Source organism: Cupriavidus sp. (assembly GCF_057315035.1).
The window spans coordinates 1-56080 of record NZ_DBHKYV010000016.1; the positions used below are offsets into that span (position 1 = coordinate 1).

Genomic DNA, 56080 nt, shown 5'->3' on the forward strand with positions numbered 1-56080 from the left:
ACGATGCTCCTTGCTCTCCTGCTTCCCTTCAAGACGGGTTCACCGGGCGCTTACAATTGGGAAGCGTCCCAACTCCTTATGCTCATGGCTGATCTTCGGAGACACATCCGCGCTGATGTGGCATTCGTAGGTCAATATCACCACCTCAACAGAGTGAATCGGGTAGACCCATGCATCCAGAAGGTCGCCGATTCGGGCGGCTACACTCAGTTCCTCGTCTATTTCACGGGCGAGGCACTCCAGAATATCTTCGCCCGGTTCCAGTTTCCCACCAGGCAACTCCCATTCGTCCCGCTCGTTTTTCAGCAGGATGACCTGCGCGCCGACAAGCATTACGCCTTTGACGGAGATCGGGAATCTTTTCGCGTTTGCGTCACTTGGAATGTTCATTGAATTTCAAACTTTACGATGGTGGCGTCGTCCCTGGCCTTCACGCGAGGCCAACGGGTCTCCTTACTATCCAGCGCCTCGGCATCCCGGGTATTGCTGACCAACCGCTCCAAGCCAGAGACACTGAACGCTTCCTCAAAGAACTCTTCCCTACTCATCAGGTGATAGGTATCCACAATCCGGTAAAGCCCATCCGTCACGAGAAGACCGCGAACCTTAGTGCTGAACCTCATCGCCATCCGCTGCAGTCCGGACAATCCGTGCCCTCTGGGCTCGAGGATCCAGTAGCCGCCAGGTGTATTCATCCTCGCGCGATTCTCACGAATCAAAGGCACCAGCGCCTCCCAGACCGCGCCCCGCTCCAAGACTGTCTGCCTGAGCGCCAGATAGCTGGATAACAACGCGGCATCAAGCTGGCGGACAGCAGAGTCCCCGAACGACGTGATCGCCCCTTTATCGGCCTGCAGCAACATCGTGCAGTCGCCCAGGTTTGCCACTTGAAGACACTGCCCCGTCAGTTGGACTGCCGCGAAGCTCGCCGACGGCACATCGAAGTCCTCCGCGAGGTAGCCCTGTATGCCTTCGTCCTGCCTGACCGATTGCAGCGCGCTATCGAGCGCTTGGGCAACATCCTGCCCAAGCCCCATACCCCGATGAAACGCGGCTGAGAGCGTGGCAACAAAGTGGGCGGCATCGGAAATGCGCTGACCATTGGCATCCAGCACGGTGCGGCGCGACAGGCTGGTAGCGCCGTCCAGGATCCAAGCCGCATTACTGACGCCGCCGCCGATATCCTCGTTGCAGCTTCCCGCTGCAGATGTGTACGTTTCGCTAGTGAACCGCAAGGCCTGCCTCCTTAAGTGTGTTTTCATCGCCTGTGGACAACAAAAGTCTGTATGCGGACCGAGTACCAACGAAATGTGTACGGTCATGCAGCGATCTCAGGTTGTCGATAAGGTAGCCCTGACCTGGGCGCAGGCGTAGACACGGCGAGACGGGTTCAGCACAAGGTCGTTGATCCAGACAGCCGCGTCTAGATTGAGGGCAAAAAGAACAATGTCGCCAGCGTGGTCATCCTGTCATTCAATCGGGAATCGAGCCGTCGAGTTGCGCCAATCGTACGTATTCCGACAGGGGTCGCGTGGCGCGAAAGTACAGGTCGCGCAGAACGGGGCGTTTTCGCGGCCCGACAATTGCAGCCAGATCGGACAGCTTGATCGTCCCCAGTTCGGGCATGCCGATGCCGAGGTCGATCAGACCCCAGGCCGTATCGCCATCGCTCGGGTCGAGCGTGGCCAGCAACCACGTCACGTGCGCATCTGGGGTGAACATCCGAACCACGGGCACAGGGTCGATGGTCCGACCGGCGGCGCTCATCTTCCCATTGGCCAGCAGTTGCTCACGTTGATCGTTTGTAATCAACTCGTTCATGTTCACTTCCTCCTAAAAGGTCAATTTCAGGGTGCATCGCGGGGAGTTCTCCACTGCGACAACATCGCTTTCGATAGCGCCTTCGCAGTCCTCCCGTGCGAGGGCGCTACTGAAGTTCATATAACTTCTGCTGACTCGCCGGTCGGATACAGCCATACAGGCAACTAGGCCTCAGCCGATGCGTTGGCAGCGCCAAGCTCTGGCCACAGGACGTGCCATCTATCCGGCGAAAGATCGTCGAGCGAAGTTGGCGCCCTGCCAGTGGCAAAAGCCAGTTCGGTGACTCTGCTCCGCGGGATTCCGGTCTTACGCCAGTCACTAACCGAGGGCGCTTTGATGCCCAACAGTTTCGCCACTGCACTGGTCCCGCCGAGAAGATCGATAAGTTCGGTAGCTGTAGCCATGCCTAATTTTAGGAATTCCTTATTATAAAGTCAAGGCATTCCTAACGATGATCCTGTTAGGATTTCCTAATGAATACGCTTGCTGACCGGCTTAAAGAAGCCATGTCCGAAATGCCTGAGGTGAAGGCCGTGGAAATCGCTCGCGCCTGCGGGATAAAGAGCGCGTCGATCGTTGACTGGCAAACTGGGCGCACGAAGAAGATGGAGGGTAGCAACCTGCTTGCCACAGCAGAGCTGCTACGGGTGAATCCGTGGTGGCTGGCCACGGGCAGGGGAAACAAGCGGGCTGCCTACGCGCTCGACCCCGGTTACGGTGTTGTCGGTGGAAGCCAATCAGAATCAAACCGCCAAACGTGGCCTTTCAGCGCAAGTCTTGAGGACTACGAAAAGCTGACCGCCGCGCAAAAAATAACACTGGACAACGTCGTGTCCGCCTTTCTATCTTCTAGCCTCGCAGAGGGACGTGAGCTGCTCAGCACACCTACTGCCGTAGGGCCCGTGAAAGCATCGGCCCGACGAGTTCGAAAGGATCCCAATTCGTAGTCCTCGCGTAGTCGGCCTTTGGCGTCGGTTTTCTTAGAGTACAAAATAAGGCCGCTTATCTTGCACTAGTTTGCGAAAAATTCAGTGCGGCTTTCGGCTATGGCAAATCGACCTAGTCTCAAATGAGATGATGGGTAAGCATCAAGCGGCAAGAATGCGTACCTTGCGAGGATTTAGCTTCATAAGAGGCAGAATTCTTCCCTTTACGGCAATGCTGGAGGCTTTCGCGAAAGCCAGCGCGACTTCATTGAAGTTCTAATACGCTGACGCAACGACATGCTGATGAGATTCCGGATGAAGAAGATTCTGCAAATCGCGATGGAGACGAGATTTTTTGGAAGGCGACAAGAAGCGCGGCCATCTGCCGGTAAGGTCGTCAGCACAACGTTCGTCCGACGAGACGCTACCTTTGGCGATCGGAAGGGCTTAGCGTAGGACATCCTCGCCGCTGCCTGAGACGTGTGCGGTAAGGAAGTCGCGACACCCGCACAGTCCACGCCGGCCATACGCGCGGCTCGCCGCTGAGAAGACCGAGCAACGCCCGGCTCTCGCTCCTCTGCTGAAAAGAAAAACGAGCGCCACAGAGGACGCCCGTTAGAAGAGGCGTTGCGACTACCACATCAGATGAGCTGCTCACCCTCCTGGTCGAGGCCGAGCACCGGCTCGCCATAGGGAGGAAGGTCATCCAACCAGAAAGTCCACCTGAATGGAAAGACCACCATGCCGCTCTCGCCTGCATGGGCAAAGCACCGGCGAAGCTCCATGTGATACTCATAGAACTTGTCTTCACCCACCGATTTGACGGCCTCCTCCCATGCATCGAAGTCGGCGACCAGCTTCGCGCAGGCCACTGGACCGAACGTCGCGCCGGTCATGCCGTAACGGAACAGCTCCTAGAATGGACCGCGTCCGCCGGTCTCCGGATACTTCTCTTCGTCCTCGACCAAAGCGGCCACCGCTTTGAACCATTCTGCAGGAGTTCTGCGACCTTGCAGCGGCTTCCCTGGAGCAATCAGAACAGTGAGCTTGCGGCAGTAGTTGTAGAACCACGGATTATTGATGTCGTCGTAGCAGAACATCTCCCGGCTGCTCGGCTCGAACTCGTAGGCAGCCTCGGGGAGCAAACCCTCTGCGAGCTGCGGATACGAACTCGGCGCGACCACTGCAACCGTGGAGCACTGCTTCCCCAACAGCGAATGGTGAAAGCCAAGGCGGTCAGGGGTTCTGGCCAAGTTCGAGATGGCAATGAAACAGCAAAAGCGCACACCCATGGAAAACTCCAGCGAAACTAGCATTGGAAGTTGGCGTGTCGAACGTGAAGCCGACTTCCGAAACGATGTTATTGAGCAGGTCTTTGACCTCGGTTCTAGCTCGCCGACAGAACGGCTTGCGGAGAGGTATATTGCGAAATTGCTCAATGACGACGTGCTGGAGGAATGGGCCGACGGAAATCGCCCCTCAATGCCAAGGTGTTTTCGTCGGAAATTTCTTTTGTAACAGAGGAAAGGAAGACCGCAGGCAGCGGTCCCGCTGCGGCGCGATTGGAAAGGTCGAGGTCGGCGAAGGTGGGAAGACGGAAAATGTAGCGGGCGCATTGAGCGTTGCCCAGGGCTACCGGGAACGCAGTCTCGCCAGCGCATCCCGTGGCACTAGGACTGGCCAGTCACCCCGCGTTGCCTACGAGTTACGAGAGGCAACCACGAATATCGCAAGGCGACAGCCCCCGCTGATCCGTATCAGTCTTCCTGCGTAAGAGAACGCAAGGACCGGCCGTTTGTTTCCTCTATTCTGACTTCGCCCTTCCACCAAAGCGCGATGGTCTTCTCGCTACGAGCGATCGGAAATCCCCGAGCCACTTCTTCGCCCTTGTCCAGCAGGACGTAACAGTAGTCGTGCTTCTCCGCGGCAGCCTTGCAACCCCTTTCGTAATTCTTCACCTTCGCTTCGGCGGCTTTGTTGCCAGCATAGTTGCCTATGTACGGCACGAACACGAGAGCTAAGAGCAAGAACTACGGGATGGAGAACGTGACTCCTATTGCAAAGGCATTCGCACCAAGCCAGTTCAGCGCACCAGTGGCCCACTTAGCATCGTTCAAGACCTGCGGGTTAAATCTAAATTTGGTAGAGAGCTTTCGCAACACCGAAGGCGCAAACCAAGCGAGGGTGGTGCCGCCACAGAGCATTAGCAGTGGAATATAACTGCGGGTCGCATACTCGACCCACCCTGACAAGCCAAACACAGCAGCTGAGTACGCCCCTACGTAAAGGTCTCTGTCTCCGATCGCAAACAGAAACGCCTTCAGTTTGAAAACATTGCTGTAGGCCTCGTTGTAGGCCAGGCCATTCAGATAGGCCACCTTCAGACCGATTCCCCCCGAGATGATCGCCTTGAGAATCCATTGCGCTCGCTGAAACCATAGCTGATTGCCGTTCTCTTGGGGAACGAGCTTCTTGTACTCAACGACATCCATATTTCCTCTTGCGATTGCGGAATGCCGAGACGAGAAACCGCTGACTCTATAATACAGGCTGCCTGCTCATACCCCTGTAGCCTCTACGCCTGCTGTTGCAGTGCATAGACGTTTGCGGCAAGCAACTCTTCTGCAATCGCAGTGTCAGCCAATCCGAAGGCTTCACCTGCAGCCAGACTTTCCGAATACGATTCCTCGGTCGTTGGCCAATGCCGTCGTGATGCGCGGTTACAGCATGACGCCCTGGTTGCCCTCCTCATCCATGGAGTCCAAACCCGCCCAGTGCTGAAATTCGACGACGACAAGGAGACACGATGGAACTCACCAGAATCGTTGTATGCGAGTGTGGAGTGCCGGCCCGAGTTCGCGAGATTCCCTACGACCTGGGCGGCACGACGCTGCGCGATTGGGCGCCGTGCCCGTGGTGCTACCGGAAGCTGCATCAGATGGAAGGTGAAGGCATCGTCCTTGTCGAGCTGGTGACCGCAGAGGAATGGGACTAGCTCAGGTTTCTGCATCCACCTCTCGAAGTGTTGGTTACGTTACTCATAGAGTGCGCGACGATAAGTCGCGTCGTGATGAAGCCCACGCTGACAGTCCGAGCCGGCGCACGTCCATTGCCGCCTGCTTCTTTTTTGCGGCCGGTCGTATATACTGTATAAATATACAGTGCCTTTGGCTTCGACCATGCTTCCAGAACCAGCAAACTGCCCGTTGTGTAGCGCTGCCGCAGAGCGAATCCGGTCGTCCGTGCTTGGGGGATACCGATACACATGCCCAAGGTGCGGTTCGTTCGGCATAGATTCGGCTGCCTTGGTCGATTTGGAAGCCGCCACATCGGCCCGGCAGGCCGTGGCTCGATTGCGATCGTATGGCCACCTGCCTGTCATCACACGGAATAAACAAGGCGTTTGCGTAGGGCCTGGCCGCACTTGAAACGTATGAACAGTCGCGACGGCCAATGCCGTGGGAGAAGGACAACATGGGGAACAACCGTCTGGCTACGAAATGCCATATGCCGGGAGCAACATCGAATCAACCTGCGGCCCCGGGAGCTAATGGGATTCTCGGGCGTATTCAAGGTCAGTACGTATCTGCTGCCATCCTTGCGCTTCCTCCCGCAGCAACCTCCTCTGAGGAGCACTTGGAGGTCGATATGGACGCGGGTCCGGATGGCCGAGTACGGTTCTTCGCTGAGAAGAAACAGGCCAAACGCCACCAGCACTCCCACTACTTTTGGTCGGTGTACCGGGTCGAGCCGGTGAAAGCTGACAATTTGCAGTAAGTCACGGGCAGCCAGGACGACGCGCTTCACTGCACGGAAAGCATCGTCGAGGAGCGAAATGATGATGACGCATGAAGACTGGCGCGAACGGGTGGTTGCCACTGGCATCACGCTATGTCCGGCCTGCGAATCGACAGATATCACTCTCGGCGCTTGCGGGGTAGGCGCAACTACCATCCATCAGGAATATGTGTGTGAGAGTTGCCAGCATTCGTTCGCTGGCATGTTCACGTTGCTCGGCTACTACGACGAAGGTTCGACTTGAACTCGGCCAGCGCGAAACGATTGTTTGCGATGTGACTTCCCTGCAACGGGGTGGCAGCGGCATCAAACCACCTTGTGTATGCTTGCCTCGAGTCCAAGCATAGGACTCATACACCGATATGCTCCATCGCTGGATTCGACTTCTCGCTCAGGCTTTCTTTGTCGCGATCATCATCGTGGCAGCTGCAGTTTTGTCTCGTGGCATCTACCTTCAGGTTGTGCAACCACCGGCAGCAGAGCTTGAAGACGTGAGCGATATCGACCGGTCTACGCTTGGCTGCCCAGCACCGCGCTGGGAGCAGAAGGCTAGAAGTGACGGAAGCTCTGAACCCGAGGCCACTAGACCTGCCGGCTGCCTGGAATCCTGACGAGAGCAGCAAGCGGGGCACTGCAACCAGTTGCATCTGGCGTGAATAAACTGCGCGCAAAGGTGAGCATTCCGGACATCGCCTCTTGGGTTAAGACTGGCTTCCGGTAACCGTTACTCCAAGTCTGGCTGCGAACCCCGCTCCAGTACTTCTATGGGCGGGCGGTACTATCGTACTGCTCGCCTCTTTTCCGCATGCACTGGCGTGTCATCGTGACGCGAGAAAAAGAAGCCCATCACATGCGGCGATGGGCCCGTCCATAAACGTGTGCAGATCGTCAGCGTCCGTTCGTTGAACCTAGAAATCTTCAGCGCGTAGCACGACGTAGTGGTGGCCGCCAATCGATGTGCGCTGAATGCGCGCAGCCACGTTGCGAATGCGTTCCCATCCCTTCCGAAACGCTTCGGCAATTGCCACATCTCGTTGCTGCGGGGACACCCCTGTTGGCTCGAGACCGAAGTGGTCCTCAAGCGCTTGCCGTGTGACTACGAACGTTTGGCTGCGTCCTGCAATTAGGTAGTCGAACTGAACTGCCACGTCGCCCTCGACGTGAGCAATCTTGGGCTCAATTGGGTAGACCATCCCGCCTCCGTGGATTGGCAACCCAGTTAGAATACACTGGCGCGAACGGCGGCAGGCATGACCCTTGAGACGCGACCAACATTCACCGCGCTGTCGGCTTACCACCCGGTTTCACTGCCCTCCCTCGGTCCACGCCCTGACGACCGTCTCAAGAAGGCGCCAAACTTGCACACCCAAATGGCCAGCTTCCACAATCCAGCGCAACTCTCGATTCTTCACAATTCCGAGGCTCAAACGCTTCGCGAGCGAGCTGCGGCCATTCTTTGGGTGAAATCGCAAATGGCCAGGCATGGCATCACCGCAGACGACCTGGTTTCAGCGGGTTGTTTCGGGGAGCAGTTCGTGGAACCGAAGGTAGAAGTGCGTGCCCAGTACAAAGATGCCGTTGGCCACTCCTGGAATGGCGAAGGCGCACTTCCAGAATGGCTCCAGCGCGCGGTCAACGCCGGTCAATCCGTTGAGCACTTCAAGGTGGCGTAGCGTTACTCGCAGCGCTGATCGCACGGAGGCGGCCTGACGGTGTGCATCGTTGTGGCGCTCGTTATTGGTCGGCTAGGCACGGCAGCGATAGGGAAAAACTGGTCTCTGTGGGGGAAGGTTGAGACGACCAGCACGCGGGCGAAGATAGCCCGTCTATCGGAACTATCCAGGATATGGATAGTGAAAGGATCCGACATCTTGCATGCAGGAATCCGCTACAGCGGCTCCCTCTGGTCGTCCATCTCGGTCGAAAGCATCATAAAGTTCACGGCGCCGGCACTGGCACGATCTTCCTGACCAAATTATTGAAGGTGTCGGCCACATATAGCGTGCCATCCTTGTCCATGGCGACACCGTAAGGCTGCTTGAACCTCGCTGCAGAGCCGATCCCATTCTGTGCGCCAGTAGCGCCCGCCTGCCCGGCAAGTGTGGAAACAACGCCGGCCGGCGTAACCTTGCGGATCAAATTATTGCCCGTATCCGCCACGTAGATGTTCCCATCGACACCTACAGTCACGCCACCCGGCGAATTGAACGATGCCGTGTTCCCCGGGCCATCCAACGCACCGTTCGCACCAGAACCAGCGAGCGTTGTCGCCACCCCTCCCGATGTCAGCTTACGGATGCGGTTGTTTCGGCTATCAGCCGCATAGATGCTGCCCTGGCCATCCATGGCAATGCTGTAGAGCCCGTTGAACAGCGCTGCCGTTCCCGTTCCATCGGCAAAGCCCGGCAAGTTGACTGTGCCAGCCAGCGTTGACACATCCAGGCCAGGCGTGATCTTGCGGAAAACGTGGCTGTAGTATTCGGACACATAGAGATTGCCGGACTCATCCAGCGCAATCCCGGCCGGACCCGCGAATGATGCAGCTATACCATTGCCATCTACCGCGCTTCTTGCCCCATTGCCGGCAATCGTGGTCACATCGCCTACCGGGGTAATCTTGCGTATGCGATTGCCGCTCAGCTCAGTTGCGTAGACGTTCCCTGACCCGTCGAGAGCGATACCACCCAGACCGTCAAAGTACGCCGCGGCCCCAATACCGTCCACTGGGCCGACAAATGAACCGCCACCTGCGACCGTCGACACATCCCCCGAAGACGAGATTTTTCGCAGGAGACCGGTCTGCACATCCGACACAAATAGGTTTCGGTCTTTGGTGATGACGATCCCGTACGGCAGGGACAAGGTTGCCAGGCTCCCGCTCCCATTGGCTGAGCCTGCCGCGCCCGAGCCAGCTAGCGTCGACACCTTCGCAGCGGCGGCGGAACAAGCCACCGCGACGTCCGTGACGGCTGCTGAAGCCTTGCCACTACCTTGAGTAACAGAACAGAACTGCCAAAAAGGCTGTGTACGGACAGTGACAGCATAGGAAGAGCCGTCTGCGACGGGAGAGGCAAAGACAAATCTGCCGTCCGCCAACACCTTCAGGTCATCACCAGCATTGTTCTGAAGCACCATGCTGCCGCTGAGGCCGCTGATAGTTCCTCCGACTACATGCGTAACCGCGGCAGGAGTTGCTGGCACCGCTGCGCCACCTGGCTGCGATGCGGCAGGTTGAGGCGTATCGCTATGGTCTCCCCCGCAAGAAGCCAACAGCCATGCTGCCCCTACTACGGCACCCACGCGACCCATTTCCTTGGCTCGGCTCAAGCTCATCCCTTCCCCCCCTTTCTTTTAGTGTTTTTGAGTTCCCGAAAACGTGAACGCTGCGCAGCGCGCGTTCCGATGCTGCTCTACTTGCCTACATCGATGAAATGCCGACAGGCTTTTCCATCAGGGCACCGACCCTATCGCAAGCTCCCGCAAACTGTATATCCCCAATAGTGGGGACATTCCTTCGTTGCGCAGCCACGTGCCCCAGCGAGGAGGATGGCTACGTCTTCGCATCTACGATGCGTCCAAAAAAAACCCGCCAGAGAACTGGCGGGCTAGGGGTGTCGGGACGGGTCAATATCCCGAAGCAAAGAATAAGGATTCGGACCCAAGCGCGATGTCAGAGTTTGTCTGATACATGCTGAACTTTCCTGAACTCAGACTTCAGCAAAAAAGAAGCCCGTCACATAGCGATGACGGGCATTTGCTCAAAACCTCGGAGGTGAAGAAAGGCACGATTCTGGACACGCGCGCCGTCTCCAATGTAAGGCCTCAGCACTGAGCCCCGATGTAGGCGTTCCGCTGATTCAGCATCGCACCGTCCTGGCTGCCAATTGCGCACCAGCGATGTCTTCATGCGCGTCATCACCACCCGCGCGCACCTATACTGAGGATGCAAAAACATCCTCAACTCCAAGCCGCAGAAGCTGGCACCCTCCTCTCCTCCAATATCCCAGCTCAGGCTGGGCCGATTTTGAAGTGGCCTGGCGGCAAGACCCAGCTGCTGCCCATGCTCAGAGACTTGCTGCCTGCAGGCAACCGTCTCATTGAGCCTTTCCTCGGCGGTGCCAGTGTGTTCTTGGGAACAGATTTCCCGAGCTACCTGCTACTCGATGCGCATAATGACCTCATCGGCATGAACAAACAGATGGTCGAGCGTCCCGAAAGGATTATCGAGCTGGCACGCCCGCTGTTTTCCGAGTACGCGGCCAACCAGGATATTTACTTACATGTCCGCGATGCCTTCAATCGAGCAACGCCGGCCGACGTGCGGGCAGCATACTTTCTGTACCTGAACAAGTTCTGCTTCAACGGGCTGTCGCGGTACTCCGCAAAGGGCAACTTCAATGTGCCGTGGAATCGGTCCGCTCGGGCGCCAGCGCTACCAGAAGACAGCATTCGGGCGTTCAGCGAACGTGCGCGAAGCAAGGCGGTCATCGTGCAAGGAGATTTCACGGATGCGTTCAAGCTTGCGGTGCTTGGCGACGTCATCTACTGCGACCCACCGTATGTGGACCTAGCGGATGCGCCGTCTTTTACGAAATACACGGCAGAGGGCTTCCCTCGAGAACGTCAACAAGAGTTGGCAGATTTGGCTCGCGCCACGGCGGCTAGAGGCATTCCGGTCGTAATCTCCAACCACCTGACTGCCGAAACTCGGGAGCTGTATCGAGGTTCCGAATGTCACGAAGTCGGAGTTCGAAGAAGTGTCGCCGCCCGGGCAAGCAGCAGGAGGATAGTCTCCGAAGGACTTTTCGTGTTCCAGCTCCAGAATTGACGGCGATAAGTATATGCAAACAAGCCCGCTCACGAACCGAGCGGGCTTTGGCTGCTGAAAACTGCCGCGACTTAGAAATTTCGCGGTGTCGCATGTCGTCAATTCGTAGGCCGTTCATCCTTCGTGGCCGCCATACATGAAACCTTACGCTGTGACGGACGCGCGCAGGCGATTCACCACTTGGTTGTCCTTTCCTTGTACCAGCGGTGTCAACTCGAAGTTAAACTCGATTTCCTTGAACGCGTCGTCTTTCAGCCCGAGCGCAGCGCCGCCTGTCTTTTCGACGACGTGTGGAACCAGTTCTTCGCGGGTGGCATAAGCAAAATCGTCCCAGATTAGCGGATCGCCTTCGATGTTGATTTGCGTCGTGAGCTTGCGGGTCTTGTCGCTCGTCACGAAGAAGTGCACGTGCGCAGGCCGATTGCCGTGGCGGGCCATGGCGTCGAGCAGTTGTTGCGTCGCGCCTTGCGGGGGACAACCATAGCCGACCGGCATCAGCGTGCGGAACTCGTATTTACCGTCGGCGCCGGTCTTTACCGCGCCGCGAAGGTTGAAATCGTCCTGGGCACCGGTCGGGTCGAAGTGCGAGTAGAAGCCCTTGGAGTTGGCGTGCCAGCATTCGACCACTGCATCAGCCACAGGCTTGCCGTCTGGTCCGGTGACGGTGCCACGGATGACGAGGGGGCCCGCAGCATCGTCGGCATTGATGTCAATCCTGGATACGCCCTCACGCACCGGGGCGCCCGCAACATACAGCGGGCCTTCAATGGTGCGCGGGGTGCCACCGTGGATGTCGGCTTCACGGTCCGCGGCATCCATGCGAATGTCGAGATATTTTTCGAGACCTAGGCCGGCGGCCAGAAGCGCCGCCTCGCCATCCTGGCCAAGCTTGTTGAAGTAGTTCACGCCGGCCCAAATCTCGTCAGGGGTCATGTCTAAGTCGTCAATGGCCTTGAAGAGGTCGCTCAGCAAACGATGCGTGATCTGCTTGGTACGCGCGTTGCCATCTTGGCTCCCCAGATTGGCGGCGGCCTTGAGCAGGTCCTGCACTTCCTTGGCGTCGAAAACTTTGGCACTCATGTCTGCTCCTTTGTTCTGTAATTATTGTTTGGTGGTCATCCCCTCTTTTCAGATCGGCCTCAACCTGTTCAAAAGGCGTCGTCCCTGAAAGCAGCAAGGGGGAGTGCCACGCATGCGGCGCCCGGCATATCCGAACCATGAGGTAACGCAAGGAGTCAGCTCTTGCCAGTTTCCTCCGATTGGAAAGCCGCCCTCAGGCTAAGCCGCCCGAGTACTTTTCAAGCAACGCCCAAGCTTCCTGCCCGAATCTTTTCTTCCATTCAGCGTAGTAGCCGGATTTCTGCAGCGCCGCCCGGAACGGTCTTCCGTCCACACTATTGAATGTCATTCCTCTCAACTTGAGCGATTCAACCAACGAGTCGTTGACCTCTGCATTTACCCTGCGTTCCTTCATAGCGTGGGCGTCGAAATTTCGAGAGGCCACCTGCCTTAGATCATCTGGCAACGCGTCCCATGAGCGCTTATTCGCGCAGAGCCAGAAACCATCCCATGCATGCGACGTCAAAGAGCAACTCTTTTGAACCTCATAGAGCTTGGCCATTTCGATCAGCGAGAGAGGATTCTCTTGCCCATCGACAATCTTGGTTTGCAAGGCCGTGTACAACTCAGCGTAGTTGATGTTGGTCGGTGCAGCGCCGAGTGACTTAAACAACGAAGTCAACATTGGACTGACTGGCACCCGAATCTTCATCCCAAGCAAGTCGTTGGGCGAGCCAATGCTCTTGCCACTACTCCTGACATGGCGGAATCCGTGGTCCCAAATTTTGGTTTGCGGAACAAGATTCACCTTCCCGAAAGCTGATCGAATATAGCTACCGAGGTCTCCATCCATCGCATTCCATATAGTCTGATAGTTGGGAAATGCGAATGCCGTTCCATTGATTGAAGCGACAGGGACGAGGGTTGCCCATACGAGACCGGCCGTACTGACGAAGTCGATTGCGCCAGAGCGGACTTGAGAGATCGTATCGGTATCGCTGCCGAGCTGGCCATTTGCATGCACTTGGATATCCAGGCGGCCGTTTGACTCACGGAGAATGTCAGTACACGCAGCCTTCAGCGCGGTTGGTATCGGGTGCTTGTCAGGGAGGGAGATGGCCAGCTTGTACTTATACTTCCGGGACTCTTCCGCCCGACCGATGACTGGGACAACCAGACTGCTGCATACGATGGCAGTTGCTGCAACCCCTACAACCTTCTTCAGAGCTCCCCGCCGGAGCAAATTGATATCCGGCTGCTCGCTGGACTCGGCAGTTTCTCGGTCGCTCATGTCTTGTCTCCCGTCCTTGTGCTCAGATTCTCAATGCGGGCTGCGGAGCGATAGAAGGACACTCACTCGGCCTGAAGCACGAATTGAAATGCCCTTCCAAATAGCCCAGCAGTTATTCGAAGGCCAATACTTCAGGCACCGCTTTGCGCGGCTTCTTCGGCCAGTTCGCCGGCCCTGGATGTCCCACTGTGACCAGCATTACCGGCACATCGGTATCCTTGAGTCCAAAAGTCTTGGCGACTGCGACAGGGTCGAAGCCGATCATCGGTCCCGACACCAGCCCTTTGCCCTGCGCGGCCAACATGAGGGTCATTGCAGCCAACGAGCCCGAGCGAATGGCCTCGTCGCGCTGGAACGCCGAGTTGTCCTCGTACATGTTCTGTGCCGCGCCAATCCAGCCGTTGTAGATTGCATCGTTGATGATGCCTGCGTCGAGAGTCGGCTTCAGTGCAGTGGGCAGGGTGAGATGCGGTTGAAGCGTACCGCAGACAATGAACGTGACAGCGGCATCAATTATCTTCTGTTGACCAAATGCCAGCGGCAGCAGGCGTGACTTCGCCTCGTCGCTGCGTACCGCGATGAACTTCCAATTTTGCAAGTTGAACGCGGATGGGGCGTGCGTCGCCAGTTCAACGAGGTCAGAGATCTCTTGGTCCGTCAGTTGTCGCGTCTTGTCGTAGCTGTTAGCCGACACGCGGGCTTTGATCAGTTCGGAGATGTTCGGCATATCGAACTCCTTCTTCAGATATCACTTGGGAAACACGCGTGACTGAGGCGACACAGCTTGCCCCTGGCTGATTGAACCGAGCCGCCACGCGAGATAGGTGGTCGATATTGTTATGCCCTCACAAATGGAAGAGAATGACCAAAAATGAAAGCATCCCTTTCATAAATGAGAATTAAGCGAGTATGGATCTCAACGCCGTTCAAATGTTTGTCACCGTGGTGCAAGCTGGTAGCCTTTCGTCGGCGGCCGAGCGGCTCAACATTCCCCTCCCAACGCTCAGTCGGCGCGTTCGCGAACTTGAAAGGCAGCTTAGTGTTCAATTACTCGAGCGGTCTGCGCGAGGTACGAAACTCACTGAAGCCGGGATTCGGCTCTACGAACACGCCAACCGCGGCATCGAACTGCTGGTTGAAGGTGAGCAAGCCGTGGTTAGCGACCAGGCGCTCCTGAAGGGGCGTCTGCGGCTGTCGCTGCCGCAGACGTTTGAACCGTGGTGGGAAGTGCTATCTATATTCCAACAGCACTACCCAAATGTTCGACTGCATGTGTATACAACGGAACGTCGCGTTGATCTGATTGAAGACGGCATCGATGTGGCGCTACGAGTAGGATCTATTGCCCACGACGCTCTCGTGGCCAGGCGCATGCTCTCGTACCGGCACGTTCTAGTCGCAAGTCCGAAACTGGTCGCCAAGCTCGGTACGCCAAAAAGCCCGGACGACCTGCATCGGTACCCTTGCGCGATCTGGGGATTCGGCGGCATTTCGAATGGCCGCTGGCGATTGGGCGAGCATGATATTCAACCCGACGCGGTGCTATCCGCGAACGACTACGCCCACTTGCGTCACTGCGCGATAGCGGCCGAGGTCGTTACCGAACTGCCACCATTTCTCGCTGCGCAATGCATTCGTGCAGGGCAACTGGTCCCGTTGCTTCCAACGCACCCATTTCCCGAGCAACAGGTCAGCCTGCTCTACCCATCTCACCGGCATCCCTCTGCCATCGTCCGAACGTATTTGGATTTTTGTCAGTCGCGGACTTCCTGGTTCGCCGAAGCATGTAAGACACCTCAGGGGTTTCACGCGTAACGATGATGTGGTGACTGAACGAAATTAAAAACCCCCTCGTTCTTTTCATGACGAGTGAGTCGCTCCTAACGATATCAAAGGAAAGATATCCTCCCTTTATTTTCATATGTTTCCGGGAGGATATGAATCTTTTTTTCCTTTAAGAAATCCTAGACTGAGGGAATCTTGAACAACCGCCTTTCGGTGATCGAGTTTCGTCTCTTTCTCTACCTATCTTCGCCAAGATATTGGCCGCTTCGCAGTCGGGCAGCCAGGGAAGGAGTCTTGAGGTATGCCTCCACAATCTGCGAGTTGCCAACGCGACGCCCCATACGGGCTGTGGAAAGCGTCCGTTAAACGAGCATCTCTTGCTCGATCCAGTCGACAACCGAACTGAACTTTGGCCGCCAACCCAACTCGGCCCGAGCGCGAACGCCTTTGACTCTGCTATTTCCACCCAACGAGTAGCGTGCACGGTTATAACCCCAGATCTGCACCGCTTCTTTCTCAGACAAGCCCTCGCCTCTGGGCAGCTTCAGTCGCCTCGATAGTGCATCTGCGATGTCACCGAAGCTCGCATCCCCGTTCTCGACGAAATAGAAGGCATTGGCCGGTGCAGCAGACAAAGCCAAAGAATACAGGTCGGTCACGTCCGCAATATGCACGGTCGACCACCGATTCAGTCCACTTCCGACAACGCGGACGGAGCGATGATCCAGCGCGTACTTTACCAATGGCGGAATTTGTACGCTGTGTCGTTGAAGACCGGTTCCTTCTCCATAGATAAGACTGTTACAGAGTACGATTCCTCGGACACCAGACGCCTCGCGAACCAGCGTATCGATGGCAAACCGGGCCTGTTTGTCCGGCCCAACGACCAATGGCGTATCCTCAGTAAAGATTCGCGTTCCGGCATTGTCGCCGGCTGCGGGCTCGCCGATGAGACTCGTTCCGCTCGTGTGGATGAGCGGCTTTTCGCTTCCCGCCAACCCTCGAATCAACGCCTCCACCGCTTCCCGGTGATCACTGCTCGCCGCGTTGATCACAGCATCTGATTGACGCGCTTCATTCTCCAGGAGGGCGCTGTCATCCAGGTCGCCGAATACGGGTTCGACTCCCAATTGCATAAGATCATCTGCTTTTTCTCGGCTACGGACCAGCCCTCGCACCGTATGCCCCTCAGAAAGCAAATGAACGGCGACAGAGCCTCCAATGTACCCAGATGCACCTGTAATAAAGACTTTCATATCTCACTATCGGGTCGAAAGACAGATGGAGCGAAAAACAGTGGCTGCTGTTATTCCGTGAACGCAACATTCTTGAAATGTTCGACGAATGGCGGAATGGCGAAAAATGGGCCAACTACTTCACGCCATTTCTCGAACGCCGGAGATTCGCGGAATCCTTTTGTATGTGCCTCAACGCTATCCCACTCAATCAGTAAAACGTAGCGTTCAGTTGACTCAATGCTTCGCTCGAGCGTGTAACGCCGAAACCCAGAGGACTTGGACAGGATTGTTTCAAGCGCCATGCGAACAGCAGTTTCAAAGTTGGAGTTCTGGCCGGCGTGAATACGCAGATCGGCGATTTCGACAATCATGTAGGAGCTCACTTCAAAAAGGGATTAACGACCTTGTACCGAAAGCAACCGATACACCTTTGCGGTCATCCAGCGGCACGATGTGGCAAGCAGACTAACCGTATCGCTCTTTCACATATGACGTCAATATTTCACTAGTGAAGTTGCATCAGAAATGGCCGATTATCGGACAGGCGTGAAGTTTGGAGCTGAGGAAGCGCTAGCCGGTGGAGGTCTTAGGCGGACATGTTCGCAATGGTGGAGCCAAGGTCGTTTGCGATGGGAACGCTGTCAAACGGCGCCGCTCTGCGTCGAAGCCGGCCCGAAAACTTCCAAGGCAAAGTCCAAGAAGCTCTTGAGCTTGGGCGTCATTCGTCGGTCGGGAGCGTACAAGACATGCATTGGCCGCGAAGGTGCATCGTAGGACGGGAGAAGTCGAACAAGCCGTCCGTCGGTAAGTGCAGCCCTTACCACTTCCAAGGGCTGTAAAACAATCCCCATGCCTGCCAAAGCCGCGCACATCAAAGGTTCGTCATGATCTACCACGAGACGGCCGGAGACAGGGACAGTGACTCGACCATCAGGGCCGTCGAAAGCCCAATGCGTGCGCAGTTCGGTGTGGGCAAAGCCCAAGCATTCGTGAAACTGCAAATCGTTTGGCGTTGTTAGAGGAGGTCGGCCCTCCAAGTAGCCAGGTGCAGCGCACAATACCAAGCGGTAAGGTGCCAGCGGCCTCGCGATGAGCCCACTGTCTGACAGTTCGCCAACGCGAAAAACAACGTCAAAACCCTCCTCCGTGAGGTCGACTGCTCGATTACTCAGCCTCAGGTCGACTTCCACTAGGTGATTTCGCTTCATGAATGCAGGCAACTGCGGTGCCAAAGTGTGCATTCCAAAGCTAACAGGTGCGTTAACTCGTAGACGCCCCGTGGGGACTGCTCGAGTTGCTTCAGCCAAACTCTCTGCAGCCTCAACCTCGGCCAGGATAAGCCGCGCACGTTCGTAGAATGTTCGACCAAAGTCAGTGACACTTTGGCGTCGCGTCGTCCTGTTTAGCAGTCGCACCCCCAAACGCTGCTCAATTTGCTGGATATGTCGTCCGACCAACTGAGACGACATCTGCAACGCTTCGGCAGCCGCACTGAAGGAGCCAAGATCAACTGCCTTCACAAACACGGCCATGCCAGTGAGGCGGTCCATTTGAAACTCACACTTTCTAGTGAAGACTAATTCTAGCCATTTTTCCGAAAACTGCCTGAATCTACCATGAGAACTCATCGACTCTACTTAAGAGGTTGTCCATGAAAATCGCAGTCATCGGAACGGGCAAGATCGGCGCGGCTTACGCCAACGCGCTCGCTAAAGCACAAATTGAAGTCATCATCGGCGACCGTCATCAGGAAAAGGCTACTGCGCTAGCTCAAGAGATTGGCGACCAAGCGCAAGGGACCACTATTGAGAAGGCACTCGGGACAGCCAGCGTCGCGATTATGGCGCTACCCTACCAAGCCATCGTCGACGTAGTCGCTGAAACGAAAGGCTTGAACGACAAGGTGCTCATCGATGTGAGCAACCCCGTAAATGACGACTTCCAGAACTTGGTAGTTGGACTTACCACGTCGGCAGCAGAGCAAATCCAGGCTACTGCACCCAAAGCTCGGGTCGTCAAGGCATTCAACACCATCTTTGCCCAGTTGGTTTCTCCGGACGCGCGGGAAGGCCGGAGCCTTCAAGTCTTCATCGCCGGCGATGATCCGGATGCGAAATCCGTCGTTCACGAACTGGCAAAAAGGCTCGGCTTTATCGGCGTTGATGCTGGCGGTCTACGCAACAGCCGCTTTCTGGAGCCGGTTGGCATGATGAACATCCAGTTTGGGTTCTTCCTTGATGCGGGACCGACTACGGCTCCGTCTTGGGCTCACGCATAACCGACAACGTCACCATTAGGCCCTTGCCTCAAGCTACTCCTCAACCTTACATGCTGCGCCCTCTACTCGCCTGCCTTGGGATGCTCCTTATCATGTCAAATTCCTTCGCCGAATCAGCAATAAAGGTGCTTGGCAAGGACTTCAAATTTCCTAACCGGATCGAAGGTCTTCCGCACACCCTCTCTCACTTTTCAGACCTTGAGATACAAAGATTCAAAACGTCCGACGGAGTTGAACTGGCGTATTGGGAAGCCGGCCAAAAGCAAGCTCAACCTCTGATCTTCATCCCTGGCTGGTCTGCAAGCGGCGCCGACTATGTCAATGTGATGTATCTGCTCAGCAAGAACTATCACGTCTTCGTTCTCGATCCGCGCAACCAGGGTCTATCTCAACGGGTTGAACACGGCGGCAGAATTTCTCGGTTCTCAATGGATCTTAAGGAATTCTCTGACCACCTCGGCCTAGCCAAAGCCGACTATGTCGGCTGGTCGATGGGCGCAGCAGTACTTTGGAGTTACATCGATCTGTTTGGTACGCGTGGAATCAAAAAGGCCGTATTCGTAGATGAGCCGGTTTCGATTTACGCCCATCAGGACTGGAGCGAGCAAGAAAGGATTCAAGCAGGGGGAACCACTACCTCGCCTGAACGCATGGTCGCCGGGTTCACCCGCGGAGAGCCACTCAACAGCCTGGTGACCGACTTGCTACCCTGGCAACGCGCGGCCTTGAAAGATTCTCCGTATTACGCCAACTCATCAGCATTTGCGAGTGAGTTCATCAAGAACGATCCGCAGGCGCTTGGAAGAGTGTTGTTCGACCACATCATGAATGACTGGCGAGACGTCATTCGAAGCAAGATCGATATCCCGGTGGCGATCTTCACCGGTGAGGAGAGCAACAATTTGCCAAGCCAGCGGTGGATTCACAGCACGCTGCCCGGCTCGAAGCTCTATGTGTACACATCGAAGGAGCAGGGTGACCACTTCTTGATGCTAAAGAATCCGGTGAAGTTTACAGCCGACCTCGCTAGCTTCCTATCGGACGGCACGGCTCACTCCCCCCACTCCTACCGATTGTCCGGTGTCAAGCTTCAATCGACGACATATCTGGGAGGGCCGGCATTGGAACTTCGAATGCCCTCCTCAAGTTACCAAGATGCAAGTAAGGAAACTCTCAGCGACCGCGACTTCATGGCCTGGTTGCCGGTTGATTTTCATGATGGGACTGTCGAGGTGGATATTGCCAGCGACCTGGCTCCTGACGCTCCTGACTACGCTAGAGGGTTCGTCGGCCTCACCTTCCGTATCGACGACCAAGGAAGGTTCGAGAGCATTTACCTGCGCCCAACCAACTCCAACGCAGACGAGCAATCCCGGCGTGACCATACCGTACAGTACGTCGCGTACCCCGACTTCCGCTTCAATCGCTTGAGAGCTGAAGCCCCTGGCAAATACGAAACACATGCCAACATCGGTCTAGGAAGATGGATTCACATGAAGCTCGTTGTTGTCGGAAACAACGCGTCGCTCTTCTTAGATAACGATCCTGAGCCAACATTAGTTGTGAACGACCTAAGGCTTGGCCCTCGGCAGCACGGCGGGGTTGGAATTTGGCTTGAGTCGGGCACGGTCGCTCACTTCCGCAATCTTGTGGTAAAGCAAGCAGACTGAGTATCAAAAACCTGTTGGCTGCCGGGGCAAAGTTGTGCACCCACCCATCGCCCCGTCAGCCACGCATCACCGCACTAGAACTTGTGGCGAATGCCCAGCGCCACACCCACCATGTTGTTCTTGCCAGCCCCAGGAAAGTATCCGTTCGCGAAGCCGATGGTCGACGTATCAAAGTTCAAGCCGGAGTTCTTCGCAAAGGCTGTCGTAAGGTAGACATCGGTGCGCTTCGAGAAGTTGTAATCTGCAATGAAAGAGACTTGCCAAGGATTCGCTGGATTCGTCGCCGCCCCCGAGCTACTAAGCTGAATGCGCTTTACGTCATCGTAGTACCACGCGGCAGTCAGGGTTACGGCGGGCGTCGCCTGATAGTTCACACCTATCCAATAGAGGTCATCGCGCAGGAAAGTAGCGCTGTTGATGTTGTAGTTGTTCTTCCCCCAGCGGTATCCCCCCATCACTTTCACTGTCTGGCCGAAAGAGTAGCTTGCCGCGACCGCCGCCTTTTGAGTTTTACCGACACCGGGGTCGCCAAAAGCAGTCATCGATGGATGGTACACGTCATATCCCACACCGAGCCCGAACCGATCGGATAAGTAATAGATACCGGTCCCATATCCGCTATCGCGGCTGAATTGGCCGGGTACCTCACCATTTCCGAAAACGCCATTTCCGAACGACCAGTGCGCGCTGAGTGTGATGGGTCCGAGGACACCCGTGTACTTCGCGGTATTGTCAGAACGAAAGTTGAGACCAGTCATGGCAATCACCGGTTCGTACTGGGTCGCAAATGCCGTCGGCGAGAAGTTGGCCAGCGCATCGAACATTGACGTGTATTGCCTTCCCAGCGTGACCGATCCCAGTGCTTTGGACTCCAGGCCGACAAAGGCCTGCCGGCCAAAGAGTCTCCCGCCCTGTTGGGTCGAACCGTCGTCGCTACCGTAGCCACTCTCCAACACGAAGAGCGCCTTGTTTCCGCCACCAATGTCTTCTTCGCCCCGCAACCCCCATCGCGTCCCTGCCAAACCACCAGACGATATTGCAAACTTGTTCCCGGCCTTGCCGGGAAAGCCCGGGCTCCCCGGAGGCACGGACGAAACGTTGCTTACATACTCGATATTCGTATCGATAACGCCGTAAAGAATCACACCCGATTGCGCCCAAGCGGGTACAGCGCATCCCATGAGGGCGCCAATAATCAAAGACTTCTGTTTCATGCCGCAATGTCTCCTCGTGCCTTGGTTTTTTGATGGTCGGCGATGACCATCGGCACGGGATCGCAGACTCCATGCCAGGAGTCCGTTCCTTATCAATCAGATACTTAGGAGACCTTCGCTAGTTGCAGCCGCGACAGCTACGCAACGGACGTGTCGCATAGTGCATCAATGTGGCTCACCTGGAGACCTGCTGTCGCTAGGGCTAAGCCTTCGGGGGCGTCCACGCGCGCAACGCAAGACCCCTTTAAGATGCAACGCCTTCTTATGGTATTGAGATGGCCTTCCATTAAGAGCGTGTTACCTGAGCGCCCGATAGATCTATCAGCTAGGTTCTACTGCCCGTCAAAAAAATGGGCTCAGCATTGCCGAGCCCATAACGCCACTGCCTCAATTGATTTTGAGAACGCCACGATCTACACGGGCATCTCGTTTCGAATCCATTCCAGGACCGAATGATGTGCTGGTCGCCACGCTAAATCGTTCTTTGCGCGTTCGGCTTTGACGAGACTCTGACCTGCCAGGGAGTACTTCGCCCGATTGACACCCCAACGTTCGATTGCCTCCGCCTCTGACAACCCTGGTCCGCATGGAAGTTTCAATCGCGCCGCGATCGCATCGCGGATCTCTACGAACGACGCATCTCCACTTTCGACAAAATAGAATCCCTTGGCTTCCGATCTTTCCAAGGCAAGTCTGTACAGTGCAACTACGTCATCAATGTGCACTGTGGACCAACGATTGAGACCTCTACCAACTACACAGACACTGCCGGCTTCGCGCGCAAATTGGACCAGCGGTGGAACCTGAACGCTGTGTGGCTGCATAACAGGACCGTCACCATAGATAAGCGCATTGCACAAAACGACGCCGCGAATACCTGCCGTGGTGCAAACAAGCATATCGATGCTATACCGAGCCGCCTTGTCCGGACCGATTACCAAGATGTCACGATCCGAGAAAGCGTGCCCGCAGCCTAGTTCGCCCCATAGGGGTGCGCCAACGAGGCTAATGCCACTCGTGTGTAGCAATGGTTTCCCGCTTCCCTCCAACCCTTCAATCAGAGCTTCGACAGCAGCTCGATGGTCACTGCTAGCAGTATTGATGACCCCATCAGCACGCGCTGCCTCACTCTTTAGCAGCTCAAAGTCGTCAAGGCTCCCTAGTACAGGCTCTATGCCCAATTCGCGCAGAACTTCGTTCTTCTCTTCATCGCGGACGAGGCCACGAATCGAGTATCCCGCTGAGACGAGGTTAGCGGCCACAGAGCCACCGATGTACCCTGTGACCCCTGTCATGAATATGTTCATAAGTACGCCCTGCCTATAGTTAGCCAGAAACGGCTAGCATCCTTCCGTCGAAACTAGCCTTTGCGCATGTGAGCCCACACCGTGGACTAATTGGAGTTAGTCATCCACATCCCACTCGATACGCTTAGTGAATATGGCTTCCACCATTGACATCGATGGTGGCACCAGTGACGTACGCCGCAAGGTCGGAGGCGAGGAACAAGCAAGCACCCGCAATGTCTCGCGCGCGTCCCGCGCGCTTCATTGGGATTGCTTCAATGATCTCCTTGAACTTCGCTTCGGAGACGTTTCCGTCCAACATCCCGGTCTCGGTCATAGACGGACACACGACGTTCGCGCGGATCCCTTGGGGACCGAACTCCCGGGCAATGGTGCGCGTCAGGCTAATGACACCACCTTTTGAAGCCGCATAGTGTGCACCGCCCACAAGTCCGCCACCGCGCTGTGCAGCAACCGAAGCAACGTTGACAATAATCCCCTGCTTTTTCTCGACGAACGTATGCAGGACACTCTTGCACAGATTGAAGGCACCCTTCAGGTTCACATCCAAAATGAGGTCATAATCCGGCTCCGAAATCTGAAGCAGCGGTTGCGACTTCACGACAGCGGCGCTGTTCACCAAACAGTCGAGCGTCCCGAATCGCGCCATCACGGTTTCGACGAGACGCGAACAATCCTCGGCTCGACCGATATCGCACTGGACGCCCAGGATCTCGACGCTGTGTCCGACCTTACGCTCGATCGACGCGCGAATCTCCGTCGCGACCTCCTCTCGCATTGCCAGGTCAACCACCACCAGCTTCGCACCATGCTCCGCGAACAGCTCCGCGGTGGCATAACCAATGCCGCGCAATGATGCGGCTCCAACAATGACACAGACCTTATCTTTGAGAAGCATCTTTCACATCCAAACAAATTTGAGAAATTTCGCCCACTCGCCGAGCGCACTTGGCTCAGTTCGTTCAACGCCTCACAGGAAGCCAGTGGAAATCCAAGGCACCGCCGCGATCAAGATCGTTCCCGCGACTAAAGCCGCCAGATATCCCAGAATCGGCCGAATTCCTTCGTTGGGATGAACACGCGCGATCGCGCAAGCTGAGTAGTAGCCAACACCAAACGGCGGCGCGAAGAGACCGATGCCCATCGAGAGAACTACCACCATGGAGTAGTGGATTTCGTTGATGCCAAACTGCTTGGCGATCGGAAACAGCAAAGGTCCAAAAACCACGATTGCTGGAATACCTTCGAGCACACTTCCGAGGACAATGAATGCAACGATAGACACAGCGAGAAAACCGACCGCTCCTCCTGGCAGCTGTGACATTGCTTCAGCTAGTTGATGCGAGAAACCAGACTGTGCAAGTGACCATGCCATGCCAGTTGCAGTACCGATGATGAGCAGGATTGCGCCAGACAGAACTGCCGTGTCCACCAGCGCCGGCCATACCCTTTTGAAATCGAACTTCCTATAGATCAGCAGGCCGACCAGCACGGAATAGACAATGCCGATGGTGGATACTTCCGTCGCCGTCGCTACGCCTTCGACAACTGCCGCACGAATAAGGAATGGGAGTGCCAGCGCAGGAAAAGCGGCCAGCAAAGCGCGGCCAATCTCCTTGCGGGTAGCGCGCTGAACTACGGGCATCGCAACGCCCCTGCGGCGGTACCACACAACCCCGACCAGAAAGGCGGCCAACACAAGCCCTGGCAGAAGGCCGCCAGTGAAAAGAGCCGCGATTGAGATGCCGGTAACCGACCCGATGGTAATCAAGACGATGCTGGGCGGAATTGTTTCCGTCTGCGCGCCTGTCGCAGCCAGAAGTGCCAGCATTTCTCCGTCCTTTGCCCCTCGCTGGCGCATCTCGGGAAACAGTACAGGGGCGATAGCCGCCATGTCTGCTGCCTTCGAACCAGAGATACCGGAAACCAGATACATTGCCCCGATCAACACATATGAAAGGCCGCCCTTCACATGGCCGAGCAGCGACGCTAGGAACTGCACCATCGCCCGCGCCATGGAAGTCATCTCCATGATCAGTCCCAAGAAGATAAACAAGGGCACGGCAAGCAGGATAAGGTGCGACATCCCTTCATCCATGCGTCCGACCAAAACGATGGTTGGCGTGCTGGTGGTTAGCGCAAGATACCCAAACGTCGCGAGCCCGAAGGAGAAGGCAATTGGAACTCCCGCAAACACTAGCAGTGCCACAATGCCGACGAAGAAGATCAGTAGATTGATGTTTCCAAGATCCTCGAATGCGGGTTGCACAAGCAGCATGCACACTGCGACTAGACCTACGATTGCCACTGCTCCCGCAAACAGTCTCCAGTTCGCGACTTCTGCCAAGCGCAGGAGCGAAGCAACCACCATCAGAACAACCCCGCATGGCAATGCAGCTGCACGCCAAGCGTTCGAAAGCCCCAGGGATGGTGTCGTTACGATGACTTCTTCAGCGGCGAACTCGAATGCAGGTTCGACCACCATCAGTAGGAATGCGCCCGCCGCCACAATGGCCAAGACATCCAGGAACGCACGGCGACTAGGCGAAGCAATGTCGACCAAAGCAGTCATTCGCATATGAGTGCCACGACGCAATGCAATGACCGATCCCAACATTGCCAGCCAGAGAAATAGAATCGAGGCCAGTTCATCCGACCAAATCAATGGCTGATGAAAGACATAGCGACATACGACGCCGGCGAACAGCAATATTATTTCGGCGAGCACCAGCAGTGCTGCCGGCACTTCGGTAACGTAGTCCATGCCGCGACTGAAAACGGTCAGCCAGGCAAGACGACTGTTCTGGCGATGCTTATTGCCAGAATCGCTTCCCTCAGGTGTCAGCTTCGTGGTGGTGTCCATACTTTTTAGATGCAGCGATGTCATGGTTGTTCGCCCTAGTTTGGAGTCGTGTCGGGTGAGATGCCCCGCTAGCTCACACCTTCAAAAAGACGCTCGCTACTAGGGTGTTCAAGCACGATTTTGTTGCGCACGCGATAGCCATATCGCGTGCGCGATCACGCGGGCAGAGACCGCGTTACGTCAGGCTAGGCGACCCGAATACTTCTCGAGAATGGCCCAGGCTTCCGGTCCGAGCTTCTGTTTCCATTCCGCGTAGTAACCGGCTTTTTGCAGATTCGCACGGAACGGCTTGCCGTCAACGCTATTGAATGCCATGCCCCGACCCTTCAAGGACTCGACCAGCGACGCATTCAACGCAGCGTTCTCGACGCGTTCTTTCATGGCGTGGGCGTCAAAGGTTCGATTAGCCAGTTGCCGCAGGTCCTCAGGGAGTGCCTCCCACGAGCGCTTGTTTGCACACAGCCAAAAGCCGTCCCATGCATGCGACGTGAGAGAGCAAGACTTCTGCACTTCGTAGAGCTTTGCGGTTTCAACTACTGCGAGGGGATTCTCTTGGCCGTCAACGATCTTTGTTTGAAGCGCGGTATAGAGCTCACCGTAGTTGATGTTGGCTGGCGCGGCCCCCAAAGACTTGAAGAGCGACGTCAACATTGGGCTCACCGGCACCCGGATCTTCAACCCTGCGAGATCCTGGGGAACGCTGATCCCCTTTCCACTTGTCGTGACATGGCGGAATCCGTGATCCCAGATCTTTGCTTGGGGCACCAGATTGACCTTCGCGAAGGCATTCCGGATGTGAGCCCCGAGCTCGCCGTCCATTGCGTTCCATACGGTCTGGTAGTCAGGGAATGCGAATGCTGCGACGTTGATCGAAGCGACCGGCACAAGGGTTCCCCATACCAACCCGGCGGTACTTACGAAGTCGATGGCACCCGAACGCACCTGAGCGATGGTGTCGGTATCGCTTCCAAGCTGGCCATTGGAAAAGACCTGAATATCAAGCCGGCCGTCTGACTCTCGCAGAATATCCGCACATGCGGCTTTGAGACCGATGGGAATTGGATGCTTGTCTGAAAGGGAGATAGCCAGCTTGTACTTGAACTTTCGAGTATCAGCTGCCCGTACTACTGCGGGAGCTAGCATGCTGCCCGGGACGATCGCAGCACCCGCGAGCCCGACAACCTTCTTCAGTGCGTCACGACGATTGAGATTCGCCTGCGGCGTGATGGCGTTGGCCTTGGCGGCCTTGAGGTCGCTCATGCTTGTCTCCTGTTCTAATTTCTTGTTCACGTCGCTTTTGGACGCTTTCGCTTGCATCGAGAAACCGGACAAGTGGCACTTGTCCGGCACTTTTCTTACCCGCCAAAAACTCCGGGCTGGTGAACTTCAATCACGTTCCCATCCGGATCTTGCAGAAAGACTTGGTGCCAACCTGCAATCGCCCACCGGCCATAGTCCGAATAGCGGATACCAAGCTTGTCGAGCTTCGCCTTGAAGCCCTTGATGTCATCTGTGCGGAAACAGAAGTGACCTCGCGCCATCGGATTAACGATCTGATTCATCTTGAATCCGGTATTCAGATCACGCTCGGCCCAGTGAAACTCGATAGCCCCGTCGGTCAGGAAATCCACGTTACCGTTGTAGCCGCTGGCATCGCTTTCTGCGTTCACCCGCGTGTGCTCCTCGTCGCGAATCGTGCCCAGGTCAAAAAGCGTTTGATAGAACTTGGTCAGGCGCGGCAGGTTGTCCGTGCACAGGTTCATGTGGTGAAAGTTGAATTTCATGTCGTTCCTCTTGCATACGAAAGTTGCGGCGCGGGCGGCGCCAACTTGTGTCGCGCCAGCTCTTTTTCACCAGGAGCGAAACAGGCTGATGAGCACATGGAGGTAAGGTATGCGTATTCATCTATGAAGTCAATGATGCATAGGTGAAAACACCTACCTCTAGACGCACGAAATTTTCGGGCTCGTTGACCCCTTATTTTCCAGCCTTTAATGGGATTTCGCCGCACGTTCCCCACCTCACCCCCAATAGGCTGCATTCATATACGCGTGAAGTCTTTTGTGTTTGAAAGCGAAGTGGCGTGATGCACGAGAGCGCGATCCCTTGCTGTTTGGAACGATAGCCCCGCTGGGTTGTCGTCGAGTGCGCCCTGCACAACGAGACAGTGGTGTCGCATGGGTGTCGCAGGGTGGACAGAGGGATCAAATCTAAGCTACTGATTTTTAATGACTTTTGTGCTGGCACGGCGTGTGCGCTATTCGAGTCGAGATCAACTCTCAATCCGAGGTGGCCCAAATGTCGTCAGTACCTATTTCTCCGATCCAGACCGCCGATGAGCAGTCCCTTGCATCGGACTTCCGGAACGCAATGCGACGGATCGCATCCTCCGTCACGTTGGTCACAAGCCGTGACGCAGAACTTCGGCCACACGGGATGGCGGCGTCCGCCGTCATTCCCGTGTCGATGGATCCTCCGTCGATGCTTGTCGCCGCAAACCGCAGCTCCGGCCTCCATCCGGTGGTGCTGGCGAATCGGCGCTTTTGCGTGAACGTGCTTGGCGAGGCACATCACGAATTGCTCGCCCCATTCTCACAGAGCAGCCGACGAGAAGAGCGTTTCGTGTCCGGAGATTGGCAAGAGGGCCCGCACTCTCTGCTCTACCTTCCGACGGCCCCAGCCGCAGTGTTCTGCGAACTGGACCAACAGATCGACTACAGCACGCACACGTTGCTCATCGGCCGCGTTATCGGCGTGCGGCTGTACGACGAAGTCATTGACCCGCTTCTATGGTTCAACGGCGCCGGCGCACGTGTTTCTCGAGCGCTTGCTGCTTGAAGTCTGAAAGCACTCATCCCTGGGCGACTTTGCCCAAACAAAACTGAAAGGAGACAAAAATGAAATTCGGCCTGTTTGGAATGCCGCTGCATCCCCCCACTCGCCCGATGTGGGAAACCTGCGAAGAGAACGCGCAGAAGATCATCTACGCGGATGAACTCGGTTTTGACGAGGCTCTCATCGGCGAACACACATCCTGCACTACCGAGCCTATTGCCTCGCCGCTCATCTTCCTCGCGTCGGTTCTGCGACAAACGAAGAACATCCATCTTGGCACGGGCGTTATTGCGCTACCGAACCATCATCCGGCACTCGTCGCTGCAGAAGTCGCTCAGTTTGACCATATGGCAAAGGGCCGCTTCATCTTCGGGATTGGACCGGGCGGCCTGGCAAGCGACATGGAGATGTTCCAAGTTCAGGACAACGCCTATCGCACTGAACGCATGATGGAGTCCATCGACACCATCATGAAGATTTGGGCGCAGGATCCTCCGTACGATATTCAGGGCAAGCACTGGAACATCTCGCTAAAAGACAGCGTCATTCCGGAGCTAGGCATCGGTTACATGCCCAAGCCTTATCAGAAGCCGACGCCGCCGATCTCGATGACCGCGATGTCGCCATTCTCGGACAGCGTCAAGGTCGCCGCAGCACGTGGATTTGGGGCCATGAGCGCAAATTTCTGCCCCGAATACGTCATTGCCAGTCATTGGAAAAAGTACACCGAAGGCTGTGAGCTTGCGGGCCGAGCTCCCAACGGCGACCAATGGCGGGTTGCGCGGAATCTTGTCATTGCCGAGAGCGACGCAGAAGCGTTGGATCGCGTTATGGATCCGAAGGGCAGCAGCTACTACTACTTCGAGTATATGTGGCGCGTCCTGAAAGCCGTCAATTACACGGCGGTAATGAAAGACGACCCTAAGCAGCCCGATGATGAGGTGACAGTTGAACAGCTGATTAATAGCATGGTCATTTACGGATCGTCGACGACCGTGCTGGACAAGCTCATCGCCTTCCGTGAGCGGACCGGTCCATTTGGTGGCCTCCTGATGGCATCGATGGACGGCTCCGGCAAGAATCGCGCTTGGGAATGGGAAACGATGCGTCGCCTGGCCCAAGAAGTCATGCCGGGACTGCGCTCGGCGACCTCGACACAGGAGAAAGCGGCACTCGCCGCCTGATGTAGCCCTCCGAAGTTGTTCTGCGGTGCCTTGGAAATTGATCCTTCAAGGCACCGCTGCCGACAAAACAAGTAGCTTCCCCTCTCGACAGAAAAGGATAACGACTATGCGAGCTGCGGTGTACTACGGCAACAACCAACTACGTATCGAAGATGTTCCTGAGCCTAAGGTATCCGATGGCCAGGTGAAAGTAAAAGTCAGCCGCAATGGCATCTGTGGTACCGATCTTCATGAGTTCTACGATGGCCCCATCTTCGTCCCACAAGACCGCCCGCACCCACTAACTGGGAAGAAGCTGCCCGTGGTCTTGGGCCATGAATTCTCGGGCATCGTAACCGCGGTTGGCCCTGGTGTAACAGGCGTAGTGGAGGGCGATAAGGTCGCCATCGAGCCGATCTATCGATGCGGAGACTGCCGTCCTTGCCGGACGGGCTACTACAACGTCTGCAACTGCATTGGATTTCACGGACTAATGGCGGACGGAGGCATGGCCGAGTACACCGTCGTTCCTCAGAACATGGTGCATAAGCTTCCAGAAAGCATTCCCGTCGAGATGGGCGCACTTGTCGAGCCAATGTCCGTTGCCTATCACGCCGCGACTCTCGGGAAATTGACCGACCAAGGACGCGCCCTGATTTTCGGCGCAGGTCCCATCGGCATAGGTCTTTGGTTCGCGCTCCGCGGCATGGGCTTGACCGAAATCGACGTAGTCGAACCGTCGGAAACGCGACGACGCGCCATCGAAGGCCTCGGTGCGCGCACGTTGGATCCTCAAACCGTCAACGTCTCGGAACTGATCGCTGACCGAACGAATGGGGCGGGAGTCGATGCTGCATTCGATGCAGCGGGGGTACCGGCTGCCGTGTCAACAGCTATCGACTGCCTTGGCGAGCATCGCCCACTCGTAAGTGTGGCGATCTACGACAGACCAATGCCCACGCCCTTGCTGAACCTGGTACTCCGGGAACGGAGCATTCAAGGGACCATTTGCTACACCGAGGCTGACTACCAGGCCGTTATCGACCTTATGGCACGCGGTCATTACCAAACGACAGGGTGGGTTGAGACGATCCCGATGAGCCATCTCATCTCGGAAGGGTTCGAAGCACTTCGAGCAGGCAGAAAAATGAAGGTTCTTGTGGACCCAACTCTGTAGAAGCCAAATCACAACTAATACATACAAGGAGACAGCATGACCGTTGCACACATCACCGGAGCCGCCCGCGGCATCGGAAAGGCTATCGCGCTTCGACTAGCCCGAGACGGCCACCACATTGCCATTTCCGACCTGCCTTCTATGGCAGAGGAACTTCGAGTGACTCGTCGGGAGATAGAAGCGCTTGGCGTCAGGGCCATCGATTTGACCGGCGACGTTTCCGACCACAAGTCGGTCCGGAAACTTGTGCGCGACACCGCTGAGCATCTTGGCTCGCTCAACATCATGATTGCCAACGCGGGAATCGCCCAGACGAAAGCCTTACTGGACGTTAGTCCTGAAGAGTACGACCGCGTCCACGCGGTGAACGGACGTGGAGTATTTCTTTGCTACACCGAGGCCGCCAGGTTCATGATTGAGCAAGGAACTGGCGGAAAAATCATCGGTGCGTGTTCAATCGCAGGTCACAAAGGTTTTCCTCTTCTGGGCGTCTACTGCTCGTCCAAGTTTGGTGTCCGCGCCTTGACCCAAGCGGCTGCGCAAGAGTGGGCGAAGCATGACATCACGGTTAATGCATATTGCCCGGGGATCGTGGACACCCAAATGTGGGTGGAAGTTGACGCCGACCTAGGAGCCATCAATAAAGTTGGCAAGGGCGAGTCCATGAAAGCCATGGCCGAAGGCATAGCACTCGGACGGGTATCGACCGGCGCAGACGTTGCGGGCCTGGTGTCGTGGATGGCTGGCCCCGATTCCAACTACACAACAGGACAAGCAATTCTAGTCGACGGCGGCATGCTGTTCGTCTGACTCGACGGCATCGCTCTACCACCTTTTCCGTACGGCCCCGTGTAGCGGGGCTACTCGCATTTTTTCTACGGTGGCTAACACCGGCCAACATCATGAGGAAACACCATGATCTATCCCAATACCCAGCTTTTTATTGATGGCCAGTGGATGGAAGCCGGCTCTGGACGTTCACTCCCGGTTCTTGATCCCGCTACTAACCACGAAATTGGCCGCGTTGCTCATGCAGGCACGGACGACCTTGAGAATGCAATCGCTGCTTCGCAGCGCGGATTCGAAATTTGGCGCCGCACCACCCCCGCGGTTCGGAGCAAGATCCTCCGCGACGCGGCCCAGAATTTACGGGAAAGAGCGGATTCCATCGGGCATCTGCTGACCCAGGAGCAAGGCAAGCCCTTGAGGGAGGCTGTAGCGGAAACGAACGCAGCGGCAGACATTGTCGAATGGTTCGCTGACGAGGGGATGCGAACTTACGGGCGAATCGTCCCATCACGCACGGATCAGCGGATTTGCCAGATGGTACTTAAGGATCCGGTCGGACCAGTCGCGGCATTCACACCTTGGAACTTCCCGATTCTGCAGGTTGTGCGAAAAGTCAGCGCTGCTCTGGCGGCCGGCTGTTCAATCATCGTTAAGGGTCCGGAGGAGACGCCAGCATCTCCCGCTGCCCTTGTCCGAGCATTCGCCGACGCAGGCCTGCCTTCCGGTGTGCTGTCCCTAGTCTATGGCGACCCCGCTAAGATCTCCTCGCACCTTATCGCCCACCCGATAATCCGCAAGATCACGTTCACCGGTTCCACGCCGGTGGGCAAGCAGCTGGCCGCCTTGGCCGGCCAGCACATGAAACGAACCACTATGGAGCTTGGCGGGCATGCGCCGGTCATTGTGTGCGATGACGCAGACGTGGAGGTTGCAGTTCGCACTATCGGAGCCGCCAAGTTTCGGAATGCTGGCCAAGTATGCATTTCGCCCACACGGTTCCTGGTCCACGCCGACATTCACCATGCGTTTTCCAGCGCCCTGGCCACATACGCCAAAGGTTTATCCGTCGGCAACGGTTTGCTGCCGGAAACAAAAATGGGGCCGCTTGCAAACGAGCGACGTATCACCGCTATGAAGGCGCTCACACGCGACGCGATGGAGCGTGGCGCCCATCTATTGGCGGGTGGGGAGCAACTGGGCGAAGACGGGAATTTTTGGTTGCCAACGGTACTAGATAACGTTCCCAAGGACGCCAAGGCGTTTAATGAAGAGCCGTTCGGACCACTTGCCGCGATTCGCTCCTTTGAACGGCTCGACGACGCCATCGCCGAAGCTAATCGACTTCCCTATGGCCTGGCCGCGTATGCATTTACCGGCTCCCTGCGAAACGCCGATGTCTTAGCCCGATATGTCGATGCGGGCATGTTGTGGGTCAACATGGCGGCAGCGACCTCCGCAGAACTCCCATTTGGCGGGGTGAAGGATTCTGGCTTCGGGTCTGAAGGCGGGCCGGAAGCACTAGACGCATACTTGACCGCCCGCGCCGTCTCCGTGTTCAACGGGGTATGAGACTAGCGACTATCAAATCCACAATGCGGCTGAAGCCGCATTCTTCACAAGCCAGATCCTAGGAGCAGCTGAACACCCTGAAGTATCATTTCAGAATCACACGAACCGCAAAGGTTCGGGATAGGAGACATGTAAGTGGACCGCAATCATCCCGGACGGGAATTGGTCCTGGCGAATCATGGCCAGACTATGCCTGCGACACCGGCGCAGGTTGATAGCAGCGTCCTTGCGTCTTGGGACCGTTGCGTTGAAACACATAACTTGAGTCCGGACCGCATTGGGCGCCCGTTGGTTCTGACGGCTACTGAGATCCAGGATCACCGTGAGCCGGTAGCCGAGTTGTTGGCTCTTTCCCAGGGCGAAGTTCAACGTTTATTCGACCTTCTGTCAGAGCAGAGTTATGTCGCCTTGCTGACTGACGCGAATGGCATTGCCCTGGACTTTCGTTCGCATGATCTCGCGCGTGATGCCTGCCAGGCCGCCGGCGTCCTGCCCGGGTCTCTCTGGACGGAGGAACTGCAAGGAACGAATGGAATCAGCCTATGTATTAGAGAGCGCCGTCCAGTCTCGGTGGTGATGGGCGACCATTTCGCTGCGACCCTGGGCAACATAAGCTGTACCGTGGCGCCGATTTTTGGCGCATATGGTGAGTTGGTTGCTGTACTCAATCTCACCACACTTCTGCCATCGGACCACATTACTCAATCCGTGGTCCGCAAGGTCGTCGCTGCCTCTGCTCGTCGCATAGAGAACTTGTTTTTCGATCAACGCAACGCTAGCAATTCTATTCTGCGCCTCTCCCATTACGGCGACTTCGGCGACATGGCAACCGAGGCCAGGCTTGCGCTTAACGGCTCAGGTTCCATCATCGATGCGACACCATCGGCCCAGCAGATGCTTGCCTCGCATGGCGTGCAGCTCATCGGAAAGCCCTTGGCAGCGATTCGTGGCATGGAGGACTGGTTGAACACAATCAATCGGCGAGATGCAACTTTGCACTCGGACGAAGGAAAGCTCTTTCTACGCCTGCAGGAGTCAAGCGCTCACCGTTCGTCACATGTCCTACGCCCGGCAAAGGCTCCGCGCGTAGGGACAATGGATCGTCCGTCGATTGACGATCTCGTGGGTGATGATGAAGCAATCAGGGAGTCGATTGGAATCGCAAGGCGTCTTGTTGCCCATCGCGTACCAATTCTTCTGCAGGGTGAGACGGGCACAGGAAAGAGCGCTCTCGCGAGGGCTCTGCATCTTGATACAGGCGGAGATGACAGTAAGTTTGTCTCAATCAACTGTGCGGCTATCACATCCGAACTCATCGAAAGCGAACTATTCGGCTACAGAGCAGGCGCGTTCACTGGTGCCTCTCGCCAAGGCTCACGCGGTCGTCTGTTAGAGGCTGACGGTGGCATGCTTTTCCTCGACGAGATCGGGGACATGCCAATTGGACTTCAAACGCGCCTTCTTCAAGTACTGTCCGATGGCGAGTTTGTGCCGGTCGGCGCCACACAACCGGTGAGAGTCAACTTCGCGCTCGTTGCCGCAAGCCTGCACGACATTTGTCAACTGGTAAAAGAAGGCCGCTTCCGCGAAGATCTGTATTTCCGTCTTGCGGGCGCGACCGTGCGACTTCCCGCCTTGCGCCAGCGCGAGGATCGAATCCACCTCTTCGATAAGTGCTTCGAACAGGCGGCTCGAAATCTTGGCAAGCGCACACCGAAGATTGATGAGCAGGCGCGCAGAGCCTTGGCAGCCCACGCCTGGCCAGGGAATCTACGCGAACTTCAACATGCAGCGCGCTTTGCTCTAGCAGTCGATACAGATGATGTAATTGGAGTGCAGGACCTTCCCGGTCCACTGGGGGGCTCTGGCTGTGGTGAGTCAACGTCCAGGATTCGCAGCAAACGAGACAGCATCGAACAGACGCTGCAGAAGTACCATTGGAACGTTTCACTTGCGGCAACGAACCTAGGAGTGTCACGATCTACGCTGCACCGGCAGATGCGCGAACTTGGCATCGAAAGGCCAGAAGACAAAGGCTAAGGCCGACTTCCGACGCGCTGCGACGCAAGACTGTCGCAGCGCGTTTTAGGCGCGACACTAAGCGCCCCCCTCGCCCTAGATTTTGCAAGGGTTCCTCTCTGGCACATATCGTGCTGTCTCTTCATACCAACATCAAAAATGGAGACATCATGGAACTCGTCAAACCCTTAGCGCGCACTGAAACATCCAGTATTGAAACCGCCTTGATGGCCATGGCTGCTGGCCGCCCTGTTGTCGTCGCAGATGACGAAGATCGCGAGAATGAGGGGGATCTGATAGTCGCTGCAGAGTTCGCGACTCCCGAAACCATAGCGTTTATGGTGCGCTGGACAAGCGGCCTACTATGTGTGGCCCTGCCGCCCGCGCGAACGAGGGAGTTGGACCTTCCGCTCATGGTCGAACGAAATACCGACTCTCATCAGACAGCGTTCACCGTCTCCGTAGATTTGAAGGCAGGTACCACTACGGGGATTTCGGCTGCCGAACGCGCAGCAACAATTCGAGCGTTGGTGGATCCTGAAGCTAAAGGAAACGACTTTACCAGGCCGGGCCACGTGTTTCCTTTGCGCGCAGTCGCCAACGGTGTTCTGGAACGCCCCGGACATACAGAAGCAGCAGTAGACCTGGCACGGCTGGCGGGACTGCGACCCGGTGGAGTTATCGCCGAGCTTGTGAATGATGACGGGTCAATGGCACGATGGCCCCAGCTTGTGGAGTTTGCGGACCGGCATGCTCTCCCTCTTATCACCATCAAGCAACTGATTGCCTACCGGAGCCGACTTGATGGGGAGGCAGGCGCGGTCGACGTGAGCTTGGGAGAGCTCAACTGCATGGCAGCATTGGCAGCTTAGTGCCTATAAGGTGCGCCACAAAGTGGCGCATTAGGCGCAAAAAGACTTTTACCGCTCAACGGCTTTCATTAGTGAAAGTCATTATTTACTTAAGAAAGTCATTCCGCTAAGCTTGACACCACAAGCATAAGACTGCGACGTACTTTAGCAGATCAGCAAGGCGGAAATGATGACCCAAGACGCAAATGCCCAGGAGGGCATGGACACAAACAGCCGGAACTATTCAGCCCCCGCTCTTGAAAAGGGGCTGGACATCCTTGAGTTGCTATGCCGCAGCCAATCGCCGGTCACGCAGAAGGATATCGCCGCGCACATGGGGCGTAGCGTCGGTGAGATTTACCGGATGTTATTGTGCCTGGTCAACCGCGGATATGTCGCCCAGGTCGACGATAGCTATTGCATCACGACCAAGATGTTTGAGTTGGCCCACTTGAACCCGCCGACGCATAAGCTGTTGCTCGAGGCGATGCCGATCATGAATCGGCTGGCAAGCGACCTTGACCAGTCCTGTCATTTGACCGTGTACAACCACGGCAAGCAGGTCGTCGTAGCGAAGGTCGACACCCCGAGCGGCATGGGCTTCAGCTTGCGAGTAGGCTCCGACCTTGATGTTTTGATTTCTGTTTCCGGTCGAGTGCTAGTCGCATTTCAAGATTCAGAGACACGCAAACTACGTATCGCGGAAGCGTTGCAGCGTAGGGATGATCAGGCAGACCCTCAAATTGACGCGGTCTTGGATTTCATCCGAGAACGAGGCTACGAGTCATCGCCAAGCTCCCAGGTTCGCGGTCTTTACGCAGTCAGCTTCCCGATTCTCGACTCGCAGGGCAAGGCCATCGCAGCTCTCACTATTCCGTATGCAGAACGCATCGACCAGACTCAACGCATCACCATAGCGGAGATTCAGGACGCGCTCGGCGCAGCAGCAAGGCTGTTATCTGCAAAAATTGGCGGCGCAGCCGCAGGAATCTGAGCAAGCTTGACTTGCCTGCATTGCGGAGCGGTCCAACGATGAAAACTTCCTGCGACACTGATGGGATACTCATGCCTATCAGTGTCACAGGGCACCATCCATCCTTACTCCGCGTTGGCCTCCTCGGCTAGAACGGCACGTTTCTCAACTAACTCTTGAACCTCTTCGGCTGACAAGCCAAGTTCCTCCAGTATTTCTCGGCTCTCCCATCCGCGGGGCTGAGCTGGCGCGCGAAGAGGCGAGTAAGAGTCGTTGAACCGGATGGTCGAACGCAGAGCAGCCGTCTTACCCTCTGTCGGGTGATTTTCATAACTAATGAGCCCGACCGCCTTCAGGTGAGGATCATCGGGTAGCGATTCCAACGTATGGCACGGCTTTGCGGCGATATCTGCCGCACACAGTATCTCAAGCCACTCGGCCGTTGTCCGTTGGGTCAGCGGAGCACCGCGAATGGCGAACCATTCTTTCACGTAGGTTGCCCGCGAGGACACCGTCGCAAACCGTGCATCACTCAACAACTCATCTTTTCCTACAGCCTTCAGGAAAGCGCGCACCTGCGAGTCCGTGTTGACGGTGAATGAAATCCATCCGTCGGCCGTCTGGACAGGCTTGTTGTGCGGGCTAAGAAGTCGCATGTCACCGGCCGGGCCAACCGGCGGGTCGAAGCTACGCTGTGCCAGATGTTCCTGCAAAACAAATGCAGACATCGTTTCGAACATTGGCACCTCGATACTGCATCCCTCTCCCGTCGTACGCCATTGCGCCACTGCAGCCAACACGGCGCCTGCAGTGATCTCGCCTACAACGTGGTCACAAATAAGCATGGGCACATACGAAGGCGTGCCATCTCTCGCGAGCGATAGGCCTGTCATGCCTGTTGCTGCCTGTACCACGCTGTCATAGGTAGGCTGACCGGCGTAAGGACCATCCGTGCCGTATCCGGTAATAAGGCAATAGATCTTCCCTGGATACTTCCCACGAATCGTCGCATCATCAAGTCCGAGTCGCGCAAGAGCGGACGGTCGCATATTGGCAACAATGACATCCGCGGATGCTACGAGCTTCGCGACGGCCTCAAGAGCACCGGGCTTCTTCAGGTCCAGGCAAATGTTTCGCTTGCCGCGATTGAAATGAAGGTAGGTGCCGGAGTGCTGGCCCGTCGGAGACTGCCCGCCAAGACCTCGCATGAGATCACCATCAGGACTCTCGACCTTGATAATTTCAGCGCCATACTGTGCGAGGCGCCAGGTGCATACAGGCCCCACCACTACGCTTGTCAGATCCAGAATTCGGATCCCTTTCAACGGCTCGAAACTCATTTGACCTCCGCCTCCATCTTTGCAGCAACAACGCCGTGGTCGTCCTGCGCCACCACATACAATTTGTCATCCCGGCGCTCCGCCGTAAGCCGAACTGGACGATCGCAATACAACGGCGCCAAATGCTTTGTCTTGAAACTGACAAGAGACGCCTTTACGTCATTGGAAATGAACTCCGTCATCAGCAATGTCGTTAGCCCACCGTTCACGACCAAGTCGGGAAACCCTTCAACGTCCCTGGCATAGGCGCGGTCAATGTGGATCTTGTGGGAGTTAAAGCCAAGAGCGGAATACTGGAACAACAGAGTCGCATCCGGAACGAGAACCTTCTCGACTTCACCGTGCGACGCATCTCCCGGTACTGATGCACCAGCGCTCGAACTCCGCTGCGCTGATAGCAAGAGATACGTCTGCGTTTCCTCGATGGCCACTTCGTCGTTGACGGCCAACTCGTGCGCAATGTCAACGATCGCGATAGGGCCTGCGGGAGTGCTCTTTTCCACCAGATTCTTTATCGAGCTTATCCGGCGTACTGTTGCTCCCACAGAGATGTCCTTGAAGTACCGAACAGAGCGGCCACCGAGCATAAGTCGCGGAAGGCCCAGATCGGGCATCGGTACGCCAAGCCCCGGAAACCCGTCACTACGCAGTTCGCTGCGCGGCGTATCTGCTCCGAGCAGAACAAACTGCCAGCCACGTGGAAGAGGAGTTCCCTCAATAAGGGGAGTCGGGTCACAGCCGAGCATTGCTGCCACACGTCGAGCCACTGCGACAGAACACGTTTCTGTCCGGACAACACTGTTGTTCTCAATCTTCATACGTACTTCCTGACGTTCGAAATCGGCGATTTCGCTATCGATGCGACCTCGCCGATCTTGTTACTGGTCCGCCTTTACGCCAGAGCGACGCACGATCTCGTCCCACTTCTTCCCTTCGGAACTGATGTATTGCGAGAATTCCTTCGGCGTTGAACCAACCGGTTCAGCGCCCATTTCGGCGTACTGTTTTCTGACATCTGGCTGCTTGAGCGCAGCGGCGGCTTGAGCTGCGAGCTTTTCCACAATTGCCGGAGGCGTTCCTTTCGGTGCCCACAGCCCATACCACGTACTGATGTTGAAACCAGGAAGTCCAGATTCCGATACCGTTGGGACGTCCGGCAAAGCTGTCGAACGCTTCGCAGTTGTCACAGCTACGGCTCTGAGCTTTCCCGATTTAATGAACGGCATTGCCGACGGCATCGAATCAAACATGAGTTGAATTTGCCCCCCCATGAGATCCGTTAGCGCGGGTGCACTGCCCTTGTAGGGAACATGCTGCATCGGCACCTTGGCCGCCAATTTGAATGATTCACCAGCGAGGTGCTGGGACGATGCGTTTCCTGGCGAGCCAAAAGTTAGCGGCGCACCTTGAGTCTTGGCGTAGGAGATGAGGTCCTTGACACTCTTCACCGGCGAATTGTTGTTGACCACCAAGACGAGAGGAACATCTGCAAGTTGCGTGATGGGCGCGAAATCGCTGACGGCGTCATACCTCATCTTTGGCTGAACGAGCGGCGCGATGATATGGAGGGACGCGTTCGACAGCAACGTATAGCCGTCAGGCTGCGCGCGGGCTACAGCTTCCGCTCCAATCATGCCGCTAGCACCAGGCTTGTTTTCAATAACAAAACTCTGACCAAGCCCTTCCCCCATCTTTACAGCGACAACGCGAGTGAGAAGATCAGTGGGGCCGCCAGAGGGGAATGGGAGCACCATCCGAATGGGGCGCTGCGGATACGACTGCGCGTTAGCTACCGTTGGCAGCGCGGTAAACAGCGCAAGAGTGGCGGCGGCACTGAGGGTGGCAAAGAGTGGCAGGCGCATGACGGCAGCGCCGAATGTTTTATTAGTCACTTTTAATGTCTCCTATTTCCTTCTACCTCGATGCGCCGGCCGGCGCCGGTATACGCGCAGGGCTCAAGGAGGATGAGTTATCCTATTTCCGGCTCGCGGCCATGACAATCCGCCAAACTGTGCCAACAGTGTTGATTCATGATTGACAATAATTTCGACCTCAATCTCATAAGACTCTTCGTCACCATCGTTGAATCTCCGAACCTGACAGCGGCTGCGGACCGCAGCGGAATGACGCGTTCGAACGCTTCGCGCCGGCTGAAGATTCTGGAAGAGCGCATGGGTGCTCAACTGATGCGCAGGACGACTCGCAATGTCGAACTCACTGAAGCCGGCCAACTCCTCTATTCACATGCGCTGCGCATGCTCGACGAGCTGCAGTCAGCGGGGGCATCCATCGACCGGCTGGGGCATGTCGTCCGGGGCGATGTACGCATCCGGCTTCCGACCGGTCTCGGACACCTGTATCTGACACCGTTGCTGCTGGAGTTCGCGAAGAGTCATCCCCAAATCTCTCTACGCGTAGCAATCAACGACAGCATTGGGGATTTGATTTCGGCAGAGATCGACGTCGCGCTAAAAATCACCTCGCAGCCTCCGGAGGATCACGTTGCACGTCGGATTTGCGGAGTGGGATGGTGCTTGTGCGCTTCTTCGGCTTTCCTGGATGCTCGCAGCCCAATCCGTGATCTCTCTGATTTGGAGCAGTGTGATTTCATAACACCTCAGTCACTCGGTCGCCGTTTTAGCCTGAAGGTTTGGGTCTCCGGGACACCGCACACCTTGCGCCTAAGTCCGCGCATCCAATCCGGCGACTACCGCTTCCTTTTCGAATCGATGATGGCGGACCTGGGCGTGGCGCTACTTCCACGCTACGCTGTATGGCGTCAGATTCGAGCCGGCGTGGTTCGTGAAGTGTTGGACGAATGCGAACCTGAGGCGGTCGGCGACAGCATCTACATGCTGACCGCGCCCAATCGCTATCCCACGCTTGCAGCTCGCACGCTCATGGACTTCATCCGTAACTACCTTGAGGGACAGGCTGGAAATTGGCAGCGCAGGACCTCTCCAGGACATCCGAGTCTCGACGCCCCGCAGTAGCGACTGCCAGTGGAGTGGCAACGACCTCAGTGGGTGTCACTCTGTACTCGCGAGCACTGATCGACAGTAAGGAGGCAAAGGTGCCCCCTTGTCGATCTTCCTTGTCGCTACTGCAGAAATCGGTTCGCTAAAGTCGCAACTCGCTTCCCCTGCGACCGAGGCCTCCGCTCGTTTTCCGCTTTGCCCCAACATTTTGGGCGGCTTCCGTGCCCATCGCGCTGAGGGCTTGACTCGATCTCCCGAAACGCGGCCGGAAAGCGGCAAAAAGGCCACTTTTCTTAATTTCACATAAGCAATTTGAAATGCATAGGTGAAAACACCTATGCATCTGCGACTTCGCTCATCCAATCTTTCCTTCAACTCGGAAAGTGCATATCTCCCTGATTTGAAGCCAAAATTTCTGCATGGCAGTACTGAACGTTGAATACTGACATGGGGAAAACCATGACAGGTGGCGTCGTTAGCGCTTGGCTACACTTCACACATAAATTTTTGCGTTCATCAGTAAAGTGATCCAGGCTTTCGTATTTATAAACGATCACTTTCACTTTGAGTCGTTGCAAAACGACCACCAGAAGGCAACAAAAGGAGAGGAGACACCATGCATATGCGAGGCAAGCGAATCAGTCCCGCGAAGAAACGGCTGCACTTGTGGGTGGCAGCGTCTGTCGCGGCATCCCTTTCTGGCTGCGGCGGGGGCGACGGCGATACCACGTCCAGTAGTACCCCTCCGAGCACAACATCGCCGCCAGTCGCCACCGTTGCGCCACTCTCCTGCGATGATGGTCTTAAGACCTCCTTCAAGCCGGATGGCAACACGCAAGTGTTGTTTGTGAAGTCCTTCAAGAAAGGCGATCCGCTATCCTTGGCTGCAACTCCCCCAGCCAATACACCCAAGGCCACAGCTGACATGTGCCTGGTGAAGCTTCGCGTTGGGCCGGGCAATCCCGGACCGGCGGGGGCTCCATCGACGACAGCAGGTATTGGCTATGAGGTCTGGTTGCCAAACGTCGCTACCTGGAGCGGCAGAATTCGTGCTGAAGCGCCTGGGGCATTTATGGGCAATGGCGATATCACGTCGTCGACAGGCATTGGGATGCTTAGCCTGGCCCAATTTGGCGCAGACAACAACACGGTGACAGTGGTCACTGACGGTGGGCATACCGACGGTTTGTTTGGAATGTTCCTCACGCTTCCCGACGGGACACCCAACACTTTTGGCTGGAACGAGATATCCAGCCGCGCAGTTCACGAGATGTCGGTCAAGGTCAAAGCGCTGGCCACAGCCTTCTACGCCAAAGCCCCATCGAAGTCGTATATCTATGGCTGTTCCAGCGGCGGTCGCGCGGTCTATCAGTCCGCCCAGACCTACCCCTCGGACTACGACGGCATCGTCGCCGACGCTGTTTCCCTTGATCAGACACAGTACTTTCCGGCTCTAATGCATGCGCAAATGGTCATGCAGCGTGATCTCGCTGATCAAGGCTTGCCTCTTCTGACTAAGGCGAAGACAGATGCCGTTTCCGCTGCTGCGGTGCAGGCGTGTGACAGCTCCGTGAACGGATCTCACGACGGGTATTTGACCAACTACGACCAATGCAAGTATGACCCGACAAAGGACGCGTCAGTACTTTGCACTAGCGACGGAGGAACGAATACCACGGCGTCGTGCGTTACGAAAGCCGAGGCTCAAGCAATTAACAAAATCTGGTACGGACCAACGGCCGATGGCACCGTGCCTGATCCGGCCCAGGATAATGGCACGAACATTGTCCGCAGCTCCAATCAGCTCTGGTGGGGTCACAAACGAGGCACCGGGCTGGATTTCGTAGCAGGCACTGTCGCCAATGCTCCGAACATTGGCATCTTGGCTGTGGGAACCGACCAAATTGCGTGGAACTTCCAAGACCTCTCCTACACTCGCCCGGACTATATCAATGCTTCTGGGACGGGACAGAATCGCTGGATGGGACTCTCATATAGCCAATACGCCCAGTCGTTCTACCTGGGCAAAGTATTGAATGACAAGGTATTCGCCAACATCGATTCCAACAACCCGGATTTGACGAAATTCAATGGTTCCGGGGCCAAGATGCTGAGCTTTGTCGGTATCTCGGATCCGTTTGTATCGCTAGAGGCCATGTTGAATTACTACGCAAGGTCAGCCGGCATTGCGGGTGGAAATGCGAAGGCTCAAGATTTCCATCGTCTGTTCCTCATTCCTGGTCGTGGTCATTGTGGCGGCACTGGTACGGTCAACGCATCGTCGAACATCACTCCGCAAATCTCTGCGGATCAGATGTACGCCAAACTCGTAGATTGGGTGGAGAACAAGAAGGCGCCAGACACCATCCCTCTCACCTCTCCCGATGCCACGCGCAGCCGACCGATTTGCATGTATCCAAAACGCGTCAAGTATGTCAGCGGCGACGTGAATTCGGCGGCAAGTTACACGTGCCAATAGGCTGACAAAGCCTCTGGATTTCAAGCAATCATCAAACCCGTCTCTTCTTCTTTCGTTGCTATACGAGCGATCAAGAGACGGACATACCGGCCAAACTCAGGAAGTCAGCTCTACGAGCTCAAGTCAAAGCCAGGCTGACTCTCCCCAAAACCTTTCCAATATCAATTTGTATCGACTTCAAGTTCGAGGATAACTCACGCCTCGCATCTCGCGACTATCACCCTTCCAATAATTCCCATCTGGCATTACGGATCAAATTTAACAACCAATCAAATTAACTCAGAGCATCACTAATAAGGGAGCGAAAATGAAGTATCTGGCGAAAACATCGACAGCACTCGCGTTGGGGCTGTTTGGTACAGGGGCCTTCGCCCAGTCCAACGTGACTCTCTACGGAGTCGTTGATGTGCCCATTGAATTTGTAAGCCACCAGGCCATCGGTGCGCCTACGGTGAACACAACGACCGGAGCCATCACGAGTCAGCCGGGTGGCAATCGAGTTGGCCTGCAGACGATCGGCGGCATGTCGGGGCCTCGGTGGGGTATTCGAGGCGTAGAAGATCTAGGTTCCGGCTTGCAGTCCCTGTTCGTACTTGAGAGCGGATTCGGCGTTGACACAGGGACATCGCAGCAAGGCGGTCGCCTTTTTGGCCGTCAAGCCTTCGTCGGGTTGCGTTCCGCATCGCTCGGTACGGTGACGTTCGGCCGTCAGTACACGAGTATGTTTGACACGTTTGTCAACTACGTTCCCATGAATTTCGCGCCGCTGTACGAACCTCTCGCGGCACAAGCCGGCGTCAACTTCCGGGAAGACAACATGCTGAAGTATGTAGGCGCATTTGGCGGACTTACCGCGGAAGCGCATTGGAGCTTTGGCGCGGGAACCTCAACACTCGGTGTCGTACCCTTAGCAGGCGCGGGAGCAGGCGAAACGCCAGGCGCTTTCCGCGACAATACTGCCTATGGCGCAGGGCTTTCGTGGTCGAGCGGCACATACGGCATCGCTGTCGGTTACGACCAGTGGAATCCTGCGATCACTGTAGGAAGTCCGACATCGCTGAAGAAGGCTAGCATCGCTGCAAACTACACTGTGGGCCCTCTTAAGCTGATGGCTGGTTACCGCTGGGGCCACAACCAGGACGCGACGGGTAGTACGCTGTTGCGCGATGACTATTACTGGGTCGGCGCAAACTACCAAGCCACCTCCGCCCTTTCGTTTAGCCTTGGTTACTACTACGACGACCAGAAGAGCTTTAAGGTCAGTCCGACCGCACCCGCAGTCAATCCCGCTAACCCGTGGATGATTAGCTTTCTTAGCGACTACAGTTTCTCCAAGCGGACCGATCTGTATCTCATCGTAGGCTACGTGAAAAATGCAGGCTTGAACTTCGATACAGCTGTTACCGGCTTCTCCAACGGTTACTACTTGGCGCAAGGGCAAACCAGCCAAGTCGGAGCGGCAATCGGCGTACGACACAAGTTCTAAATCTACTCGGTGATCTCTTTGGGTAACCTAGGGGAGCCGTGAATGGGTGGGGCTGTCTACGCTATGCTTTACAGCGGCGACAGCCACCTCCGCAGATGACGATGACGAACGTTTCACAAACATCAATCGGTACGACATCCATCGCCACGTTAAAGGTCTGCAGCCACGGACCATGCGCCTACAATTGCGCAGTCCATGTGTTCAATTCCGAGACCTCAGAGCGGTACCATCGCGAAGTCTTCTTTTCCAACATCGCAGAGAGGGCAGCGCCAGTCTGAGGGAATGTCTTCCCACCGCGTACCAGGCGCGATGCCGTCTTCCGGGAGCCCCTCGGCTTCGTCATACACCCAGCCGCAGATGATGCAAATCCATTGCCTGAACGCGCTACCCTGGGACGCCTCGCCAGCGGGTGCCACCATCTGTGTCGAACGGCTTTCGCTAGCAACAAGACCGTCCAGACTCACTACTGTGGGTGGTGTGGTTTCCGGAAGATTTGCGGCAAGCCGCGCCTGGAGCGTTTCCATTAAGCCGGTTGCTTCGTCACGAGATAAATCGATCCAATACGGTTCTCCCGCCCCATCATTCAGTCGGCCTAACGAAAACTGAATCTCTAGTACAGCGCCCTTCTTATACATTTCCAACCTCAAAACTGCCTTGGTGTAAGTCGCCGAGTCGCATCACTTCGTAAAATCAATCTGACTTGCCGCCTTTCCTGCTGTCGGCTCAACCGACTTCATCCAATGAGCTTATCGACGCTCGCGATGCCCAGAACGAGCGCAACAATCGGACATCCAGCAACCAATACAGTCAGTGCCACCCTTGCCAACCAATAGGCGAGTATTCCGGATACGGCGCTGACTACCAAAGTGAAGGTTGGCGGGATAGGAGCCCCTGACCACCTCGTAAAAATCAGAGCAGCAAGTATGGCCACCCCAAAAGCAAACGCCATTCGATAGTGGTCAACGGCGCCCCGTGAAGCGGAACGTGCTTCGTCACCCTCAGTAACAAGTGTCTTCAAAGATACCTCTCGCAATGCAATGGCGGCCGTAACGGACGCATTGGTGAGATCGTAGCGATTTCCTCCTTGGCTATCGAGGTACGTTTGTTACACTGTTCGTTTCCCGAGAAGAAACGATATGGATACGCTTACGAGCTTGAGAGTCTTCCGGGAAGTAGTGGAGCGGAATAGTTTTGCGGCTGCTGCGAGACATCTGGGCATATCTACCGCCATGGCGAGCAAGCATGTTGCAGCGCTTGAGCGCCGCGTGGGTGCACTCCTGCTCAATCGAACAAGTCGTCAGCAGAGCTTGACCGAAGCGGGGATGCTTTACATCGCCCAATGTAGCGAGGCGCTCGATCTGCTCGATACGGCTGAGGCAAGCATCAATCGTAGTTCTGACACGCCACGAGGGACGTTGAAAGTCACTGCGCCAGTGTGGTGTGCCAGTACACGATTCATCAATGCCCTGTCGGAGTATCGTCAACGCTATCCAGCTGTCGTAGTCGATTTGCGACTTGAAAACAAGAAGGTGGATCTTGTCCAACAAGGGTTCGACGTGGCATTGCGCGCGACGGGAGAGCCTGATCCTTCTTTGATTGTGAGGCCGATTTGCCCCATCGCCTTTCACCTGGTTGCCAGTTCCGAGTTCGTGTCTCGTCATGGAAAGCCGCATGCTGCTAAGGACATGGCTCGATATGACGCCATCCTTCCGACATACACTAGCCGCGAATTCGTCACCATGGAAGGTGCCCGCGGAAAGGTGAGCTTCGAAATGCGAGCGTGCCTGAAGACTGACGATACATCTCTAGCGTATCGAGCCGTGCATGCCGGGATGGGCGTTGCTTTTCTTCCTGCGTGGCTCGTCGAAGCCGATCTTGTCGCCGGGACGCTGGTGCGATTGCTGCCGGACTATGCACTCCCTGACATTACGCTGTACGCCGCATACACCAGCCGCAATTACCTCACTTCAAAGGTGCGGTCGTTCATTGACCACTTTTCAAGTGCTCTCGCAGATTAGGCATGCGGTGTCACTGGCCTAGTCATCCCAGTTGACGCCCTTGAAACGTTCCACCAGGAAGTTAATTACGGCGCGAACTTTGGGCGCTAGGTGCTTGCGCGACGGATACACAGCGTAAATTCCGAGTTCAATCGAGCGAAATTGGGGGAGCACTTCTACGAGGTCTCCCCGCCTCAAATCCTCGAACACCATAAAACTGGGCTGCAGCAGAATCCCTCCGCCGGAGACACCAATCAACCTACACGTATCGCCGTTATTGCATCGGACCATCGCCCTAGTCTGTACAGAATGGGGCTCGCCGTGGGGCCCTTCAAACTGCCATTCATTGCGGGAGGCGAAATTGCTGTATGCAATCACACGATGCGCTACGAGCTGCTGCGGGTCCTCCAACGGTTCGTGACGCGCTAGGTAGTCCGGTGAGGCGCACATTCTCATGCGAGTGCTGGCCAGCTTCCGGCCCACTAGTGACGAACTCTCCATTCGCGCAATGCGGACCGCCAGGTCAAATCCCTCTTCCACCAGATCGACGACGCGGTCATTCAAGCTGATATCGAGTTCAATCTGGGGATTCAGAGCCATGAACTCCGCCCACAATGGCGCAAGGTGTTGGACGCCGAAACTCAGAGGTGCGTTGAGCCGCAATACGCCGGACGGCACTTCGGAGCCGGACGCTGCGGCATTCTCCGCTACCTCCATCAGACCCAGTATCTCTCGCGCCTGTTGGTAGAACCCCCGACCTTCATCCGTCAATGACAACCGTCTGGTTGTCCGGTGCAGCAATCGCACCCCAAGACGCTCTTCCAGCGCATAAACGTGTCGCGAGACCGCCGCCTTCGACATCCCCAGCGGTTCCACCGCAGCGATGAAGCTTCCTTTTTCTACGACGGTGCAAAACACCTCCATCTCTAGCGCTCTGTCCATCCACTGTCTCACCAATCGGCACAATATGTCACGTTATAGCACCTTTATCCCGCAAAATGAATCTATAAACTAGCCATATCCAACTTTCTCATCGCGAGGAACAAATGAACATCGCTCTCATCGGCACCGGCAATATGGGTTCGGCATTCGCTAAGCAACTCGATTTGGCAGGTCACAGCGTCCGCATCGCTGGCCGCAATATCGAAAAGGCTCAAGCTGTCGCGACCCAGTTCGCAAACGTTGAAGCCACGGTCATAGAGCAGGTCGCGATGGATCGTGACGTCATCATCCTCGCTACCAGCTACGGCGATGCAGTCCAGGCACTCCAGCACGTTGGAGACATCGACGGCAAGGTAATCATCGACATTACAAATCCTTTGACGCCTGACTACATGGGATTGACCGTGGGTCACGATAACAGCGCTGCAGAGGAAATCTCCAAATCGTTCCCGAACGCGCAGGTGGTCAAGGCATTCAACACGTTGTTCGCTCAGGTTTTGTCCGATGGCCCCAACTTCGCCAATGGCCAGCGCGGCTCAGTTTTCGTGGCTAGCGACAGTGCCCGCGCAAAGAACACTGCAATCGCTCTCGCAGAAAGCATCGGATTCGAGACAGTAGACGCAGGCGGCCTCGTCAATGCTCGCTACTTGGAGCCTCTCGCCGGACTCAATATCTACCTCGGCTATGGCGCAGGCCTCGGCACCTCTATTGCCCCGACGTGGATTCGCAAGTGACCAAGCAATATCGGAGCTGAAAATGGGACAACCTTTCCCCGTCCTTTTCGTATCGCACGGCGCCCCGACATTCGCTGTAGAGCCCGGTTTGGCGGGAGCAGCGTTGAACTCGCTTGGCAAGGAGCTTCCTACCCCACGCGCGGTCGTCATTTTGTCACCTCACTGGCGTAGCAACCGATCCATTCGAGTAACGGGACATGCGCAACCGGAAACGGTTCACGACTTCGGAGGATTTCCTGACGCACTGTACCGCCTGCGCTATCCCGCGCCCGGCGCCCCGGACCTCGCCGCCAGCATTGTAGACACGCTAAATGCTTCTGGATGGGAAGCGGAGATTGACCAACGCCGCGGCTGGGATCATGGCGCATGGGTTCCCCTGCTTCATCTTTTTCCGTCTGCGAACGTACCGGTCGTGCAGCTGTCGATGCCGGCGTCCATGGATCCGGTAAGCGCTTTGCGACTGGGACAAGCGCTGGAGTCTTTGCGATCCGAGGACATTTTGATTGTTGCGTCCGGCAGCCTCACTCACAACCTCTATGAGTTTCGAGGTTCGGGGCCTGATGCCGCTCCGTATGTCGAAGGATTCGCCACCTGGACGGCAAGTGCACTTGCGCGACAGGATACTGACGCGCTGATCAACTATCGGGAGGAGGCTCCTGATGCCGTGCGCGCACATCCCACGGACGAGCACTTTCTCCCTTTGTTCATCGCTCTCGGAGCTGCAGGATCGGATTATCAGCTGCGCGTACTTGAAGGGGGCGTCGTGCATGGCGTTCTGTCCATGGACAGCTATCTGTTCTCCAATCCGTAAAGAAAACATCGCGTATCGACATGACAAATCAAAACCTTCTTTGGTCTGATGCCAAGAAAGAACCTTCCTCCGGCTTGCTTTATCGGAGGTCCAGTCAAACCGAAATGCCACGCGGGCGCCTGATCTTGCTGCATGGGGTAGGTGGTAACGAATCGAATCTTGCGTCAATTACTCCGTACCTATCGCCGGACCTGGAGTTTCTCGTCCTACGTGGTCCCCTGCAGTTGGGGGCCGGCTCTTACGCTTGGTTTCAAGTTAACTTTACCAGCGACGGTCCGAGCATCAACGTCGACCAGGCGGAGGAAAGCAGGCGTCTTCTCTTGGCCTTCATCGATGCACAGCCTCCGCTTCCTACGCTAATTGCCGGCTTTAGTCAGGGAGGCATCATGAGCGCCAGCGTAGGTCTTAGCGCTCCAAACAAGGTCCGAGGTTTCGGGCTGCTCAGCGGTCGTATCCTTCCTGAACTGCGAGACCGAATCGCACCAAAGGAAGAACTGGCATCACTCTCCGCGTTCATCGCGCATGGGCGACATGACCCTAAGCTGCCCCATTTCTGGGCGGACCAAGCCGTTGAACTGCTGAAAGATCTCGGTGTTACTCACAAAGCCCAGTCATACGAGATGGGCCATGAGATGACGCACCCCGAAATCACCGATTTTTCGAACTGGGTCAATGAGACCCTTGCTCTTGTCTAACCTTTCATCATCAGAACTTCTACTATCATGACTGACAACAAAGCCGCCCCCATCGCAGCCCTTGTTCTCCGCGTCGCGCTTGGAATCATGTTCTTAGCGCACGGCCTGACGAAGCTGTTTGTCTTTACGCCCGCTGGAACGGCAGGCTTCTTTCAATCCGTAGGTTTCCCTGGGTTCCTGGCTTATCCCATCATTGCCTTTGAGATCATCGCTGGTGTCATGCTGATTGCGGGTGTGTTTGCCCGCTGGGTAGCAGCCGTCGCCGCCGTGCAGCTGTTCGTAGCGTCGACAGTGCACTTCGGCAATGGCTGGAGCTTCACCAATCCCCACGGCGGATGGGAATACCCTGTATTCCTCTCGGTCGCCGCTGTTGCCTTGGCGTTGATTGGCGACGGGGCCCTGGCTCTGGTCCGATCGCAACGGACGTAATCCCTAGAGCAACCTGCTATAGGTTGCCCAACCGCACCTCTCGTTTCTCGTCCACCAGAGCGTTTCGGCAAGCCGAAACGCTCGTTTGCGCTTTGAACCTCACCATGCCAGACAAATTGCCCGAGAACCTCGGTGGGATTGCCACTTTCGTTGCGACGGCGACATCGAACAGCTTTACCGAGGCTGCGGCACGACTAGGAGTTTCTAAGTCTGCTGTTGGCAAAAGCGTCGCAAAACTGGAGGATCGACTCGGCGTCCAACTCTTCCATCGTAGTACACGCAAGCTCGCCCTTACGACGGATGGAGAGGCTCTTTACGCAGCATGTAGTGCCGCCTTGAGCGAGATCGCCGCAGCGCAACAAGCGTTAGCCCGCGGCGAGCAGGCCCCATCGGGGCCGCTCCGCGTGGACATGCCGGTGAGCTTCGGGCGCAAGTTCATGATGCCTGCACTGTCCATGATTGCGAAAGAGCATCCAGGTCTCGAGCTCACACTCACTTTCTCGGACCATCTGGTCGATCCCATCGATGAGGGGGTTGACCTGCAGGTGCGCTTTGGAGAGATACAAGATTCGTCAGATTTGGTCGCGCGGTTCTTAGTTCGATTGCGCCGCGTCCTGTGCGCCGCGCCCGACTACCTGGAATCTCATGGCGTTCCGCGTACGTTGGAGGACTTGGACGCTCACGTTGGAATAGTAATGCTCCGACGACGTCAACCTCTGGAATGGTCATTCGCCATCGGCGAACGTGAAGTCCGTTACCTCCCGCCAGTTAGACACAACATTGGCGATGGGGATGCGCTGATTGATGCGGCCGTTAGCGGCCTGGGAATATGCCAGTTTCCACACGCTTTGGTTCGTGAGCACATAGACGCAGGACGTCTGATCACGGTATTGGACTCACACGCCACCGAAGTGAATGTGCATGTCCTATGGCCTCGGACGGCTCGGATGCGCCCAAAGATTCGATACACCGTTGACCGCCTTGTCGAGATGGCACGCAACGGCTTCTTCGGTCAATAGGGTCAGCCGACCCGTCACTAGATGCGCATAAACACGCATCCCGAGCAGTACCAAACTAGCTGGAAGCTGCTTCATCAGAAGACGAGCCGAAGAGTGTTCCCGCGCCGGCCCAGTCGGAAGGCGCTACGTCCTCAAAAATCACGTAAATGTGCTTTGGATCCGTTCCCGTGTTGCGAACAATGCTATCCGTGACTTCTGCGGCTACCTTCTGCTTCGCTGAATGATCCTTTCCATCGAACCACGTAATACGTACGACCGGCATTTATATCGCTCCAAGTAAATTCCAGGGTATAGGCCACGCCACAGTGGCGTAGCCGAACAACCGCCCTAGTCATAGATGATATACAGCAACGCCTACCGATTCAGCGCCGTCCCGGGAGCCACAGTGTCGACTTTCAAGCTACCGTCGCGTGTCCGGTATTGCCGCTAGACTACGAAGTTACCGCGGCCTCGCCCGGCTGTCGGAAACCGCGGCAGGCCGACCGCCTATCCATCACGCTCGTCGACTTGTCAAAACGCTCTTTACTGCGGCGAGCCGACGATTTTTTATCGATGGCTGTCTGTCCACCATGGCAGTTGCGACGGATGAAGCACAGAGAGATACTTCGGAGACTGCTTATGGACAAGACGCCCAAGCTTCTGAACTACTTTCGTAGCACGGCATCGTATAGAGTTCGAATCGCGCTGCACCTGAAAGATCTTCCCTACAACTACATCCCCGTCCACTTGACTCGCGACGGAGGGGAACAATTCAAGGCCGATTTTCTACAACAAAATCCTCAGGCTCTCGTTCCCGTTTACGACGACGGCGAAAGCTCGATCTCGCAATCTTTGGCGATCATCGAGTACCTTGATGAAAAGTATCCAGAGACTCCCCTACTCCCGCGCGACCATGCCAGCAGAGCCCGCGTCCGACAGATATCCTTGGCAATCGCCTGCGATATACATCCTCTTCACAATCTGCGCGTACTGGAGCATTTGACTGTGTCTCTGAACGTCACGGAATCTGCAAAGGCTCGATGGATAGAGCACTGGATTGGAGTCGGCTTGGCAGCGCTCGAGAAGGTCGTAGCGGCAAACCGCCCCGTTGGAGCGTTCTGCCATGGAAACACACCCTCCATGGCAGATTGCTGCCTTGTTCCACAGCTTTATGCGGCGCGCCGTTTTGGCATCAACATAAATCAGTACACCACCCTCGCAGCAATCGACCGGGCATGCGCCTCAATCCAAGCATTTCGAGAAGCGATGCCAGCATTTCAGCCAGACGCGGAACCTGGCCCGCCCCTCGTTTTCGAGCACCGCCCCGCTATGTGAAGATGCTGGGTAGGACCAACATCAGAGTGTTGGGGGCGGTGATCACGCGCCGGTTCATTACGAAGCATAGGCACGTTCCGTTGAGGGACACCCACACTGACATCGCAGGTGACTATGCGGTGACGCCTAACGCCGATTTGAAGGTCAGAATACGTGCTTGATACCTGCCGTTACGCCGACCTGGTTGCTTCCTGGGGCAGGATTTGCGCCAGCTGCACCGCTACTCACCGATAAGGCAGACTGGCCTTTATTGTCGATGTAGCCGGCGGTCATGTACACAGACGAACGTTTCGAAAACGCGTATGTGCCACGGACGGCGCCGAGCCATGCTTTGTTGGCGCTGTTATGGAACCGTAAGTAGTACCCTTGCGCTGCGACATTAATGGTCGGCGTGACGTCATAGGAGACGCCCGCAAACCACAAATCGCTGCGGGGCGTTGGGCTTGCATCATTTCGTCGGCTGATTACACCCAAGCCCATCTTCACATTGGAGAGGATCATGTAGCCATTCAAGGAGGCACGATCATCCTTGAGGGCGCTGCTGTTCAGGCCAGCGAACGCCCCAGGCCCGCCTCTCAGAGAATCATAGACAGCACTCACTCCCCACCAGCCAGTTTCATACTGAAGCAGAGCCGACCATTCCTTGCATGCGCGGTAGTCGGATGCCGATTCTCCCGCGCAGTTTGTGGCGGATGGCCCGAGCGGAGTACCTGCTGTGTCTCGCCCGAAGCTGTAGGTCGCTCCAACGGTGAGTCCTCCGAACTTACCCTTGTAGGAAATTGCGTTATCGGCGCGAGCGTTTGGAAGGTAGCTGTCCAACGAACTGGAACCATAGACGTTCGGCCCCAGGATGTCCGAGTCCAGCGTCGACCAGAAAAGCATGGTGTACTGGCGACCCAATGCTACCTGCCCCCAATTGTCTGACAAGCCGACCCAGGCCTGCCGCCCGAATAACCGCCCACCCTGGTTGGATGTGCCAGAGTCCGGTGCAAATCCTGACTCCAGAACAAACTGGCTCTTCAATCCACCACCGAGATCCTCAGTACCACGCAGCCCCCACCGGGAAGGAACGGTACCCGACAGATTCAACATACGCGTCACGCTGTTGCTCTGCGGCCCGACCTTGTTCACGAATTCGACTCCGGTATCGATGACACCATATAGGGTCACCGAAGACTGCGCACAAGCCTCATGCCCGCAGGTCAATATAGCTGCCGCAATAACCGCACATCGCTTGAACCGGCTCATTCTCTTTTCTCCATGGGCTTTTCTCTCCTTTATGAAAGTCACGTCCGACAGGTTTCAGGCGTGCAGATGCACGGCGTCGCACTGGTCGACCGCAGCATCGGTCGGCCAAATCGCCGGACAGTGTCTGTGCTCTTCTATTTGTGCGGACTGCTGTAGGACGGCACGCGTTCAGCGGTGCAGTCCTACAGCAACCTTCTTAGGAAGGGGAGGCGGGATAGCGGGGCATGTATGGTCTCCTTAGTTGTTTTTATGCCGACCTCCGGCTGATCGCCGGAAGTCGGAGCACTACGCAGGGCTCAGTACGAACCAGTACTACAATCTTGCGGACCGGAAAGCCAAGCAACTAGGCAGCATTGCGCTGCGCAATCAAATCAAGCGCGACGTCGACAATCATGTCCTCCTGGCCGCCGACCATTCGCCTCTTACCGAGTTCTACAAGAATGTCCACCGTCTTGAGCTCATAGCGCTTCGCCGCTCCTTCAGCATGTCGCAGGAAGCTTGAGTACACTCCCGCGTAACCCAATGCCAGCGTCTCGCGATCCACACGTACCGGGCGATCCTGAAGCGGACGCACGATGTCATCTGCTGCGTCCATCAGCGTGTAGAGGTCGCAGCCGTGGTTCCACCCCAAGCGCGAAGCAGCAGCAATGAATACTTCCAGCGGCGCATTGCCAGCCCCAGCTCCCATGCCTGCCAAGCTTGCGTCTACTCGGTCACACCCTTCTTCCACGGCGACGATAGAGTTGGCGACACCGAGCGACAGGTTATGGTGTGCATGCATGCCCGTCTGGGTTTCCGCCTTGAGGACGTCCTTGAACTCGCGGAACCGTTCTCGCACATCATTCATACTTAGCGCGCCGCCGGAGTCAACGACGTAGACGCACTGTGCGCCATAGCTCTCCATCAGCTTTGCCTGAGCAGCCAAGGACTTGGGCGTGGTCATATGACTCATCATCAGAAAACCGACCGTGTCCATGCCCAGTTCTCTGGCGTACTCGATGTGCTGCCTCGAGACATCTGCCTCCGTGCAATGGGTCGCGATGCGAACAACCCGTGCCCCAGCATCGTAAGCATTGCGCAGGTCATGGACTGTGCCAACGCCGGGAAGCAGAAGCGTCGCTACCTTTGCGTGCGTCACGGTCTCTGCAACAGCG

At 56.2% G+C, this 56080-nt stretch carries 56 protein-coding genes (1 of these 56 cut by a window edge); 26 read left to right on the plus strand and 30 right to left on the minus strand.

Features of this window, described 5'->3' with window-relative positions:
* Window positions 1-39 precede the first annotated feature (39 nt).
* The 4 genes from ACO550_RS19435 to ACO550_RS19450 form a co-directional block, all read right to left on the minus strand.
* On the minus strand, window positions 40-390 hold the full coding sequence (locus ACO550_RS19435; RefSeq protein ID WP_315593595.1) for an NUDIX domain-containing protein: 351 nt from the start codon (window positions 388-390) through the stop codon (window positions 40-42).
* A complete protein-coding gene (locus tag ACO550_RS19440) occupies window positions 387-1322 on the minus strand; it encodes a hypothetical protein (RefSeq protein WP_315593596.1) in 936 nt (311 codons plus the stop codon). The genes ACO550_RS19435 and ACO550_RS19440 overlap by 4 nt, the downstream gene beginning before the upstream one ends.
* Window positions 1323-1473: 151 nt before the next feature.
* Window positions 1474-1821: a DUF2958 domain-containing protein gene (locus tag ACO550_RS19445; protein WP_485994939.1), complete on the minus strand. Its 348-nt coding sequence runs from the start codon at window positions 1819-1821 to the stop codon at window positions 1474-1476.
* 164 nt (window positions 1822-1985) lie between these two features.
* The gene (locus ACO550_RS19450) at window positions 1986-2225 is read right to left on the minus strand and encodes a Cro/CI family transcriptional regulator (RefSeq protein ID WP_315593598.1); all 240 of its coding nucleotides are present in this window, start codon (window positions 2223-2225) and stop codon (window positions 1986-1988) included.
* 69 nt (window positions 2226-2294) lie between these two features.
* On the opposite strand from ACO550_RS19450, the gene ACO550_RS19455 reads away from it, so the two are divergent.
* Window positions 2295-2768 carry a hypothetical protein gene (locus ACO550_RS19455; protein WP_315593599.1) on the plus strand — a complete coding sequence of 158 codons (474 nt, stop codon included), beginning with the start codon at window positions 2295-2297 and terminating at the stop codon, window positions 2766-2768.
* Window positions 2769-3388: 620 nt separating this feature from the next.
* Here ACO550_RS19455 and ACO550_RS19460 read toward each other — a convergent pair.
* From ACO550_RS19460 to ACO550_RS19475, 4 genes are all read right to left on the minus strand, one after another.
* Entirely contained in the window at window positions 3389-3643 is a 255-nt protein-coding gene (locus tag ACO550_RS19460) for a hypothetical protein (protein WP_315593600.1), read from the minus strand.
* 18 nt (window positions 3644-3661) lie between these two features.
* Window positions 3662-4039 (minus strand): hypothetical protein, encoded by a 378-nt coding sequence (locus tag ACO550_RS19465; protein WP_315593601.1) that lies wholly within the window; start codon window positions 4037-4039, stop codon window positions 3662-3664.
* A gap of 465 nt (window positions 4040-4504) precedes the next feature.
* Window positions 4505-4759: a hypothetical protein gene (locus tag ACO550_RS19470; protein WP_315593602.1), complete on the minus strand. Its 255-nt coding sequence runs from the start codon at window positions 4757-4759 to the stop codon at window positions 4505-4507.
* A gap of 18 nt (window positions 4760-4777) precedes the next feature.
* Window positions 4778-5239 carry a hypothetical protein gene (locus tag ACO550_RS19475; RefSeq protein WP_315593603.1) on the minus strand — a complete coding sequence of 154 codons (462 nt, stop codon included), beginning with the start codon at window positions 5237-5239 and terminating at the stop codon, window positions 4778-4780.
* A 314-nt stretch (window positions 5240-5553) separates the two neighbouring features.
* Between ACO550_RS19475 and ACO550_RS19480 the strand changes: the two genes are divergently transcribed.
* Window positions 5554-5742, plus strand: coding sequence for a hypothetical protein (locus ACO550_RS19480; RefSeq protein WP_315593604.1), 189 nt, complete (start codon window positions 5554-5556; stop codon window positions 5740-5742).
* An 840-nt stretch (window positions 5743-6582) separates the two neighbouring features.
* The gene (locus tag ACO550_RS19485) at window positions 6583-6789 is read left to right on the plus strand and encodes a hypothetical protein (RefSeq protein WP_315593605.1); all 207 of its coding nucleotides are present in this window, start codon (window positions 6583-6585) and stop codon (window positions 6787-6789) included.
* A 664-nt stretch (window positions 6790-7453) separates the two neighbouring features.
* Here the strand turns inward: ACO550_RS19485 and ACO550_RS19490 are convergent.
* The gene (locus tag ACO550_RS19490) at window positions 7454-7738 is read right to left on the minus strand and encodes a DUF1488 family protein (RefSeq protein WP_315593606.1); all 285 of its coding nucleotides are present in this window, start codon (window positions 7736-7738) and stop codon (window positions 7454-7456) included.
* Between the two features lie 57 nt (window positions 7739-7795).
* Between ACO550_RS19490 and ACO550_RS19495 the strand changes: the two genes are divergently transcribed.
* Window positions 7796-8218, plus strand: coding sequence for an H-NS family nucleoid-associated regulatory protein (locus ACO550_RS19495; RefSeq protein ID WP_315593607.1), 423 nt, complete (start codon window positions 7796-7798; stop codon window positions 8216-8218).
* 265 nt (window positions 8219-8483) lie between these two features.
* Here the strand turns inward: ACO550_RS19495 and ACO550_RS19500 are convergent, their stop codons facing one another.
* The gene (locus ACO550_RS19500; protein ID WP_315593608.1) at window positions 8484-9680 is read right to left on the minus strand and encodes an NHL repeat-containing protein; all 1197 of its coding nucleotides are present in this window, start codon (window positions 9678-9680) and stop codon (window positions 8484-8486) included.
* 808 nt (window positions 9681-10488) lie between these two features.
* Between ACO550_RS19500 and ACO550_RS19505 the strand changes: the two genes are divergently transcribed.
* Window positions 10489-11373 carry a Dam family site-specific DNA-(adenine-N6)-methyltransferase gene (locus ACO550_RS19505; RefSeq protein ID WP_315593609.1) on the plus strand — a complete coding sequence of 295 codons (885 nt, stop codon included), beginning with the start codon at window positions 10489-10491 and terminating at the stop codon, window positions 11371-11373.
* A 144-nt stretch (window positions 11374-11517) separates the two neighbouring features.
* Here ACO550_RS19505 and catA read toward each other — a convergent pair whose 3' ends face one another.
* The 3 genes from catA to ACO550_RS19520 form a co-directional block, all read right to left on the minus strand.
* Complete coding sequence (gene catA / locus ACO550_RS19510) at window positions 11518-12453, minus strand: catechol 1,2-dioxygenase (RefSeq protein WP_315593610.1); 936 nt, start codon at window positions 12451-12453, stop codon at window positions 11518-11520.
* 193 nt (window positions 12454-12646) lie between these two features.
* Window positions 12647-13723 (minus strand): DctP family TRAP transporter solute-binding subunit, encoded by a 1077-nt coding sequence (locus tag ACO550_RS19515; RefSeq protein ID WP_315593611.1) that lies wholly within the window; start codon window positions 13721-13723, stop codon window positions 12647-12649.
* A 112-nt stretch (window positions 13724-13835) separates the two neighbouring features.
* Entirely contained in the window at window positions 13836-14450 is a 615-nt protein-coding gene (locus tag ACO550_RS19520) for a nitroreductase family protein (protein ID WP_315593612.1), read from the minus strand.
* 182 nt (window positions 14451-14632) lie between these two features.
* Here ACO550_RS19520 and ACO550_RS19525 point away from each other — a divergent pair, with 182 nt between their 5' ends.
* Window positions 14633-15538 carry a LysR substrate-binding domain-containing protein gene (locus tag ACO550_RS19525; protein WP_315593613.1) on the plus strand — a complete coding sequence of 302 codons (906 nt, stop codon included), beginning with the start codon at window positions 14633-14635 and terminating at the stop codon, window positions 15536-15538.
* A 332-nt stretch (window positions 15539-15870) separates the two neighbouring features.
* On the opposite strand, the gene ACO550_RS19530 is transcribed toward ACO550_RS19525, so the two are convergent.
* The 3 genes from ACO550_RS19530 to ACO550_RS19540 form a co-directional block, all read right to left on the minus strand.
* Window positions 15871-16764, minus strand: a complete 894-nt coding sequence (locus ACO550_RS19530; RefSeq protein ID WP_315593614.1) for an NAD-dependent epimerase/dehydratase family protein — start codon at window positions 16762-16764, stop codon at window positions 15871-15873.
* A gap of 50 nt (window positions 16765-16814) precedes the next feature.
* Window positions 16815-17117: an antibiotic biosynthesis monooxygenase gene (locus ACO550_RS19535; protein ID WP_315593615.1), complete on the minus strand. Its 303-nt coding sequence runs from the start codon at window positions 17115-17117 to the stop codon at window positions 16815-16817.
* 270 nt (window positions 17118-17387) lie between these two features.
* Window positions 17388-18296, minus strand: a complete 909-nt coding sequence (locus tag ACO550_RS19540; RefSeq protein WP_315593616.1) for a LysR substrate-binding domain-containing protein — start codon at window positions 18294-18296, stop codon at window positions 17388-17390.
* A 101-nt stretch (window positions 18297-18397) separates the two neighbouring features.
* On the opposite strand from ACO550_RS19540, the gene ACO550_RS19545 reads away from it, so the two are divergent.
* Together ACO550_RS19545 and ACO550_RS19550 are read left to right on the plus strand one after the other, a co-directional pair.
* A complete protein-coding gene (locus tag ACO550_RS19545) occupies window positions 18398-19024 on the plus strand; it encodes an NAD(P)-binding domain-containing protein (RefSeq protein WP_315593617.1) in 627 nt (208 codons plus the stop codon).
* A 92-nt stretch (window positions 19025-19116) separates the two neighbouring features.
* Window positions 19117-20694 carry an alpha/beta fold hydrolase gene (locus ACO550_RS19550; RefSeq protein ID WP_315593618.1) on the plus strand — a complete coding sequence of 526 codons (1578 nt, stop codon included), beginning with the start codon at window positions 19117-19119 and terminating at the stop codon, window positions 20692-20694.
* A gap of 74 nt (window positions 20695-20768) precedes the next feature.
* On the opposite strand, the gene ACO550_RS19555 is transcribed toward ACO550_RS19550, so the two are convergent.
* The 6 genes from ACO550_RS19555 to ACO550_RS19580 all read right to left on the minus strand — a co-directional run bounded on the left by ACO550_RS19555 (window position 20769) and on the right by ACO550_RS19580 (window position 27862).
* Window positions 20769-21908, minus strand: coding sequence for a porin (locus ACO550_RS19555; RefSeq protein WP_315593619.1), 1140 nt, complete (start codon window positions 21906-21908; stop codon window positions 20769-20771).
* Window positions 21909-22321: 413 nt separating this feature from the next.
* Complete coding sequence (locus ACO550_RS19560; RefSeq protein WP_315593620.1) at window positions 22322-23203, minus strand: NAD-dependent epimerase/dehydratase family protein; 882 nt, start codon at window positions 23201-23203, stop codon at window positions 22322-22324.
* Between the two features lie 136 nt (window positions 23204-23339).
* Window positions 23340-24113: an SDR family oxidoreductase gene (locus ACO550_RS19565; RefSeq protein ID WP_315593621.1), complete on the minus strand. Its 774-nt coding sequence runs from the start codon at window positions 24111-24113 to the stop codon at window positions 23340-23342.
* A gap of 72 nt (window positions 24114-24185) precedes the next feature.
* The gene (locus ACO550_RS19570; RefSeq protein ID WP_315593729.1) at window positions 24186-25979 is read right to left on the minus strand and encodes a TRAP transporter large permease subunit; all 1794 of its coding nucleotides are present in this window, start codon (window positions 25977-25979) and stop codon (window positions 24186-24188) included.
* Between the two features lie 279 nt (window positions 25980-26258).
* On the minus strand, window positions 26259-27338 hold the full coding sequence (locus ACO550_RS19575) for a DctP family TRAP transporter solute-binding subunit (protein ID WP_315593622.1): 1080 nt from the start codon (window positions 27336-27338) through the stop codon (window positions 26259-26261).
* A 95-nt stretch (window positions 27339-27433) separates the two neighbouring features.
* On the minus strand, window positions 27434-27862 hold the full coding sequence (locus ACO550_RS19580) for a VOC family protein (protein ID WP_315593623.1): 429 nt from the start codon (window positions 27860-27862) through the stop codon (window positions 27434-27436).
* A 586-nt stretch (window positions 27863-28448) separates the two neighbouring features.
* Between ACO550_RS19580 and ACO550_RS19585 the strand changes: the two genes are divergently transcribed.
* The 8 genes from ACO550_RS19585 (at window position 28449) to ACO550_RS19620 (ending at window position 37475) form a co-directional block, all read left to right on the plus strand.
* Window positions 28449-28916 (plus strand): flavin reductase family protein, encoded by a 468-nt coding sequence (locus ACO550_RS19585; protein ID WP_485994944.1) that lies wholly within the window; start codon window positions 28449-28451, stop codon window positions 28914-28916.
* A 59-nt stretch (window positions 28917-28975) separates the two neighbouring features.
* A complete protein-coding gene (locus tag ACO550_RS19590) occupies window positions 28976-30097 on the plus strand; it encodes an LLM class flavin-dependent oxidoreductase (RefSeq protein ID WP_315593625.1) in 1122 nt (373 codons plus the stop codon).
* A 118-nt stretch (window positions 30098-30215) separates the two neighbouring features.
* A complete protein-coding gene (locus ACO550_RS19595; protein ID WP_315593626.1) occupies window positions 30216-31253 on the plus strand; it encodes an alcohol dehydrogenase catalytic domain-containing protein in 1038 nt (345 codons plus the stop codon).
* Between the two features lie 36 nt (window positions 31254-31289).
* Window positions 31290-32063, plus strand: a complete 774-nt coding sequence (locus ACO550_RS19600; protein ID WP_315593627.1) for an SDR family oxidoreductase — start codon at window positions 31290-31292, stop codon at window positions 32061-32063.
* 105 nt (window positions 32064-32168) lie between these two features.
* Window positions 32169-33611, plus strand: a complete 1443-nt coding sequence (locus ACO550_RS19605; protein ID WP_315593628.1) for an NAD-dependent succinate-semialdehyde dehydrogenase — start codon at window positions 32169-32171, stop codon at window positions 33609-33611.
* A 135-nt stretch (window positions 33612-33746) separates the two neighbouring features.
* The gene (locus ACO550_RS19610; RefSeq protein WP_315593629.1) at window positions 33747-35651 is read left to right on the plus strand and encodes a sigma 54-interacting transcriptional regulator; all 1905 of its coding nucleotides are present in this window, start codon (window positions 33747-33749) and stop codon (window positions 35649-35651) included.
* A 149-nt stretch (window positions 35652-35800) separates the two neighbouring features.
* A complete protein-coding gene (gene ribB / locus ACO550_RS19615; RefSeq protein WP_315593630.1) occupies window positions 35801-36502 on the plus strand; it encodes a 3,4-dihydroxy-2-butanone-4-phosphate synthase in 702 nt (233 codons plus the stop codon).
* A gap of 166 nt (window positions 36503-36668) precedes the next feature.
* The gene (locus ACO550_RS19620) at window positions 36669-37475 is read left to right on the plus strand and encodes an IclR family transcriptional regulator (RefSeq protein WP_315593631.1); all 807 of its coding nucleotides are present in this window, start codon (window positions 36669-36671) and stop codon (window positions 37473-37475) included.
* A 104-nt stretch (window positions 37476-37579) separates the two neighbouring features.
* On the opposite strand, the gene ACO550_RS19625 is transcribed toward ACO550_RS19620, so the two are convergent.
* The 3 genes from ACO550_RS19625 to ACO550_RS19635 are packed head-to-tail and all read right to left on the minus strand — an operon-like array spanning window position 37580 to window position 40656.
* A complete protein-coding gene (locus tag ACO550_RS19625) occupies window positions 37580-38794 on the minus strand; it encodes a CoA transferase (RefSeq protein ID WP_315593632.1) in 1215 nt (404 codons plus the stop codon).
* Window positions 38791-39612, minus strand: a complete 822-nt coding sequence (locus ACO550_RS19630) for an HTD2 family dehydratase (protein ID WP_315593633.1) — start codon at window positions 39610-39612, stop codon at window positions 38791-38793. Before ACO550_RS19630 ends, ACO550_RS19625 begins: the two co-directional genes overlap by 4 nt.
* Before the next feature lie 60 nt (window positions 39613-39672).
* Complete coding sequence (locus ACO550_RS19635) at window positions 39673-40656, minus strand: tripartite tricarboxylate transporter substrate-binding protein (RefSeq protein WP_315593730.1); 984 nt, start codon at window positions 40654-40656, stop codon at window positions 39673-39675.
* A 168-nt stretch (window positions 40657-40824) separates the two neighbouring features.
* Between ACO550_RS19635 and ACO550_RS19640 the strand changes: the two genes are divergently transcribed.
* From ACO550_RS19640 to ACO550_RS19650, 3 genes are all read left to right on the plus strand, one after another.
* Window positions 40825-41787, plus strand: coding sequence for a LysR family transcriptional regulator (locus ACO550_RS19640; RefSeq protein ID WP_315593634.1), 963 nt, complete (start codon window positions 40825-40827; stop codon window positions 41785-41787).
* A 601-nt stretch (window positions 41788-42388) separates the two neighbouring features.
* Entirely contained in the window at window positions 42389-44251 is a 1863-nt protein-coding gene (locus ACO550_RS19645) for a tannase/feruloyl esterase family alpha/beta hydrolase (protein WP_315593635.1), read from the plus strand.
* 307 nt (window positions 44252-44558) lie between these two features.
* The gene (locus tag ACO550_RS19650; protein ID WP_315593636.1) at window positions 44559-45737 is read left to right on the plus strand and encodes a porin; all 1179 of its coding nucleotides are present in this window, start codon (window positions 44559-44561) and stop codon (window positions 45735-45737) included.
* A gap of 215 nt (window positions 45738-45952) precedes the next feature.
* Here ACO550_RS19650 and ACO550_RS19655 read toward each other — a convergent pair whose 3' ends face one another.
* The gene (locus tag ACO550_RS19655) at window positions 45953-46372 is read right to left on the minus strand and encodes a rubredoxin (RefSeq protein ID WP_315593637.1); all 420 of its coding nucleotides are present in this window, start codon (window positions 46370-46372) and stop codon (window positions 45953-45955) included.
* Window positions 46373-46873: 501 nt separating this feature from the next.
* Here ACO550_RS19655 and ACO550_RS19660 point away from each other — a divergent pair.
* On the plus strand, window positions 46874-47755 hold the full coding sequence (locus ACO550_RS19660; protein WP_315593638.1) for a LysR substrate-binding domain-containing protein: 882 nt from the start codon (window positions 46874-46876) through the stop codon (window positions 47753-47755).
* 18 nt (window positions 47756-47773) lie between these two features.
* Here ACO550_RS19660 and ACO550_RS19665 read toward each other — a convergent pair whose 3' ends face one another.
* Entirely contained in the window at window positions 47774-48676 is a 903-nt protein-coding gene (locus ACO550_RS19665; RefSeq protein ID WP_315593639.1) for a LysR substrate-binding domain-containing protein, read from the minus strand.
* A gap of 104 nt (window positions 48677-48780) precedes the next feature.
* On the opposite strand from ACO550_RS19665, the gene ACO550_RS19670 reads away from it, so the two are divergent.
* The 5 genes from ACO550_RS19670 (at window position 48781) to ACO550_RS19690 (ending at window position 52364) form a co-directional block, all read left to right on the plus strand.
* Window positions 48781-49410: an NADPH-dependent F420 reductase gene (locus ACO550_RS19670; RefSeq protein WP_315593640.1), complete on the plus strand. Its 630-nt coding sequence runs from the start codon at window positions 48781-48783 to the stop codon at window positions 49408-49410.
* Between the two features lie 22 nt (window positions 49411-49432).
* Window positions 49433-50221: a DODA-type extradiol aromatic ring-opening family dioxygenase gene (locus tag ACO550_RS19675; RefSeq protein WP_315593641.1), complete on the plus strand. Its 789-nt coding sequence runs from the start codon at window positions 49433-49435 to the stop codon at window positions 50219-50221.
* Window positions 50222-50241: 20 nt separating this feature from the next.
* On the plus strand, window positions 50242-50916 hold the full coding sequence (locus ACO550_RS19680; RefSeq protein ID WP_315593642.1) for a phospholipase: 675 nt from the start codon (window positions 50242-50244) through the stop codon (window positions 50914-50916).
* A gap of 27 nt (window positions 50917-50943) precedes the next feature.
* Window positions 50944-51345, plus strand: a complete 402-nt coding sequence (locus tag ACO550_RS19685; protein WP_315593643.1) for a DoxX family membrane protein — start codon at window positions 50944-50946, stop codon at window positions 51343-51345.
* A 104-nt stretch (window positions 51346-51449) separates the two neighbouring features.
* Entirely contained in the window at window positions 51450-52364 is a 915-nt protein-coding gene (locus tag ACO550_RS19690) for a LysR substrate-binding domain-containing protein (protein WP_315593644.1), read from the plus strand.
* A 55-nt stretch (window positions 52365-52419) separates the two neighbouring features.
* Here the strand turns inward: ACO550_RS19690 and ACO550_RS19695 are convergent, their stop codons facing one another.
* A complete protein-coding gene (locus ACO550_RS19695; protein ID WP_315593645.1) occupies window positions 52420-52626 on the minus strand; it encodes a 4-oxalocrotonate tautomerase family protein in 207 nt (68 codons plus the stop codon).
* A gap of 356 nt (window positions 52627-52982) precedes the next feature.
* Between ACO550_RS19695 and maiA the strand changes: the two genes are divergently transcribed.
* Window positions 52983-53678, plus strand: a complete 696-nt coding sequence (gene maiA, locus ACO550_RS19700; protein WP_315593646.1) for a maleylacetoacetate isomerase — start codon at window positions 52983-52985, stop codon at window positions 53676-53678.
* 144 nt (window positions 53679-53822) lie between these two features.
* Here the strand turns inward: maiA and ACO550_RS19705 are convergent, their stop codons facing one another.
* Both ACO550_RS19705 and dmpG read right to left on the minus strand, forming a co-directional pair.
* Window positions 53823-54926 (minus strand): porin, encoded by a 1104-nt coding sequence (locus ACO550_RS19705; RefSeq protein WP_315593647.1) that lies wholly within the window; start codon window positions 54924-54926, stop codon window positions 53823-53825.
* Between the two features lie 343 nt (window positions 54927-55269).
* A protein-coding gene (dmpG, locus tag ACO550_RS19710; protein ID WP_315593648.1) for a 4-hydroxy-2-oxovalerate aldolase crosses the window boundary here: on the minus strand, window positions 55270-56080 show its 3' portion. 215 nt of this gene lie beyond the right edge of the window; 811 of the gene's 1026 nt are visible here — the last part of the coding sequence; the start codon falls outside the window, past its right edge; the stop codon is at window positions 55270-55272.

What these genes read in the sequence shown, in the direction of transcription:
- ACO550_RS19500 (WP_315593608.1), bottom strand. Translation starts at nt 9,680, where the DNA reads ATGGTGCTTCAGAACAATGCTGGTGATGACCTGAAGGTGTTGGCGGAC.
- ACO550_RS19495 (WP_315593607.1), top strand. Translation starts at nt 7,796, where the DNA reads ATGACCCTTGAGACGCGACCAACATTCACCGCGCTGTCGGCTTACCAC.
- ACO550_RS19535 (WP_315593615.1), bottom strand. Translation starts at nt 17,117, where the DNA reads ATGATTGTCGAAATCGCCGATCTGCGTATTCACGCCGGCCAGAACTCC.
- ACO550_RS19635 (WP_315593730.1), bottom strand. Translation starts at nt 40,656, where the DNA reads ATGCGCCTGCCACTCTTTGCCACCCTCAGTGCCGCCGCCACTCTTGCG.
- ACO550_RS19695 (WP_315593645.1), bottom strand. Translation starts at nt 52,626, where the DNA reads ATGCCGGTCGTACGTATTACGTGGTTCGATGGAAAGGATCATTCAGCG.
- ACO550_RS19560 (WP_315593620.1), bottom strand. Translation starts at nt 23,203, where the DNA reads ATGACAGGGGTCACAGGGTACATCGGTGGCTCTGTGGCCGCTAACCTC.
- ACO550_RS19690 (WP_315593644.1), top strand. Translation starts at nt 51,450, where the DNA reads ATGCCAGACAAATTGCCCGAGAACCTCGGTGGGATTGCCACTTTCGTT.
- ACO550_RS19625 (WP_315593632.1), bottom strand. Translation starts at nt 38,794, where the DNA reads ATGAGTTTCGAGCCGTTGAAAGGGATCCGAATTCTGGATCTGACAAGC.
- ACO550_RS19525 (WP_315593613.1), top strand. Translation starts at nt 14,633, where the DNA reads ATGGATCTCAACGCCGTTCAAATGTTTGTCACCGTGGTGCAAGCTGGT.
- ACO550_RS19600 (WP_315593627.1), top strand. Translation starts at nt 31,290, where the DNA reads ATGACCGTTGCACACATCACCGGAGCCGCCCGCGGCATCGGAAAGGCT.
- ACO550_RS19450 (WP_315593598.1), bottom strand. Translation starts at nt 2,225, where the DNA reads ATGGCTACAGCTACCGAACTTATCGATCTTCTCGGCGGGACCAGTGCA.
- ACO550_RS19705 (WP_315593647.1), bottom strand. Translation starts at nt 54,926, where the DNA reads ATGAGCCGGTTCAAGCGATGTGCGGTTATTGCGGCAGCTATATTGACC.
- ACO550_RS19530 (WP_315593614.1), bottom strand. Translation starts at nt 16,764, where the DNA reads ATGAAAGTCTTTATTACAGGTGCATCTGGGTACATTGGAGGCTCTGTC.
- ACO550_RS19545 (WP_315593617.1), top strand. Translation starts at nt 18,398, where the DNA reads ATGAAAATCGCAGTCATCGGAACGGGCAAGATCGGCGCGGCTTACGCC.
- ACO550_RS19515 (WP_315593611.1), bottom strand. Translation starts at nt 13,723, where the DNA reads ATGAGCGACCGAGAAACTGCCGAGTCCAGCGAGCAGCCGGATATCAAT.
- catA (WP_315593610.1), bottom strand. Translation starts at nt 12,453, where the DNA reads ATGAGTGCCAAAGTTTTCGACGCCAAGGAAGTGCAGGACCTGCTCAAG.
- maiA (WP_315593646.1), top strand. Translation starts at nt 52,983, where the DNA reads ATGGACAAGACGCCCAAGCTTCTGAACTACTTTCGTAGCACGGCATCG.
- ACO550_RS19605 (WP_315593628.1), top strand. Translation starts at nt 32,169, where the DNA reads ATGATCTATCCCAATACCCAGCTTTTTATTGATGGCCAGTGGATGGAA.
- ACO550_RS19540 (WP_315593616.1), bottom strand. Translation starts at nt 18,296, where the DNA reads ATGGACCGCCTCACTGGCATGGCCGTGTTTGTGAAGGCAGTTGATCTT.
- ACO550_RS19455 (WP_315593599.1), top strand. Translation starts at nt 2,295, where the DNA reads ATGAATACGCTTGCTGACCGGCTTAAAGAAGCCATGTCCGAAATGCCT.
- ACO550_RS19575 (WP_315593622.1), bottom strand. Translation starts at nt 27,338, where the DNA reads ATGAGCGACCTCAAGGCCGCCAAGGCCAACGCCATCACGCCGCAGGCG.
- ACO550_RS19445 (WP_485994939.1), bottom strand. Translation starts at nt 1,821, where the DNA reads ATGAACGAGTTGATTACAAACGATCAACGTGAGCAACTGCTGGCCAAT.
- ACO550_RS19620 (WP_315593631.1), top strand. Translation starts at nt 36,669, where the DNA reads ATGATGACCCAAGACGCAAATGCCCAGGAGGGCATGGACACAAACAGC.
- ACO550_RS19660 (WP_315593638.1), top strand. Translation starts at nt 46,874, where the DNA reads ATGGATACGCTTACGAGCTTGAGAGTCTTCCGGGAAGTAGTGGAGCGG.
- ACO550_RS19580 (WP_315593623.1), bottom strand. Translation starts at nt 27,862, where the DNA reads ATGAAATTCAACTTTCACCACATGAACCTGTGCACGGACAACCTGCCG.
- ACO550_RS19460 (WP_315593600.1), bottom strand. Translation starts at nt 3,643, where the DNA reads ATGACCGGCGCGACGTTCGGTCCAGTGGCCTGCGCGAAGCTGGTCGCC.
- ACO550_RS19475 (WP_315593603.1), bottom strand. Translation starts at nt 5,239, where the DNA reads ATGGATGTCGTTGAGTACAAGAAGCTCGTTCCCCAAGAGAACGGCAAT.
- ACO550_RS19645 (WP_315593635.1), top strand. Translation starts at nt 42,389, where the DNA reads ATGCATATGCGAGGCAAGCGAATCAGTCCCGCGAAGAAACGGCTGCAC.
- ACO550_RS19675 (WP_315593641.1), top strand. Translation starts at nt 49,433, where the DNA reads ATGGGACAACCTTTCCCCGTCCTTTTCGTATCGCACGGCGCCCCGACA.
- ACO550_RS19550 (WP_315593618.1), top strand. Translation starts at nt 19,117, where the DNA reads ATGTCAAATTCCTTCGCCGAATCAGCAATAAAGGTGCTTGGCAAGGAC.
- ACO550_RS19670 (WP_315593640.1), top strand. Translation starts at nt 48,781, where the DNA reads ATGAACATCGCTCTCATCGGCACCGGCAATATGGGTTCGGCATTCGCT.
- ACO550_RS19680 (WP_315593642.1), top strand. Translation starts at nt 50,242, where the DNA reads ATGACAAATCAAAACCTTCTTTGGTCTGATGCCAAGAAAGAACCTTCC.
- ACO550_RS19665 (WP_315593639.1), bottom strand. Translation starts at nt 48,676, where the DNA reads ATGGACAGAGCGCTAGAGATGGAGGTGTTTTGCACCGTCGTAGAAAAA.
- ACO550_RS19520 (WP_315593612.1), bottom strand. Translation starts at nt 14,450, where the DNA reads ATGCCGAACATCTCCGAACTGATCAAAGCCCGCGTGTCGGCTAACAGC.
- ACO550_RS19555 (WP_315593619.1), bottom strand. Translation starts at nt 21,908, where the DNA reads ATGAAACAGAAGTCTTTGATTATTGGCGCCCTCATGGGATGCGCTGTA.
- ACO550_RS19590 (WP_315593625.1), top strand. Translation starts at nt 28,976, where the DNA reads ATGAAATTCGGCCTGTTTGGAATGCCGCTGCATCCCCCCACTCGCCCG.
- ACO550_RS19435 (WP_315593595.1), bottom strand. Translation starts at nt 390, where the DNA reads ATGAACATTCCAAGTGACGCAAACGCGAAAAGATTCCCGATCTCCGTC.
- ACO550_RS19585 (WP_485994944.1), top strand. Translation starts at nt 28,449, where the DNA reads ATGCGACGGATCGCATCCTCCGTCACGTTGGTCACAAGCCGTGACGCA.
- ACO550_RS19640 (WP_315593634.1), top strand. Translation starts at nt 40,825, where the DNA reads ATGATTGACAATAATTTCGACCTCAATCTCATAAGACTCTTCGTCACC.
- ACO550_RS19650 (WP_315593636.1), top strand. Translation starts at nt 44,559, where the DNA reads ATGAAGTATCTGGCGAAAACATCGACAGCACTCGCGTTGGGGCTGTTT.
- ACO550_RS19685 (WP_315593643.1), top strand. Translation starts at nt 50,944, where the DNA reads ATGACTGACAACAAAGCCGCCCCCATCGCAGCCCTTGTTCTCCGCGTC.
- ACO550_RS19485 (WP_315593605.1), top strand. Translation starts at nt 6,583, where the DNA reads ATGATGATGACGCATGAAGACTGGCGCGAACGGGTGGTTGCCACTGGC.
- ACO550_RS19630 (WP_315593633.1), bottom strand. Translation starts at nt 39,612, where the DNA reads ATGAAGATTGAGAACAACAGTGTTGTCCGGACAGAAACGTGTTCTGTC.
- ACO550_RS19490 (WP_315593606.1), bottom strand. Translation starts at nt 7,738, where the DNA reads ATGGTCTACCCAATTGAGCCCAAGATTGCTCACGTCGAGGGCGACGTG.
- ACO550_RS19505 (WP_315593609.1), top strand. Translation starts at nt 10,489, where the DNA reads ATGCAAAAACATCCTCAACTCCAAGCCGCAGAAGCTGGCACCCTCCTC.
- ACO550_RS19655 (WP_315593637.1), bottom strand. Translation starts at nt 46,372, where the DNA reads ATGTATAAGAAGGGCGCTGTACTAGAGATTCAGTTTTCGTTAGGCCGA.
- ACO550_RS19440 (WP_315593596.1), bottom strand. Translation starts at nt 1,322, where the DNA reads ATGACCGTACACATTTCGTTGGTACTCGGTCCGCATACAGACTTTTGT.
- ACO550_RS19565 (WP_315593621.1), bottom strand. Translation starts at nt 24,113, where the DNA reads ATGCTTCTCAAAGATAAGGTCTGTGTCATTGTTGGAGCCGCATCATTG.
- ACO550_RS19465 (WP_315593601.1), bottom strand. Translation starts at nt 4,039, where the DNA reads ATGGGTGTGCGCTTTTGCTGTTTCATTGCCATCTCGAACTTGGCCAGA.
- ACO550_RS19480 (WP_315593604.1), top strand. Translation starts at nt 5,554, where the DNA reads ATGGAACTCACCAGAATCGTTGTATGCGAGTGTGGAGTGCCGGCCCGA.
- ribB (WP_315593630.1), top strand. Translation starts at nt 35,801, where the DNA reads ATGGAACTCGTCAAACCCTTAGCGCGCACTGAAACATCCAGTATTGAA.
- ACO550_RS19570 (WP_315593729.1), bottom strand. Translation starts at nt 25,979, where the DNA reads ATGGACTACGTTACCGAAGTGCCGGCAGCACTGCTGGTGCTCGCCGAA.